At 65.3% G+C, this 57285-nt stretch carries 53 protein-coding genes and 1 pseudogene (1 of these 54 only partly in view); 41 read left to right on the top strand and 13 right to left on the bottom strand.

Annotated features, from left to right (window positions below; all coding sequences use genetic code 11):
• The 6 genes in view from ORI27_RS14845 to ORI27_RS14820 are tightly spaced (at most 41 nt apart) and all read left to right on the top strand, a layout consistent with a single transcriptional unit that may run on beyond the window.
• Window positions 1-625: the 3' portion of a TetR/AcrR family transcriptional regulator gene (locus ORI27_RS14845; RefSeq protein ID WP_265997722.1), read on the top strand. The gene continues 20 nt to the left of window position 1, outside the view; the window shows 625 of its 645 coding nt (coding positions 21-645); its start codon lies off the left edge, out of view; its stop codon occupies window positions 623-625.
• Window positions 626-666: 41 nt separating this feature from the next.
• Window positions 667-1485 (top strand): TauD/TfdA dioxygenase family protein, encoded by an 819-nt coding sequence (locus tag ORI27_RS14840; RefSeq protein WP_265997807.1) that lies wholly within the window; start codon window positions 667-669, stop codon window positions 1483-1485.
• On the top strand, window positions 1482-2612 hold the full coding sequence (locus tag ORI27_RS14835) for an LLM class flavin-dependent oxidoreductase (RefSeq protein WP_265997723.1): 1131 nt from the start codon (window positions 1482-1484) through the stop codon (window positions 2610-2612). The genes ORI27_RS14840 and ORI27_RS14835 overlap by 4 nt, the downstream gene beginning before the upstream one ends.
• Entirely contained in the window at window positions 2609-3778 is a 1170-nt protein-coding gene (locus ORI27_RS14830; protein ID WP_265997724.1) for a sulfotransferase family protein, read from the top strand. The genes ORI27_RS14835 and ORI27_RS14830 overlap by 4 nt, the downstream gene beginning before the upstream one ends.
• 7 nt (window positions 3779-3785) lie before the next feature.
• On the top strand, window positions 3786-4589 hold the full coding sequence (locus ORI27_RS14825) for a sugar phosphate isomerase/epimerase family protein (protein ID WP_265997725.1): 804 nt from the start codon (window positions 3786-3788) through the stop codon (window positions 4587-4589).
• 16 nt (window positions 4590-4605) lie between these two features.
• Window positions 4606-5814, top strand: a complete 1209-nt coding sequence (locus tag ORI27_RS14820; protein ID WP_265997726.1) for a DUF1214 domain-containing protein — start codon at window positions 4606-4608, stop codon at window positions 5812-5814.
• Window positions 5815-5816: 2 nt separating this feature from the next.
• On the opposite strand, the gene ORI27_RS14815 is transcribed toward ORI27_RS14820, so the two are convergent.
• The gene (locus tag ORI27_RS14815) at window positions 5817-6533 is read right to left on the bottom strand and encodes an enoyl-CoA hydratase/isomerase family protein (protein ID WP_265997727.1); all 717 of its coding nucleotides are present in this window, start codon (window positions 6531-6533) and stop codon (window positions 5817-5819) included.
• A 60-nt stretch (window positions 6534-6593) separates the two neighbouring features.
• Between ORI27_RS14815 and ORI27_RS14810 the strand changes: the two genes are divergently transcribed.
• Window positions 6594-8147 (top strand): AMP-binding protein, encoded by a 1554-nt coding sequence (locus tag ORI27_RS14810; protein WP_265997808.1) that lies wholly within the window; start codon window positions 6594-6596, stop codon window positions 8145-8147.
• Between the two features lie 3 nt (window positions 8148-8150).
• Here the strand turns inward: ORI27_RS14810 and ORI27_RS14805 are convergent, their stop codons facing one another.
• Together ORI27_RS14805 and ORI27_RS14800 are read right to left on the bottom strand one after the other, a co-directional pair.
• The gene (locus ORI27_RS14805; RefSeq protein WP_265997728.1) at window positions 8151-9776 is read right to left on the bottom strand and encodes an FAD-dependent oxidoreductase; all 1626 of its coding nucleotides are present in this window, start codon (window positions 9774-9776) and stop codon (window positions 8151-8153) included.
• 147 nt (window positions 9777-9923) lie between these two features.
• The gene (locus tag ORI27_RS14800) at window positions 9924-10625 is read right to left on the bottom strand and encodes an IclR family transcriptional regulator (protein WP_265997729.1); all 702 of its coding nucleotides are present in this window, start codon (window positions 10623-10625) and stop codon (window positions 9924-9926) included.
• A 171-nt stretch (window positions 10626-10796) separates the two neighbouring features.
• Here ORI27_RS14800 and ORI27_RS14795 point away from each other — a divergent pair, with 171 nt between their 5' ends.
• The 8 genes from ORI27_RS14795 to ORI27_RS14760 are packed head-to-tail and all read left to right on the top strand — an operon-like array spanning window position 10797 to window position 19966.
• Entirely contained in the window at window positions 10797-11660 is an 864-nt protein-coding gene (locus tag ORI27_RS14795; protein ID WP_265997730.1) for an alpha/beta fold hydrolase, read from the top strand.
• 2 nt (window positions 11661-11662) lie between these two features.
• Complete coding sequence (locus ORI27_RS14790) at window positions 11663-13363, top strand: bifunctional 3-(3-hydroxy-phenyl)propionate/3-hydroxycinnamic acid hydroxylase (RefSeq protein WP_265997731.1); 1701 nt, start codon at window positions 11663-11665, stop codon at window positions 13361-13363.
• Window positions 13290-14240, top strand: coding sequence for a 3-carboxyethylcatechol 2,3-dioxygenase (locus tag ORI27_RS14785; protein ID WP_265997732.1), 951 nt, complete (start codon window positions 13290-13292; stop codon window positions 14238-14240). Before ORI27_RS14790 ends, ORI27_RS14785 begins: the two co-directional genes overlap by 74 nt.
• Before the next feature lie 59 nt (window positions 14241-14299).
• Window positions 14300-16009, top strand: coding sequence for an FAD-binding protein (locus ORI27_RS14780; RefSeq protein WP_407666322.1), 1710 nt, complete (start codon window positions 14300-14302; stop codon window positions 16007-16009).
• On the top strand, window positions 16009-17334 hold the full coding sequence (locus ORI27_RS14775) for an LLM class flavin-dependent oxidoreductase (protein WP_265997734.1): 1326 nt from the start codon (window positions 16009-16011) through the stop codon (window positions 17332-17334). The genes ORI27_RS14780 and ORI27_RS14775 overlap by 1 nt, the downstream gene beginning before the upstream one ends.
• A 3-nt stretch (window positions 17335-17337) precedes the next feature.
• Complete coding sequence (locus tag ORI27_RS14770; RefSeq protein WP_265997735.1) at window positions 17338-18150, top strand: coniferyl-alcohol dehydrogenase; 813 nt, start codon at window positions 17338-17340, stop codon at window positions 18148-18150.
• 14 nt (window positions 18151-18164) lie between these two features.
• Window positions 18165-19145: a cyclase family protein gene (locus ORI27_RS14765; protein WP_407666316.1), complete on the top strand. Its 981-nt coding sequence runs from the start codon at window positions 18165-18167 to the stop codon at window positions 19143-19145.
• Window positions 19142-19966 carry an alpha/beta fold hydrolase gene (locus ORI27_RS14760; protein ID WP_265997737.1) on the top strand — a complete coding sequence of 275 codons (825 nt, stop codon included), beginning with the start codon at window positions 19142-19144 and terminating at the stop codon, window positions 19964-19966. The genes ORI27_RS14765 and ORI27_RS14760 overlap by 4 nt, the downstream gene beginning before the upstream one ends.
• A gap of 6 nt (window positions 19967-19972) precedes the next feature.
• On the opposite strand, the gene ORI27_RS14755 is transcribed toward ORI27_RS14760, so the two are convergent.
• Window positions 19973-21121 (bottom strand): acyl-CoA dehydrogenase family protein, encoded by a 1149-nt coding sequence (locus ORI27_RS14755; RefSeq protein ID WP_265997738.1) that lies wholly within the window; start codon window positions 21119-21121, stop codon window positions 19973-19975.
• Complete coding sequence (locus ORI27_RS14750; RefSeq protein WP_265997739.1) at window positions 21103-22293, bottom strand: acyl-CoA dehydrogenase family protein; 1191 nt, start codon at window positions 22291-22293, stop codon at window positions 21103-21105. Before ORI27_RS14750 ends, ORI27_RS14755 begins: the two co-directional genes overlap by 19 nt.
• Window positions 22294-22488: 195 nt before the next feature.
• Between ORI27_RS14750 and ORI27_RS14745 the strand changes: the two genes are divergently transcribed.
• From ORI27_RS14745 to ORI27_RS14715, 7 genes are all read left to right on the top strand, one after another.
• Window positions 22489-23361 (top strand): SDR family oxidoreductase, encoded by an 873-nt coding sequence (locus ORI27_RS14745; protein WP_265997740.1) that lies wholly within the window; start codon window positions 22489-22491, stop codon window positions 23359-23361.
• A 185-nt stretch (window positions 23362-23546) separates the two neighbouring features.
• Window positions 23547-24344, top strand: a complete 798-nt coding sequence (locus tag ORI27_RS14740; RefSeq protein WP_323055611.1) for an IclR family transcriptional regulator — start codon at window positions 23547-23549, stop codon at window positions 24342-24344.
• The gene (locus tag ORI27_RS14735) at window positions 24341-24601 is read left to right on the top strand and encodes a hypothetical protein (protein ID WP_265997743.1); all 261 of its coding nucleotides are present in this window, start codon (window positions 24341-24343) and stop codon (window positions 24599-24601) included. The genes ORI27_RS14740 and ORI27_RS14735 overlap by 4 nt, the downstream gene beginning before the upstream one ends.
• 24 nt (window positions 24602-24625) lie before the next feature.
• Window positions 24626-24913 (top strand): 2Fe-2S iron-sulfur cluster-binding protein, encoded by a 288-nt coding sequence (locus ORI27_RS14730; RefSeq protein WP_265997744.1) that lies wholly within the window; start codon window positions 24626-24628, stop codon window positions 24911-24913.
• Entirely contained in the window at window positions 24906-25685 is a 780-nt protein-coding gene (locus ORI27_RS14725; RefSeq protein ID WP_265997745.1) for an enoyl-CoA hydratase, read from the top strand. The genes ORI27_RS14730 and ORI27_RS14725 overlap by 8 nt, the downstream gene beginning before the upstream one ends.
• A gap of 79 nt (window positions 25686-25764) precedes the next feature.
• Window positions 25765-26106, top strand: coding sequence for a DUF732 domain-containing protein (locus ORI27_RS14720; protein WP_265997746.1), 342 nt, complete (start codon window positions 25765-25767; stop codon window positions 26104-26106).
• A gap of 16 nt (window positions 26107-26122) precedes the next feature.
• A complete protein-coding gene (locus tag ORI27_RS14715) occupies window positions 26123-26611 on the top strand; it encodes a CAP domain-containing protein (protein WP_265997747.1) in 489 nt (162 codons plus the stop codon).
• 19 nt (window positions 26612-26630) lie between these two features.
• On the opposite strand, the gene ORI27_RS14710 is transcribed toward ORI27_RS14715, so the two are convergent.
• Together ORI27_RS14710 and ORI27_RS14705 are read right to left on the bottom strand one after the other, a co-directional pair.
• Window positions 26631-27749: an acyl-CoA dehydrogenase family protein gene (locus ORI27_RS14710; protein ID WP_265997748.1), complete on the bottom strand. Its 1119-nt coding sequence runs from the start codon at window positions 27747-27749 to the stop codon at window positions 26631-26633.
• Window positions 27746-28903, bottom strand: coding sequence for an acyl-CoA dehydrogenase family protein (locus ORI27_RS14705; RefSeq protein ID WP_407666317.1), 1158 nt, complete (start codon window positions 28901-28903; stop codon window positions 27746-27748). Before ORI27_RS14705 ends, ORI27_RS14710 begins: the two co-directional genes overlap by 4 nt.
• Window positions 28904-29058: 155 nt before the next feature.
• Here ORI27_RS14705 and ORI27_RS14700 point away from each other — a divergent pair, with 155 nt between their 5' ends.
• Together ORI27_RS14700 and ORI27_RS14695 are read left to right on the top strand one after the other, a co-directional pair.
• The gene (locus tag ORI27_RS14700; protein WP_265997752.1) at window positions 29059-30330 is read left to right on the top strand and encodes a Zn-ribbon domain-containing OB-fold protein; all 1272 of its coding nucleotides are present in this window, start codon (window positions 29059-29061) and stop codon (window positions 30328-30330) included.
• Window positions 30327-31487: a thiolase C-terminal domain-containing protein gene (locus ORI27_RS14695; protein ID WP_265997754.1), complete on the top strand. Its 1161-nt coding sequence runs from the start codon at window positions 30327-30329 to the stop codon at window positions 31485-31487. The genes ORI27_RS14700 and ORI27_RS14695 overlap by 4 nt, the downstream gene beginning before the upstream one ends.
• 20 nt (window positions 31488-31507) lie before the next feature.
• Here the strand turns inward: ORI27_RS14695 and ORI27_RS14690 are convergent, their stop codons facing one another.
• The 3 genes from ORI27_RS14690 to ORI27_RS14680 all read right to left on the bottom strand — a co-directional run bounded on the left by ORI27_RS14690 (window position 31508) and on the right by ORI27_RS14680 (window position 34551).
• On the bottom strand, window positions 31508-32248 hold the full coding sequence (locus ORI27_RS14690; protein WP_265997756.1) for a FadR/GntR family transcriptional regulator: 741 nt from the start codon (window positions 32246-32248) through the stop codon (window positions 31508-31510).
• Between the two features lie 108 nt (window positions 32249-32356).
• Entirely contained in the window at window positions 32357-33349 is a 993-nt protein-coding gene (locus tag ORI27_RS14685; RefSeq protein ID WP_265997758.1) for an acyl-CoA dehydrogenase family protein, read from the bottom strand.
• Window positions 33346-34551 (bottom strand): acyl-CoA dehydrogenase family protein, encoded by a 1206-nt coding sequence (locus ORI27_RS14680; protein WP_265997759.1) that lies wholly within the window; start codon window positions 34549-34551, stop codon window positions 33346-33348. The genes ORI27_RS14685 and ORI27_RS14680 overlap by 4 nt, the downstream gene beginning before the upstream one ends.
• Before the next feature lie 297 nt (window positions 34552-34848).
• On the opposite strand from ORI27_RS14680, the gene ORI27_RS14675 reads away from it, so the two are divergent.
• Window positions 34849-35610: an IclR family transcriptional regulator gene (locus tag ORI27_RS14675; RefSeq protein WP_323055610.1), complete on the top strand. Its 762-nt coding sequence runs from the start codon at window positions 34849-34851 to the stop codon at window positions 35608-35610.
• A 76-nt stretch (window positions 35611-35686) separates the two neighbouring features.
• Window positions 35687-37267, top strand: a complete 1581-nt coding sequence (locus ORI27_RS14670; RefSeq protein ID WP_265997761.1) for an AMP-binding protein — start codon at window positions 35687-35689, stop codon at window positions 37265-37267.
• On the opposite strand, the gene ORI27_RS14665 is transcribed toward ORI27_RS14670, so the two are convergent.
• On the bottom strand, window positions 37264-37941 hold the full coding sequence (locus ORI27_RS14665; protein WP_265997762.1) for a PadR family transcriptional regulator: 678 nt from the start codon (window positions 37939-37941) through the stop codon (window positions 37264-37266). The two genes, ORI27_RS14670 and ORI27_RS14665, sit on opposite strands and share 4 nt — an antisense overlap.
• Window positions 37942-38016: 75 nt before the next feature.
• On the bottom strand, window positions 38017-38877 hold the full coding sequence (locus ORI27_RS14660; RefSeq protein WP_266073983.1) for an alpha/beta fold hydrolase: 861 nt from the start codon (window positions 38875-38877) through the stop codon (window positions 38017-38019).
• 187 nt (window positions 38878-39064) lie between these two features.
• On the opposite strand from ORI27_RS14660, the gene ORI27_RS14655 reads away from it, so the two are divergent.
• From ORI27_RS14655 to ORI27_RS14590, 14 genes are all read left to right on the top strand, one after another.
• Window positions 39065-40279, top strand: a complete 1215-nt coding sequence (locus ORI27_RS14655; protein ID WP_265997765.1) for an NADH:flavin oxidoreductase — start codon at window positions 39065-39067, stop codon at window positions 40277-40279.
• On the top strand, window positions 40266-41090 hold the full coding sequence (locus ORI27_RS14650; protein WP_265997767.1) for an enoyl-CoA hydratase/isomerase family protein: 825 nt from the start codon (window positions 40266-40268) through the stop codon (window positions 41088-41090). The genes ORI27_RS14655 and ORI27_RS14650 overlap by 14 nt, the downstream gene beginning before the upstream one ends.
• Before the next feature lie 145 nt (window positions 41091-41235).
• Window positions 41236-42405, top strand: coding sequence for a Rieske 2Fe-2S domain-containing protein (locus tag ORI27_RS14645; RefSeq protein WP_407666323.1), 1170 nt, complete (start codon window positions 41236-41238; stop codon window positions 42403-42405).
• A 36-nt stretch (window positions 42406-42441) separates the two neighbouring features.
• Window positions 42442-43623 carry an acyl-CoA dehydrogenase family protein gene (locus tag ORI27_RS14640; protein WP_265997770.1) on the top strand — a complete coding sequence of 394 codons (1182 nt, stop codon included), beginning with the start codon at window positions 42442-42444 and terminating at the stop codon, window positions 43621-43623.
• A 47-nt stretch (window positions 43624-43670) separates the two neighbouring features.
• Window positions 43671-44603, top strand: a complete 933-nt coding sequence (bphC, locus tag ORI27_RS14635; protein ID WP_265997772.1) for a biphenyl-2,3-diol 1,2-dioxygenase — start codon at window positions 43671-43673, stop codon at window positions 44601-44603.
• A gap of 49 nt (window positions 44604-44652) precedes the next feature.
• On the top strand, window positions 44653-45468 hold the full coding sequence (locus ORI27_RS14630) for an enoyl-CoA hydratase/isomerase family protein (RefSeq protein WP_265997774.1): 816 nt from the start codon (window positions 44653-44655) through the stop codon (window positions 45466-45468).
• Between the two features lie 357 nt (window positions 45469-45825).
• A complete protein-coding gene (locus tag ORI27_RS14625) occupies window positions 45826-46593 on the top strand; it encodes an MlaE family ABC transporter permease (protein WP_407666324.1) in 768 nt (255 codons plus the stop codon).
• Window positions 46590-47444: an ABC transporter permease gene (locus ORI27_RS14620; RefSeq protein ID WP_265997778.1), complete on the top strand. Its 855-nt coding sequence runs from the start codon at window positions 46590-46592 to the stop codon at window positions 47442-47444. Before ORI27_RS14625 ends, ORI27_RS14620 begins: the two co-directional genes overlap by 4 nt.
• 4 nt (window positions 47445-47448) lie before the next feature.
• The gene (locus tag ORI27_RS14615) at window positions 47449-48897 is read left to right on the top strand and encodes an MCE family protein (protein WP_265997780.1); all 1449 of its coding nucleotides are present in this window, start codon (window positions 47449-47451) and stop codon (window positions 48895-48897) included.
• Between the two features lie 27 nt (window positions 48898-48924).
• Complete coding sequence (locus ORI27_RS14610; protein ID WP_265997782.1) at window positions 48925-49953, top strand: MCE family protein; 1029 nt, start codon at window positions 48925-48927, stop codon at window positions 49951-49953.
• Entirely contained in the window at window positions 49950-51257 is a 1308-nt protein-coding gene (locus tag ORI27_RS14605) for an MCE family protein (RefSeq protein WP_265997784.1), read from the top strand. The genes ORI27_RS14610 and ORI27_RS14605 overlap by 4 nt, the downstream gene beginning before the upstream one ends.
• Window positions 51254-52582, top strand: coding sequence for an MCE family protein (locus ORI27_RS14600; protein ID WP_265997786.1), 1329 nt, complete (start codon window positions 51254-51256; stop codon window positions 52580-52582). Before ORI27_RS14605 ends, ORI27_RS14600 begins: the two co-directional genes overlap by 4 nt.
• A 35-nt stretch (window positions 52583-52617) precedes the next feature.
• Window positions 52618-53709, top strand: coding sequence for a virulence factor Mce family protein (locus tag ORI27_RS14595; protein ID WP_265997809.1), 1092 nt, complete (start codon window positions 52618-52620; stop codon window positions 53707-53709).
• A gap of 1 nt (window position 53710) precedes the next feature.
• Complete coding sequence (locus ORI27_RS14590) at window positions 53711-55174, top strand: MCE family protein (protein ID WP_265997788.1); 1464 nt, start codon at window positions 53711-53713, stop codon at window positions 55172-55174.
• 65 nt (window positions 55175-55239) lie between these two features.
• On the opposite strand, the gene ORI27_RS14585 is transcribed toward ORI27_RS14590, so the two are convergent.
• A complete protein-coding gene (locus tag ORI27_RS14585) occupies window positions 55240-56925 on the bottom strand; it encodes a 3-ketosteroid-delta-1-dehydrogenase (protein ID WP_265997790.1) in 1686 nt (561 codons plus the stop codon).
• A 200-nt stretch (window positions 56926-57125) separates the two neighbouring features.
• Between ORI27_RS14585 and ORI27_RS33150 the strand changes: the two are divergent.
• A pseudogene (locus ORI27_RS33150) lies at window positions 57126-57285 on the top strand (hypothetical protein); the annotation flags it as partial.

The following is a 57285-nucleotide window of genomic DNA, read 5'->3' as shown; positions in this document are numbered from 1 at the left end:
AGCTGAGCGGCGAGGCGGTCGGCCCACGCAGGCCGAGGCCGCGGCCCTTCAGCATCGGCTGCGGGAGGCGGCGGTCAAGACATTCCTGGAGAACGGTTATGACGCGACGACGATGGTCGCGATCGCCGATGCCGCCGGGATCACCAAACCCACGTTGTACGCGCGCTACCCGGACAAGCGCGCGGTCTTTCTCGACGTCATCCCGTGGGCGTTCAGCCGTGCGGTACAGGTCGACACTCCTGACGGCGCTGAGGATGAGGATCTGCGCACCGCGCTGATCGCCGTCGGCCAGGGTGCGCTGCGACATGCGCTGAATCCCGACATCGTCCAGCTCCACAAGATCGCGCGAAACGAAGCCCATCGGTTTCCCGAATTCGGTCTGTCCGCCGAGTCGCTCGGCTGGGCGAGCCGCCAACAGCAGGTGATGGCATTGCTCCGCCGCCACGCGGAGCTCGGCGCCATCGAGGTCGACGACATCGAACTCGCCGCCGAGCATTTCCTGGCCATGGTCGAGGTTTTGCCCGCCCGGCTGGCGGACTTCGGCCTTTATCGCAGCCGTAAAGAGGAGCGCCGTCGACTGCTGCAGGCGGTTGATCTCTTCCTGCGCGGTGTGCTGGCCCGGTAGTTCCGCATATCTTTACTCTTGGGTATGGTTAATGCGTGGCAATGACGCTGTCGGTGGTCGACCTCAAACCCAACATCGCCTCCGAAGTCCGCGCGACGAAAGCGGAACTCCTGGACGGACGTCACGCCGAAGCGCTCCGTGACCTCCTGGAGCACCGTGGGGTGCTGGTGTTCCCACGGATCGGGTTCACCGATGACGAGCAGGTCGCCTTCACCCGGACGTTGGGCGCCTTCGCCGCCGAGCGCACCGGTGAGCAGGTGTATTCCGTCACGCTGGACACCAGCATCAATGGGCTGGCCGACTACCTGAAGGGATCGCTGTACTGGCATATCGACGGCACCATGAACGAAGTGCCGATCCGCGCGTCGCTGCTGTCCAGCAAGGTTGTGTGCCAGGACGGCTCCGGTGACACCGAATTCGCGAATACCTATGCGGCCTACGACGCGCTCGAGGACGCTGACAAGCGTGCGCTCGAATCGCTGCGGGTGATGCACTCGGCGTGGAACACGCTGTTCTACTACGAGCCTGAACCCCGCTTGGAGACATTGCGGACGATGATGGCGATCGGTGACCGCGAACTGCCGCTGGTGTGGAACCATCGTTCCGGGCGCAAGTCGCTGGTACTGGGTTGTACGGCCCACCACGTGGTCGACATGGATTTCAGGCGAAGTGTCGAACTCCTTGTCCGTCTGAGGGATTGGGCCACCCGGCCCGAGTTCGTCTACCGTCACAGCTGGTCGGTCGGCGATCTGGTCATTTGGGACAACACCGGCACCATGCACCGCGCGACACCCTACGATCCGGCGTCGGGCAGGCTGCTGCATCGCACCAAACTGGAAGGCGAGGAGCCCTTCCGGTGACGGAGGTTTCGCCTGCGGCCTTCCTGCGGACCACGCTTCCGTTGGACCTGTCATGCCTGCCGGATCTGGACAGCGGTCGGTACCACTCGGTCTGGTTGCCCGACCACATGGTGAGCTTCTGGCCGGATGCGTTGTGGACCCCGGAATTCACCGACCTGGCCACCGTGTCACCGTCACCGCACCGCCACCTCGACGGCATGGCCGTGGCCGCGGCCGCGGCCACGCTCACCACCACCGTGCCGCTGGCGACCGCTGTCGTGGACACCGTTCGCCGTCACCCCGCGCTGCTCGCACAGAGTGCGCTCACCATCGATCATCTGTCGCAAGGGCGATTCATCCTGGGTCTTGGCAGCGGCGAGAGTGAGAACATCGTCCCGTACGGTTTCGACTTCGCCAGACCTGTCAGCCGCTTCGAGGAGGCGCTGAAAGTCATCCGCCTGCTTTGGGATAGCGCCGGGCCGGTTGACTTCGACGGCCAGTTCTACCGGCTCGAACAAGCGCGACTGGACACCGAACCGTACGAGGGACGGTTGCCGCCGATCTGGATCGGCGCCAGCGGGCCGCGGATGCTGGAGATGGTCGGGCGCTACGCCGACGGCTGGTGGCCGGCTGGCGCCTGGACGCCCGAGCACTACGGCCAGATGCTCGGCGCGGTACGCCAGTCGGCCGAACGGGCCGGGCGTGACCCGATGGCGATCACCCCGTGCTTCGTGCAGGTTTGCCTGATCGGCACCGACGATGTGGCGATCGAACGGATCGTCCGCTCGCCGCTGGTGGCGAGCTTCCTGCTTCAGGTGTCGGCACAGATCCTGCGCCGCTTCGGCTTTGACCATCCGATGGGGGAGGACTGGGGTGGATTCCACGACATCAACCCGGCCACTCTGACCCGGGAGCGCATCCTGGAATTTCTCGACCGGGCCGACCCCGAGGCGATTCTGGCGGTGGTGCCACACGGCACCCCCAAGGAGGTCGCACGGATCATCAAGTCGTATGTCGATGCCGGGCTTCGGGTCCCCAAGATCCTGGACTACAGCACGATGGCGGGCTTGGAGTTCGCCGCCGCATCGGCGGCCAACGTGCGCGAGACGGAAGATGAATTGCTGACGCTATGTGGAGGGCAGCGATGACCGCCCAGTTGGACGCGACCGCGCTGCTGGCACGTGCCCGCGCCGAAACGGGGTGCGGCGATTTCGGCGATCCGACCCTGCCGGAACGGTTCAGCTTGGTCATCGAGCATCTCAACGGTATCGGCCTGGACGCCAACGGGATTGCGGCGGCCGGCCGGGTGTGTCATTGGCTACTGACGTCCCGGCTGGAGTTCGTCGCCGACCGGGCCCGATTTCCGATCGCCGCGGAGGTGATCGACCGGCCGATGTTCGTCACGGGTGAACCGCGCTCGGGCACCACCCTGATGCACGCCCTGATGTCGGTGGACCCGCACGCCCGCGCGCTGCGCTTTTGGGAGGTGATGTACCCCTCACCGCCGCCCGGCCTGGCCGGCGCCGACGATCCGCGCAAGGATCAAGCCGATGCCGACTGGCGTGAGATCAACGCCAAGATGCCCAAGTGGCTGCGCAGCCACCCCTACAACGACATGCTCGGTGACGGTCTGCCCGAAGACGAACGCACCTGGGCTTTCGACTTCCGGGTGATGACTCCCACCGCCTGGTGGCGGGTTCCGATGCAGGCGGTGGTGGCGGGGCTGCCGACGGACCCGGCGGCGCAATACCGCATCCACAAGGCGATGCTGCAGCAGTTCCAATACAACCGCACGCGCAAGTACTGGGTTTTGAAGGGATTCCACGGCTTTCGTCTTACGGAGCTTTTCGATACCTATCCCGATGCGAACCTGCTGTGGCTGCATCGCGACCCCGTCCAGGTCGCGGCATCGCGCACGATGATGATGGCTGACATCCTCGACGGCATCGTCGGACCGATCGACCTGGCGGTGGAGGCGAAGAAGCATCTCGAGATGACCAGGGCGAGCATCGCCAACACGATGACGTCACCGATGGTCGACGATCCGCGAATCATGCACATCCCGTACACCGACTTCATCGCCGACCCGGTCGAGGTGGTGCGGGGCTACTACGCATTCTGCGGACGGATGCTCACCCAGGAGGCCGAGACGGCCATGCGGGACTACCTGGCCGGCAACCGTGGTGACCGGTACGGCAAGTTTCACTACTCGACCAAGCTGTTGACCGATATCGGCGAAGACCTCGACGATCTGCACGCCGAGTTCGCGCCCTTCCGGGACCGCTTCGGCGTCCGCATCGAAAAGCGGGACTGAATCGACGATGCACGAGCGGCTATCAGTCCACGACGTCACCTTCCTCGGGGCGGGTCCCACTGAACTGCTGAACAATTGGACAGCGCTGGGCGCCCATCGCCTCAGCGTCATCGACACCCAATTCCTCACACCCGACTTCTTGGCGATTCTCGAGGCCGGGAATTTTCAGATCCAGGCCGTCTACCACTTGTTCGGCTCGGGACGGATACCCAGCGACGAACCGTCGGTTGCCGCCGCTCGCGCTGCCCTTTCCCAGGTCATCGAGGCCGCGGCCGCCACCGGGGCCGACTGCATCTACATGCTCACCGGTGGCCGCGGCGGTTTCACTTGGGAGCAGGCCGCCGATCGGTTCTGCCACGCGATAGAACCGTGTGCGCGGCAAGCCCGGCAGGCTGGCGTGAGCCTGGCCATCGAGAATGCCGGCAGCCTCTACGCCGATATCCATATCGCCCACAGCCTGCGTGACACCATCACACTCGCCGGGCTGGCCGGGCTCGACATCTGCATCGACCTGTTCCACTGCTGGGCCGAGGCCGACCTCGCGGGTCTGCTGGCCTCGGCGCTTCCGCGGACACGACTCATCCAGTTGAGTGACTATGTGCTCTCCGATCGTGCGCTGCCGGCCCGGGCGGTGCCCGGTGACGGTGTGATTCCGATAGAAGCCTTCGTGACCCAGGCGCTGACGGGCGGCTACCGATTCGGTTTCGACCTCGAGCTGATCGGGCCGCGAATCGACGTGGAGGGCAGACTGGCGGCCGCCCGGCGCGGGTGCGACCTGGTGAGCGCGATGCTCGACCGGCTCGGCGGGTGAGGAGAGGAGGAGGGCAGTGGCTTTCGGCGACGGAGCTGACGACACGGAACTCGACCGGGCCTGGGGTGAGTTCTGCGACCGATTGAAGGCTGCCGGCCACCAGGCGTTCAAGGATTACAACGCCACCTCGGGCCTGCAGCGAGCCGACGCGTTCCGCTTCCTCACCCAGAACCTCGGGCAGGCTTTCGATCTCGCTCTGGAGACCCGAGATCCGAACTATCCGAGTATTCACACCTTCTGCAGTCCCTCTCGCAAACTGGGTGGCGACTGCGCGGATTTCACCTATCAGCAAGCCTGGATCGATGGCGAGTCCACGTACCGAATCATCGGGACGCGCGGGTCCGCGAGATTCCTCAATATCACGGTGCAGGGCGCACGACCCGAGGGCCCGCACGTCGTGCACGAGCCGTTCGGTGACGTGCCCGAGGCCAACCTGTTCGGTCACCAACTGCACGTCGAACCCGATGGCAGGTTCGAGCTCTACATCGGTGGGCCCGAACGCGGCCCGAACTGGCTGCCCACCACCGGCGATTCTCGAAAACTGTTCATTCGCCAGGGTTTCGACCACTGGGACGAGCGCCCCGGACAGCTACGCATCGAACGCGTCGATATGTCCTCGCCCAAGCCGTTGCCGACCGCCGCCACAATGATCGACGCCTTTGTCTGGGCGGGTGAGTTCGTCACCGGGTTGATGACCAGCTGGCCCGAGTTCCCCTTCGCCTATGGCGGCGTCGACAACGAACACCCCAATCGTTTTCCCGCGATGACCGCCACCGATGCGGACGGCAAGCGCGGCCGGAGTGCGGCGAACATGTACTGGGAGTTGGGCTCCGACGAAGCGCTCATTGTCGAATTCGACGCTCACGAGGGCTTGTGGATGCTCACCAACATGGGGGTGTTCTTCACCAGCATGGACTTTCTCTACCGTCCGGTGAGCTACACCCCGAGCCGGACGTCGACCGACAGTGACGGCAAGGTCCGGCTGGTGCTCGCCCATGAAGACCCGGGCGTGCACAACTGGATAGACACCCAGGGTTTCGAACGGGGCAATCTCACCTACCGCCACATGCTCGAGGGGCAGCCGGCAACCCTGAGCACCCGGGTGGTCGGGCACGCCGAGCTCGATGATGCGTTACCACCGGATACCAAGCGGGTCACCCCTTCCGAGCGCACCGCACAGCTGTGGGAGCGGTTCAACGGGGTTCGCGGTCGGTTCCCCCTGTGAACTCACGTGGCGCGGTTCATCACCCGGTCGGCGGCCGCCCAGTGCTCGTCGGACACCCAGAGTTCGGCGAAGGCGTCGATGGCCTCGGCCGGCGTCACGCCGGCGATCACCCGCTTGATCTGACCGGCCGGACGATTGGCCAGCGACTGCGCCAGCGTGCGCCATTCGTCGTCGAAGGTGGCTCGGGGGACCACCCGGTCGATGAGTCCCCACCGGTCGGCCTCGTCGGCGGTGAGCACCGTCCCCGATCCCGCCAGCAACAACGCCTTGCTCGTGCCGACCAGTGCGGCCAGCCGTTCGGCGCCGCCCCAGGCCGGCATGATTTCCAGGGACACCTGGTTGAAGCCGATCTTGATGTCGTCGGCGGCGATCCGGATATCGGCGGCGACGGCGACTTCGGCCCCGCCGCCGAGGGCGTGGCCGTTCAAGGCGGCGACGACGGGGGCCGGGAAACCGGCGATCCGGTCACAGATCGCACGCATGCGGGCCGCCATCGCGGCGGCCTCCGCGGTGGTGCGCAGCACGCTGAGTTCCTTGAGGTCGCCGCCGGACACGAACGCCCGGTCGCCGCCGCCGCGGATGACCATCGCCCGTGCGCCGGCCGCCGCGTCGAGCGCCTCTTCGAGCTCGCCCATGGTCGACAATGCGATGGCGTTGCGGGCATGCGGACGGTCGATCGTGAGGACCACGAGTCCCTCGCTCCACTCCAGGTCCACCATGATTGGTTCTCCATTTTCGGTATTGGCATTCTCAGTGCAGGAGAATAGCATCGCCAAGTGATGAGGAATATCCCGGTTGAGCTGAGCAAACGCTACATCGAGGAAGGTTGGTGGACGCCGGACACCCTCGGTGAGCTGCTGGCCCGAGGGCTGGCGGCCAGCCCCGATACGGGGTTCTGGGTGCACTCCGCGGTTCGTCCGTTCAGCGGAACGTTTCGCGACGTGGAGAACTCCGCACGCCGGCTGGCGGCAGGGCTCAAGGCCCGCGGGGTGGGGCCGGGCGATGTCATCGCCTTCCAGCTCCCGAACTGGGTCGAGGCCGCGGTGACGTTCTGGGCGTCGGCCTTCCTCGGCGCCGTGGTGGTGCCGATCGTGCACTTCTACGGCCGCAAGGAGCTGACCCACATCATCGGCACCGCGCGGCCCAAGGTCTTCATCACCACCGAGCACTTCGGTCATATGAGCTTCCAGCCGGATTTGTGTGCCGACGTCCCGATCGTGGGGCTGGTGGGCGAGAATTTCGATCAGCTGCTGGCCGATCAGCCGATGGCCGGCGAGCTGCACACCGACCCGGCCAGCCCGGCGCTCATCGCGTTCACCTCCGGTACCACCCGAGACCCCAAAGGGGTGATCCACAGCCACCAGACGCTGGGGTTCGAGACCCGGCAGCTGCTGGAGAACTATGCGCCCGATCGCGGTCGTCAGCTCACCGCCGCACCGGTCGGTCACTTCATCGGCATGGTCGGAGCATTCCTGATACCGGTTCTCGAGGGCGCTCCGATCGATCTGACCGACGTCTGGGATCCGGGACGGGTGCTGGAATTGATGGAATCCGAAGGCATGTCGATCGGCGGTGGCCCGCCGTACTTCGTGACCAGCCTGCTCGACCATCCCAAGTTCACCGAATCGCATATGAGCCGCATCAAACACGTCGGGCTCGGTGGCTCAACGGTGCCGGTCGCGGTGACCCGTCGGCTGGCCGACCTGGGCGTGCATGTTTTCCGCTCCTACGGCAGCACCGAACACCCGTCGATCACCGGATCACGGCCGGACGCTCCCGAGGACAAGCGGTTGCTCACCGACGGTGACGCCCGGCCGGGAGTTGAGCTGAAGCTGACCGACGACGGCGAGATCCTCTCCCGCGGACCGGATCTGTGCCTCGGCTACACCGACGACAAGCTCACCGAGAAAGCCTTCGACTCCGACGGCTGGTACCACACCGGGGATGTCGGCGTGCTCGACGAGGACGGGTACCTGACCATCACCGATCGCAAGGCCGACGTCATCATCCGCGGTGGTGAGAACATCAGCGCACTGGAGGTGGAGGAGCTCCTGCTGAGCATGCCGGCGGTGGCCGAAGCGGTGGTGGTGTCCGCGCCGGACGCCCGACTCGGTGAGCACACGGCGGCGGTGTTGCGCGTCAAGGAGGGCCATAGCATGCCGTCCCTGCAGGAGGTGCGCGCGCATTTCGACAGCCGTGGCGCCGCGCGGCAAAAGTGGCCCGAGGAACTGCACGAGGTGGCCGACTACCCGCGCACCGCCAGCGGCAAGGTTCAGAAGTACTTGGTGCGCAAAGGCATTACCGACGGCACGCTGAACGAACCCTCGCGGTAGCGATCAGGCGGGCACTTCGACAGGCTCACCGGTGGCAGCCCGGTAGCCGGCTCGGTAGCCGAAGACCATCGCAGGCCCCAGGGTTCCGCCCGCACCGCCGTAGGCACGTCCGGTCACGCCGGCCATGGCATTACCAGCCGCGTACAGTCCGGGTATCGGTTCACCGCTGACATGCAGTACCCGGCCATCGCGGTCGGTGCGGGGGCCTCCCTTGGTCCCCATGGCGCCGATCCCCACCGGCACGGCGTAATAGGGCGGAGTGTCCAGCGGGCCGAGCGTCTGCAGCGCAGGGGTGGCCGCTGAGTTGTCACCCCAGTACCCATCATAAGCGCTTGCGCCACGCCCGAATTCGGGATCGACTTCGTCAGCGACGCCGGCGTTCCAGGTGGCCAGGGTGGCGGCCAGCCCGTCGGCGTCGATCCCGGTCTTGGTTTCCAGCTCGGCCAACGTTGCCGATTCGTTGAACCAGTCCGGTGCGATGCCGCCCGGCTCGACGCCGAGGAAACCGTACCGTTTGAGGTGCTGGGCATCGAACACGATCCACGCCGGATCGTTGACATATCCGGTACGCGGGTCGAGCTGGTGGAACGGCCCCGACATGGAGTTGTACTCCCCGGCCTCGTTGAGGAAGCGCTTTCCGGCCCGGTTGACGATGATGCTGCGCGGCCGGGTGCGCTCCAATCGCACACTGCGACTGCGTGGCTTGCCGCCGAGGGTGTCGCCGGGGATCTGGATGACCGGCACCCACCAGGCCTCACCCATGTTCGCCAGGTCTGCGCCATGCGCCATGGCCATGCGCAGGCCGTCGCCGGTATTCAGCGGCGGTGACACCGGCCCGCGCAACGGCCCGCGCAAGAAGGCCTCAACCAAGCGTTCGTCCCATTCGAAACCACCCGTGCCCAGAATCACCGCCTTTTTGGCGCGCACTCGAATGTCTTTGTCGCCCAGATGGATCCGTACACCCGTGATGCCGGCGGCGGAACCGATCAGCTCAACCGCGCGGGCCTCGGTCAGCGGCACGACACCGCGGTCCAGCAGTCCCTTGAGCAGGCCGGCGATCAGCGCGGTGCCGGCCACGCAGTAATCCCCATCCATGTCATCGACGGCGGCATGGATACGGGCACGTGTCTCGGCGTCGATCCCCACGTTGCTGAAATCGACGGGGAACGACGTGATGCGAGACCCCCATTCGCCCACCGCGGCCAGATCGAACGGTCCGGCGTTCACCGACCGCCCGCCGCCGGGCTGCCCGCCGGGCAGCTCGGGCTTGTAGTCGGGAAAGCCCTCGGCGACCTCGAACCGCAGTGCGCTGTGGGCCTCGATGTAGTCCAGCATGATCGGGCCGGTGCGGACGAACGTCTCAACCAGGTCACGATCCATCACGCCAAGTGATTGGGCCTCAAGGTATTTCAGCGCATCATCGATAGTCAGCTCGCCGCCCGCGGCTCGGCTGTGCGCGGGAATCCAGGCGATGCCGCCGGAAACCGCGGTGGTGCCACCGACTGTCGATGCCTTTTCGAACACCGCCACCGATGCGCCCTCGGCGCTGGCCGCGAGTGCGGCCGTGAGGCCGGCCGCCCCGGTGCCGAGCACCACGACATCGGCCTCCTGGTCCCAGGTCTGCGCCATCTCCGGCTCCTTACATCACTCCCGTTGCCGCGCATCGATATTGGTGCGTGCATATATCGAACGGATCTGTTCGTTGTTTACACGCTAATGACGGCGTTCCACGGGTGTCAAGGTGCCTAAAGACCTTTCCGCAGTTCAGCGGGGTGCTTAACTGAGCACCGCTGAAAGTCGTTGCGCTGCTTCGATCACCGCGTCCTTGCTCCGCATCACGACGTCCTCGCGGTGTGAGATCACGTTGATGCAGGTATGGGGGGACGTCGGCGGCCGTTCCACGGGTACCGCCAGCCCGTAGGTGCTCGGCTCGATCTCGGCATGGGTGATGACCCAGCCCTGGTCGCGAGCCTTGGTCACCAGATCCCGCTCGCCCGGCCGAGACGGCATGCTGGCCAGCAGCGCGATTCCAGCGGCTCCTCGGTCGAGCGGATAGTGGCTGCCCTCGTGGAAGGACAGTTGATACGACACGTGGGTCGGCACGATGACCGCGATAGCAATTTGCTGTTCACCCTCCGCAACCAACAGCGAGACCGTGGTCCCGAGTTTGTCGGCCAGTTCGCGCAGGATCGGCAGGCTGAGTTCCCGGACGTTGTTGTCGAACGAAGCGCCCAGGGCTGCCAGGCCCGCCGCCGACCGGAACCGTCCGTCGTCACCCTTGGCGACCAGGCGGTAGGACGCCAGCGTGCTGAGTAATCGATAGGCGATGGTGCGATGCACGCCGATGTTGTCGGCGACCTGCTGGATGGTCAGTCCGCCCCGAGCCGCCGCCACCAGCTGTAACGCGCTCAGGCCGCGCGCCAGTGTCTGGGATCCGGGCGCGGCGCTGACCGGCCTGTCGACCTTCGTCTGCGTCATGGCTTCTCCGTGCCGGTCATGCACAAGGCGGGGCGAACAGTCCCGAAGCGCCTTGACAGACGGCATCGGGAGAGTGATGCTCTTAATATATCGCACACCATAGTTCAATATTTACACATACTGCTTACAAAAAGCGAGAATCCCATTATCGCCGAGGATAGGGGCCAGCGGGTGTCGGAGTTCGAGAGCATCTGGAGCGACCTGCAGGGTGTCGCGTTCTCCCAGGGGTACCTCGACGTCGGCGGAATTCGCACGCGATACCTGCACGCCGGGGATCGCGACAAGCCGACGCTGGTGCTGCTGCACGGGTCCGGCGGGCACGCCGAGGCCTACGTGCGCAACCTCGAATCCCATGCCGAGCACTTCTCGACCTGGTCGATCGACATGCTCGGACACGGCTATACCGACAAGCCGGGCCACCCGCTCGAGGTCGGGCACTACGTCGATCACCTGATCGGCTTCCTCGACGCGATCGGCGCGAACACCGCCCACCTGTCCGGTGAGTCGCTGGGCGGCTGGGTCGTGTCGCGTTTCGCCGCCGACCATCCCGATCGGATCGACCGCCTCGTCCTCAACACCGCCGGTGGTTCACAGGCCGACCCGGAGGTGATGAAGCGGATCATCACGCTGTCGATGGCCGCTGCGGAGAACCCCACCTGGGAAACGGTGCAAGCCCGGATCAAATGGCTGATGGCCGACAAGTCGAAAGACTATGACGACATCGTCGCCAGCCGGCAGCGGGTCTACCGGCAACCCGGTTTCGTATCGGCGATGCGCGACATCATGGCTCTGCAGGATCCGGAGATCCGGCAGCGCAACCTGATTCGCCCCGAGGACTACGGTGCGATCACCGCGCCCACCTTGGTGTTGTGGACCAGTGACGACCCGACCGCCGACGTCAGTGAGGGTCGGCGAATTTCTGAGATGATCCCGGGTGCCCGGTTCGAGGTGATGGAGGGCTGCGGCCACTGGCCGCAGTACGAAGACCCCAAGACCTTCAACCGCCTGCACATCGACTTCCTCCTGGGGCGATGAGCATGCCCGACTCCACGAATGGCCATGGCGAGGGCCCGGATGTCGATGTGGTGGTGGTCGGCGCCGGACCGGTCGGGCTCACCTTGGCCAATGCCCTTGGTCTGCAGAATGTTCGAACGCTGGTCATCGAGGAACGCGATGCGCTGATCGACTATCCACGCGGCGTCGGACTCGATGACGAGGCGCTGCGCAGCTTCCAGGCGATCGGTGTGGTCGACGCGGTCCTGCCGCACACCGTGCCCAATCAGATTCTGCGGTTCTTCGACGGAAAGCGACGCTTGTTGGCCGAGATGGCGCCGCCGGACGCCCGGTTCGGCTGGCCCAAGCGCAACGGCTTCGTACAGCCTCTGGTCGATGCCGAATTGTTGAAGGGCCTCAGTCGGTTCGAGCACGTCGGCGTATCGTGGGGAAGCCCGATGACGGGAGTCGCCGAGACCGCTGACGGGGTCACCGTCGAGTTCGGCTCGGGCTCCAATGCGCGCTCGGTCCGGGCCCGCTACATCGTCGGTTGTGACGGCGGGCGCAGTGCTACAAGGCGATTGATGGGGGTTTCCTTCGACGGGACCACGTCGTCGACCCGGTGGCTGGTGGTCGACGTCGCCAACGATCCACTCGGGCACCCCAATAGCGAGGTGGGCGCCGACCCGGCGCGACCGTACGTATCGATCTCGATCGCGCACGGTATCCGGCGATTCGAGTTCCTGATCCACGCCGATGAATCCGACGAGCTCGCCGAGGATCCGGCGTTCGTCGCCGAGATGCTCTCGAAACTCATTCCGTACCCCGAGCGGGCCGACATCATTCGTCGGCGGGTCTACACCCACCACTCGCGGATCGCCGGATCGTTCCGCAAGGGGCGCCTGCTGATCGCCGGCGACGCCGCCCACCTGATGCCGGTGTGGCAGGGGCAGGGCTATAACAGTGGTATCCGCGACGCCTTCAACCTCGGCTGGAAGTTGGCGGCGGTGGTCAAGGGTCAGGCCCGCGACGAGTTGCTCGACACCTACGATGTCGAGCGGCGCAAGCACGCCAGGGCGATGATCGACTTGTCCACCACCGTGGGCAGGGTCATCTCGCCGACCAACCGCAGGGTCGCCGGTGCGCGCGACATCGTGATCCGAGCGGCCTCACTGGTGCCGACGCTGAAGCGCTACATCCTCGAAATGCGCTTCAAGCCGATGCCGTTCTACGCCCAGGGGGCGGTGGTGCACAACGAGCCGCCCTCGCCGGGCGTGGGAACCCTGTTCATCCAGCCCCGCGTCGACACCCGCGACCGGCAGAACGTGCTGCTCGACGATGTCATCGGACCATGGTTCGCGGTGCTGTGCTGGAACAACAATCCGCGAAAGATACTCGGCGAGGAGTCTTTCCGTGCCTGGCAGGCACTCGGTGCGGTGTTCGTCGCGCTGCGCCCCCAGACCCAGCTGTTCTGGTCCGACCAGGACGATCCTGACGTCATCGTGGTCGGCGACCGCACCGGCGGGCTCAAGGGCTTCTTCGACGCCCGTGAAGAGTCGGTACTTTTCCTGCGCCCGGACCGCTGCATAGCCGGCGCCTGCATCGCGCAGCGTGCACCGGAGTTGAGCGCTGCCCTACTGAACAAGTTGACCTTGACCCCGGGAGGCAACGATGGCCCTGGCCCTCTGCTGCATGTCGCACAGCCCGCTGCTGACCCTTCCCGGCCCGTCAGCGGAACTGCTTGAGGACGTGGAGAGTGCTCTGGTAACCGCACGCGACTTCGTCCGCGAGTACGATCCCGAACTGGTCGTCATCTTCTCTCCGGACCATTACAACGGCTTCTTCTACAAGCTGATGCCGCCGTTCTGTATCGGCACCGCCGCCACCGGCGTGGGGGACTACGGCACCCAGTCCGGACCGCTGGACGTGCCTGCGGAGTTGGCCACCGAACTCGCCGAACATGTGCTCAATTCGGGTGTCGACGTGGCGATATCGGCCGGCATGGATGTCGACCACGGCACCGTTCAGCCGCTGGAGAGGTTGTTCGGTGACGCTGCTGCGGTGCCCGTCATCCCGATCTTCATCAATTCGGTGGCCACCCCGCTGGGTCCGCTGCACCGGTCGCGGGCGCTGGGCAACGCGGTGGGCACCTTCCTGGCCGGGCTCGACAGCCGGGTGTTGGTCCTCGGTTCCGGTGGCCTGTCGCACGACCCGCCCATCCCCACGCTGAAGACCGCACCGCCGGCAGCACTCGAGCGGATCGTGCAGGGCAGGCCGATGACCCCTGAGCAACGCCAGGCTCGCCAGGATCAGGTCGTCGCGGCGGCACGGGAATTCGCTGCCGGTAGTGGTCCGTCTCAACCCCTGAACGCCGACTGGGATCGCTCGTTCCTCGACCTGATGGACAGCGGCCGGTTCGGTGAACTGGACAACTGGACCAACGCCTGGATCGCGAGCGAGGCAGGCAATTCCGCACACGAGGTGCGCACCTGGGTGGCCGCCTTCGCGGCCCTGGCGGCGCAGGGTCCGTACCGCACCATTGACCACTACTACCGGGCGGCGCCCGAACTGATCGCCGGGTTCGCGGTGCGTACCGCGATGGCGACGGGAGCAAGCCGGTGAATTTCGAGTCGTTCGACACCTGTGTCGACGTTCTGGTCATCGGCTCCGGGGGAGGCGGCATGACCGCTGCCCTGGCCGCGCACGCGTCGGGCCTGGACACATTGGTGGTTGAAAAGGCTTCGCACTATGGCGGGTCCACGGCACTGTCCGGCGGCGGCATCTGGGTTCCGGGCGCTCCCTCGCAGAAACGGGAGGGCTACTCGCCCGACCCCGAGGAGGTGCGGGAGTACCTGGCACAGATCACCGACGGTCTGGTCAGTGCGGAGCGGATCGCCGCCTATGTCGAGTACGCGCCCGAGATGATGGAGTTCCTGGAGAACATTAGCGACTGGCTCGAATTCGTCTGGAAGCCGGGCTATGCCGATTACTATCCGGAATTGCCCGGTGGCTCGGAGCTCGGCAGCACCATCAATGTGCCGCCGATCGACCTGCGGAAGCTGGGTGACGAGGAGGAGAATCTGCTCAAGCCGCTGGCCTTGGCCCCCAAGGGAATCTGGCTGGGCCCCAAGGACCTTCGGCTGTTCTACCAGGTGCGTCAGAACTGGCGCGGAAAGGTCGTCCTGCTCAAGCTGCTCTGGCGCAAGTTTCGCGCTCACGTGTTCGGCGAGCGCATCGCGGCCATCGGCCAGTCCTTGATCGCCCGACTCCGGCTTGCGATGAAGGAACAGGACATTCCGCTGTGGTTGGACGCACCGATGACCGAGCTGATCACCGACGTCGACGGTGCGGTGGTCGGTGCGGTTGTCGAACGGGCGGGCAAGCAGCAGCGCATCGGTGCCCGTCGTGGGGTCATCCTGGCCTCCGGCGGATTCGACCATGACATGGCCTGGCGCCGCGAGCATCTGCCGGAGCTCGAACAGGACTGGAGTTTCGGCAATCCGTTGGCGATGGGTGATGGCATCCGCGCGGCGGAGAAGGTCGGCGCGTCCAGCGACCTACTCGACGAGGCATGGTGGTTCCCGGCCATCTGCTGGCCGGACGGGCGTCTGCAGTTCATGCTCAACGAGCGGATGATGCCCTCGCAGTTCGTGGTCAACGGCGGCGGCAGGCGCTTCATCAACGAGGCGGCGCCCTACATGGATTTCGCGCACGCCATGATCGCCGGACAGCGCTCCGGGGTCTCGCACATTCCGTGCTGGTTGATCACCGATACCCGCTCGTTTCATCGTTACGTCGTGGCGGGGCACCTGCCGCTGCCCAAAGTGCCGGGCGCTCCGGTGCCGACCGGCTGGAAGATACCCAAGGCGTGGCTGGAATCCGGGATTGTGCGCTCGGCTCCAACCCTGGGCGAGTTGGCGGTGCAGATCGGTGTACCGCCGGCCGAACTGAGCCGCACGGCAGAACGTTTCAACCAGCTGGCCCGCAAGGGGCACGACGACGACTTCAACCGCGGTGACAGCGCCTACGACAACTACTACGGCGACCCCACGTTGCCGAACCCCAATCTGTACCCGCTCACCACGCCGCCGTATCTGGCCTTCCAGATCATCCTCGGCGATCTCGGCACATCAGGAGGTTTGCGCACCGACGAATACGCCCGCGTACTGCGGTCCGACGACACTGTGATCGACGGACTCTACGCGGTGGGCAACACCTCGGCGGCCGTGATGGGCCGTAGCTATGCCGGGGCCGGGGCCACCATTGGTCCGGCAATGACGTTCGGCTACGTGGCGGCCAAACACATCGCTGGCCGGAAAGACGACCACGGCAATTCCACTGTTTCCAGCGACACAACCAAGGATTCGACGCATCCCATCGGAGGTAAGTAATGAAGATTTCGCTGTTCTACGAGTTTCCGCTGCCGCGGCCGTGGGGCGAGGACGACGAACACCAGCTGTTCCAGGACGGTCTGGTCGAGGTGGAGGCCGCCGACAAGGCCGGCTTCTCCACGGTGTGGCTCACCGAACACCACTTCCTCGAGGAGTACTGCCACTCCACCGCGCCCGAGATGTTCCTGGCCGCGGCCAGCCAGCGCACCAAGAACATCCGGCTGGGCTTCGGCGTGATGCACCTGCCGCCGCCGATCAACCACCCGGCCCGCATCGCCGAGAGGATCGCGACACTGGATCACCTGTCCAACGGACGAGTCGAGTTCGGTACCGGTGAAGGTTCCTCGGTCGCGGAGCTCGGCGGGTTCAACATCGACCCCGCCGACAAGCGCACGATGTGGGAAGAGGCGCTCGAGGTCTCGATCCGTTGCATGGTCGAAGATCCGTTCACCGGGTTCAAGGGGCAGCACGTCGAGATGCCGGCCCGAAATGTCATCCCCAAGCCGCTGCAGAAGCCGCACCCGCCGGTGTGGGTGGCCTGCACCCGGCCGTCGTCGGTGAACATGGCCGCCGAAAAGGCGATCGGGGCATTGAGTTTCGCCTACACCGGCCCCGGGCCGCTGAAGGACCGGGTGGACACCTATTACAAGGACTTCGAAGAGAAGGGCACCCCGGTCACCCCGGCGATCAATCCGAATCTCCTGGCCATCGGCGGCGATCTGTCGATGATGGTGGCACGCACCGATGAGGAGGCGATCAAGCGGCTCGGCGTGGGCGGCGGGTTCTTCTCGTTCGGCATCATGCACTACTACCTGACCGGCATGCACACTCCGGGGCGCACCAAGGTGTGGGAGCTCTACGAGCAGGCCGTCAAGGAAGATCCGACCCTGGCCTATGGTCCGGGTCGCGGTGCGATCGGCGGACCGGACACCGTGCGCCAGTTCCTGCGCGATTACGAGGCCAGCGGGGTCGATGAGATCATCCTGCTGCTCAACCCGCGCTGCCACGAGGGCATCATGGAGTCGATCGAGATCATGGGCAAGGAGATCCTCCCCGAATTCATCGAACGCGATGAGAAGGCTGTGGCGGCCAAGGCCAAGCGTCTCGAACCGGTCATCGAGAAGGTGGAGGCTCGTCGCCGGCCCTCGGAGGCACCGGCGTTCGACGACACCTACGCGTTCGGCGGGCTGCCGACCGGTCAGGGCGGCAAGTTCACCGCATCCGAGATCCCCGAGGCGTGGGCCGAGATCAACGAAGGCCGCGTGCAAGCCGCTCAGGCGGAGAAAGACGCTCGGGAAAAGTCCGCGGGCGGGTCGGCCGGCTAGCCGATGGCCCTGATCGACGGGATGTGGCGTTACGACGGCCGTCGCGTCGTGGTCACCGGGTGCGCCTCGGGTATCGGGGCGCACCTGGCGGGGCAGCTGAGCGAACTCGGCGCCGAGATCATCGGGCTCGATGTCCGTGAGCCGGGCGGTGAGATCGCCAGGTTCGTCGAACTCGACTTGGCCGACCCGGACTCCATCGACACGGCGGTCGCCGCGATCGGTGGACCGGTCGACGCGTTGTTCAACGTGGCCGGGGTGTCCTCGGGTATCGGTGATCCGCTGCTGGTGGTCCGGATCAACTTCCTGGGCACCCGCCAGTTCACCGAGGGCCTGCTGCCGCTCATGCCGGACGGCTCGGCAGTGGTGAACGTGTCCTCGCTGGCCGCGGCGGGTTACCGTGATCATCTGGAGCAGGTGGCCGGTCTGCTGGCCACCGGTTCGATCGCGCAGGGGTTGAAGTGGTGCGACGACCACCCCGAGGCCCTTGCCGACGGCGGCTACCGGCTGTCGAAAGAGGCGATCATCGGCTATACCGTGCGAAGCGCGGTGCCGCTGGGCGCCAGAGGAATCCGGATCAATTGCACCGGCCCGGGGGTGACCGAGACCCCGATCCTCGACCAGTTGCGCACCCGGTACGGGCAGGATTACCTCGACACCATCCCCAAGCCGCTGGGGCGGGTGTCGAATCCCGACGAGCAGGCCGCGGTGCTGGCTTTTCTGGGCAGCGCGGCGGCCGGCTACATCACCGGGCAGGTCATCTGGGTCGACGGCGGCAACATCGCAGCGAGCCAAGCGGCAGATTTCGAGGAAGGTTGAGCATCGTGGCCGATATGAGTGACTTCCGTCGGGTTGCCGACGACGTGCGCAACTGGGGCCGGTGGGGTGATGCCGACGAGCTCGGCACGCTGAACTTCATCACGCCGGAGAAGGTTGCGCAGGCGGCGGCAACCGTCAAGCACGGCAAGGTGTTTCCGCTCGGCGTCGACTTCGGTTCATCGGGCCCGCAGGGGGCCTTCCAGTACCGGCAGAACCCGACCCATGTGATGACCATCGACGGGGGCGACGCCAAGACGTTGTTGGAGTACGGGCCCAAGTGGCTACGGAACCCGTCGGCCGTGCAGCTGAGCGGGTACTCCGAAGCCGGGCCGATGCGATTCAACGACGACATGATCATCATGCCGCTGCAGGCCGCCACCCAGTGGGACGCGCTGTCGCACGTCTACTACGAGGACAAGCTCTACAACGGATTCCCCGCCGACTCGGTGTCCAGCCTGGGCGCCTACTACCTGGGCATCGACAAGGTCGACGGCAAGGGCATCACCTCACGCGGTGTCCTGCTCGACATCGTCAAGCTGCGGGGGGTGCCGACGTTCTGCGAACTCGGTGAGCCGATCACCCCGGCCGAACTCGACGAGGCGGCCCGGACCCAGGGTGTGAGCATCGAGCCGGGCGATATCGTGCTGGTTCGAACCGGCTGGTGGGCACGCTTTTTGGAGAATGGCGACGGTGCCGAGCCGGGAGCCGGACTGGACTGGACCTGCGCGTCGTGGCTGGCCGACCATCAGGCGGCGGCGGTGGCAGCCGACAACCTCATGGTGGAGAACCCGGTGTCGGCGGTCGACGGTGCCATCCTGCCGATGCATATGTTGTGCCTGCGTGACATGGGCCTGATGCTGGGTGAGTACTGGAACCTCACCGAACTGGCCGCCGATTGCGCGGCCGACGGACGCTACGAATTCCAGCTCGTCGCACCGCCGCTGTCCGTCACCGGTGCCGTCGGTTCGCCGGTCAACCCGATCGCGATCAAGTGAGCTATCAACACCGGACCATCGTCGTCGACGGGCTGGCCACGCACTTTCTCGAAGCCGGGCAGGGTGATCCGGTCGTGCTGCTGCACGGCGGCGAATTCGGGGTCAGCGCCGAAATTGCCTGGGAGAAAATCATTCCCGCACTCTCACAGCATTATCGAGTGCTGGCCCCCGACATGCTGGGCTTCGGCGACTCGGCCAAGGTGGTCGACTTCACCGACGGCCGAGGCATGCGGATCCGGCATATCGCCCGGTTCTGCGCCCTCCTGGGTCTCGACACCGTCCACTTCGTCGGCAATTCCATGGGCGCCATCAATCTGCTCGTGGACCTGACCTCACCGGCACCGGTGCTGCCGGTGCGCAGCGCGGTCACCATCTGCGGTGGCGGGGATATCCAGAAAAACCGGCACACCACCGCGCTGTACGAGTACGACGCCACCTTCGAGGCCATGCGGGCCATCGTGGAGGCGCTGTTCTTCGACCCGGCCTATCCGGCCGACGAGGCCTACGTGCGCCGGCGCTACGAGTCCAGCATCGCAACGGGTGCCTGGGAGGCCTTGGCGGCAGCGAGGTTTCGTCGTCCAGGGCTGGAGATGCCGCCGACACCGTCCAGCAAGCGGGCCTATGAGCGGATCGAGGTTCCGGTTCTGGTCGTCGAGGGCGCGGGCGACAAGTTGTTGCCGCCCGGCTGGGCCGCCGACATCGCCGGGCAGATCCCCGGCGGCCGCTCGGCAGTCATCGACGGGGCCGGCCATTGCCCGCAGATCGAACAGCCCGAGTCGCTGGGAGAAGTGCTGCTCGAGTTCCTCGCCGAGCAGAGCTGAGCCGACTCACCGCGGTTCTTTGGGCAGCCCGAGCACCCGCTCGCCGAGGATGTTTCGTTGGATCTCGCTGGTACCGCCCAAGATGGTCTGGGCGCACCCGACGAGCATGGCGTGGACCAGTTCTGCGCCGTCGTGCTTGCCGGCCGGGTCGGTGCACGCATCGGTGCCCAGGACGTCGGTCGCCAGATCCCCGAGATCGCGGTCGGTCTCCGAGGTCATCAGCTTGAGCACCGAGAACGCCGGCGAGGACAGGTCACCGCCCGCGAGGGCCCGCTGCCAGGTGAATCGGAGCAACCACATCCGTGTCCAGAGTCGCGTCATCGACCGTGCCAGTACGGGATCCAGACGGTCCCGACGCCGCGCGGCTTGGGCCATTCGCTCGAGCCGTTGGAACATGCCGACTGCCTGCGTGCCGAGCGTGAGTCGCTCCCGCCCCAGCGTGAGCATGGCGATGTTCCAGCCCTGACCGACCTCGCCGATGAGTGCGTCAGCGGCCAACTCGACACCGTCGAGGAAGACCTCGTTGAACTTGCTCTCGCCATCGATCTGCACGATCGGCTGGATCTTCACCCCGTCGGATGCCATCGGCACGATGAACATGCTCAGCCCGCGGTGACCCTCGGCCCCGGTGCGAGCCAGCAGCAGCCCGTACCTCGCCGATATCGCTCCGGAGCTCCACACCTTCTGCCCCTCGACTCGCCAGCCGACCGGGGTTTGTTCGGCCCTGGTGCGCACCGCTGCCAGATCCGATCCCGCACCGGGCTCGGAGAACAACTGTGTCCAGATGTCGTCGCCCGTGCGCAGGGGTTCCAGATAGCGCGACTTCTGGTCGTCGGTGCCGTACTCGATCAGCACTGGGCCCACGAGATCGATACCGGTCATCGCCAGTTGGCGGGGGACATTGGCATAGGCGCATTCTTCGGCGAAGATTGCCTGAGCCAGGACCGACGCGTCGGATCCGCCGTATGCGGCGGGCCAGTGCAAGCAGGCATAGCCGTGCGCGGCCAGATACTTGTGCCAGACGCGACCGGGTCCCACGTCGTCCGCAGTGGGTGTCGGACCGTAGTTTCGCAATCCGGCCGGTCGGGGGGCCGCCCTGAGGAAGTTGCGGATCGTGGTGCGAAGCTGTTCGGCGTCTAGATCGGTGTCGAACATGCGGCTATCTTCTCCTCGAAAACACCTGCGGTCGTGGCGATGCGATCCCAGTACACCGACGGCGTGCCGAACAGGACCTCGTCGGTTCGTGCGCGCTTGAGGTAGAGATGGGCGGCGTGCTCCCACGTGAACCCGATTCCACCGTGAATTTGCAGGTTCTGCTTGGACACCGAGCGCAGCGACTCCGAACACACCGCCTTGGCCATGCCGCACCGCCACGCGCTCTCCGCGGCCGATCCGGGCGGGTCGTCGTCGATCGCCTGTAGCGCCGCCTGGGACGCGGACCGTGACCACTCCAGGTCGAGCAGCATATCGGCGCAGCGGTGCTTGATGCTCTGGAAGGTGCCGATAGGCCTACCGAATTGCTTTCTGGTGGAAGCGTATTCGACCGACATCTCGAGCACCCGCTCAGTCGTACCGACCTGCTCGGCGGACAGCACCGCGATCGCGTGCTGGATCCGCCGTTCGATGACGTCGTGGACCGGGCGTTCCGTACGCAGCCGGATGGCCGGCGCACGGTCGAGATGCACAGTAGCCATCGGCCTGGTTGCGTCGAGCACGTGCTCCGGGATGATCATGACGCCGTCGACGTCCGCGGCGAGTAGATAGATCGCCGGCTCCCCGTCGGCCAGCGCGACGACCACCAGGTCGTCGGCCGCCCCGGCGTGGAGAACGTGCCGCCCCGTGCCGGTCAACGTCGCATCGCCACGCCCGTCGGCACTCGCGACAATGTTGACGGCATCCGGCGACCACGGCCCACCGTCGGTGGTGATCACGGCGGCCGCGGTGCGCTCTCCCTTCATGAGCGCGGTCCAATTGCCCTCGTCGAGTGGCGGTTTGCCGGCGCCCGCGCAATCGGCGATCAACCCGGTCGCGAGCACCAACGAAGCAACCAATGGCACCGGCGCGAGGCACCGGCCCAGTTCGTGCGCGACTGTGCTCAGCATCGCCGAGCCGCAACCAGCGCCACCGAGATGTGCGGGCAGTGCTATCTCGGTGATGCCGATCTGCGAACACAACACCTGCCACAATCTGCGATCGAACCCACGCCGGCGCGGATCGGTGAGGGCGAAGCCCACTTCCCGGATTCGCTCGTCGGTGGCGAGACGCTCACACGCATCGCGGGTGGCCCGGGCGAGGTCCTGTGCCTCTTGGACGGACAGTGTGTTCATCGCGGATTCCGGACCGGTCGGTCGGCAGGGTTGCGCTGATACATATAATCAGTTAACCATATAGGCGGCGAGAGACGGAGGCGCCGCCGGCCGCACCGTGGCAATCGGAAGCGCATCTCAATGTCCGCGTCATATGGTTATACGTTTATATGTAACTACCGCGGTTGAATCTCTGCCGCAGAGAGGCATGTCGAAGTGGACCGCTCTCCGTACCGCCCTCATCGCTCGCTCGACGGCCGGGTCATCGTTGTGACCGGGGCCAGTCGGGGGATTGGCCGGGCCATCGCACTCCGCGCGGCCGCCGATGGCGCCCGTGTGGCACTCTTGGCCAGGACCGAGGCGCCGAACCCGAAGATCGATGGCACTCTCACCGACACCGCCCAAGCGGTGCGAAACGCGGGTGGCCGGCCATTGGCGATCAGCTGCGACGTCCGCGATCCCGACGCGGTCGCCGCCGCCGTCGAGGAGATCGCCGGCGCCTTCGGGCGCATCGACGTGGTGGTCAACAACGCGGGCGCGTTGGACCTCCGGAATACTGCCGCACTGCCGCCCAAAGCATTTCAGCGTCTTCTTGCCGTCAACGTCGAGGGGCCATACGCACTCGTGCACTCGGCCCTACCGCATCTGCGGAAGGCCGAGAATCCGCATGTCGTCAACATCTCGCCCCCGCTCAATTTCAACCCGGCGTGGCTCGGCACGCACGTCGCACACACGGTCGGCAAATATGCGGAAAGCATGTTGACCATCGGCTGGGCCGACGAGTTCGCATCGATACCCATCGCGGTGAACTCCGTGTGGCCCGCGACGATGGTGGCGAGCACCGGATTGATGGTCGCGATGGGGGAGGAGACGGTGCGCGGACAGGCTCGAACGCCCGAGATCATGGCCGACGCCGTCCATGCTCTGGTCACCAGGCCGGCCGCGGATGGCACCGGCCGGATCTACACCGATGCCGAGATTCTGCGGGCCGAGGGGGTCGAGGATCTGGCCGGCTATCGGTTGGCTGCCACCGATGACGACCTCGTGCCCAACTTCTACCTCACGGATCAGCCGACACACAGCGGCTAGCCTGTGTGAGTAGGGGAATGCCTAATAGGCATGACATTTAACCTCAGGCTCCATCGACTGAAGTAGATAAATGCCCGTAGATATGCTGAAAACTCTGGTTAGCAGCCGGACTCCTGAGTAGTATCGAACTTCCTAATAGGAATAGTACGTGAGTAACAGCCTGGGTGTGGTGAGGGGTTGTGGGCATGACGGAGGCAACGATGAGCACCGGTCTTGATGAGTGCGCCCCGGTGGGCGGGATTGATCGCGCTGATTTGATCTTGAAGGCGTTTGATGATCTTGGGCGGTTGACGTTGTCGCAGATTTCGCGTCGGACGGGGGTGCCGCGTTCGTCGGTGCATCGGATGTTGGATCGTTTGGTGGCGTTGCGGTGGATTCGTCGTGATGGGCATCATTATCAGCTTGGGTTGCGGTTGGTGGAGTTGGGAACGCTTGCGGTGCAGCAGGATCGGTTGCATGCGGCGGCGTTGCCTTTTCTTCGGGAGTTGCGTCGGGTGACGGGTTCGACGGTTCATTTGGCGGTTCTGGATTGTGCCGATGTGGTGTATCTGGAGAAGTTGGAGGGGGTGGGGGCTGGGGGTATCGCGACGCGGGTTGGTGGGCGGCGGCCGGCTGCGCCGACGAGTGTGGGGAAGGTGTTGTTGGCCAATGTGATCGGGGGTGGTTCGGTGGGTGTTGGGCAGTCGTTGTCGGTTCGTCAGGAGTTGGCTGCGGTGCGGCAGCGGGGTGTGGCTTTTGATCGTGGTGAGGCGTTGCCGCATGTCGGTTGTATCGGTGCGCCGGTCGGTGGCAGGGGTGATGTGGTGGCGGCGGTGTCGATTTGTGGGCCGTTGGAGTCGATGACGATCAATGATCGGATCGTCAGCCTCGTGCAACACACCGGTCACCAGATCCACCTCAAACTCAGCCAACAACACACCACCACGGCGGCGCCACGGCTGACGGGACTGCCGAGCCTTTCCGGGGGAGTGGGCAGCAGATGACGGCGATCGCGTGCGGGCACTGCCACAACGTTGTGGACGTGGAGCGGTACACCGAAACTCAGATCAGCGTCCAGTGGACCGGTGACGCCGAAGCAGTGTGTGCCGAGTTCGCGAGGCGGTGTGCCGATGGGCAGCGGAGCATGACGATCCCGACCTGTCGTGCCCTGCGCTCCACCATCGAACGGAACATCGCCGACGACGTGATCCGGGTGACCGCACGTCGGGAGCCGCCGGCCCGCGACGGCCGGTGGCGGTGACTATCACGGAAAGCATGATTGCCGATGCATGACAAGCCGGGCACGGTCACGGTGCGAATCGACGGTGAGGAACACCGAACAGAGTGGTCGCCGGGCACGGTGCTGCTCGAAGCGCTGAAGCGGGCCGGAATCGAGGTTCCGCATTCGTGCACCGAGGGCTCGTGCGGGGCCTGCGTTTGCCGCATTGTCCGCGGTGGGGTCGAGATGAAGTCGAATCGTGTGCTCGATGACACCGACATCGCGGAGGGCTACCTGCTCGCCTGCCAGGCCGTCGCCACGTCGGACGATGTGGCGGTCACCTACGATGACTGAGCCGTCGTCATCCATTCACACCGACACCTGCGTCACCTACGAGGTACGAGACCGGGTCGCACTGATCGCGGTCAACGACCCCGACCGGCGAAATGCGATCACCCATACGATGTCGGCGCAGCTCGAGGCTGCGGTGCACCGGGCTGAGTCCGCGCCGGATGTGCATGCCGTTGTCGTCACCGGATCGGGGCGCGGCTTCTGCGCCGGTGCGGATCTGGCCGCTCTCGATGGTGCCACCGAGGAGAGCCTGGAGCGCCTCTATGCCGGATTCATGGCGGTCGGGCGCTGCGCGCTGCCCACTGTCGCGGCCGTCAACGGTGCGGCCGTCGGCGCGGGTTTGAACCTGGCCCTGGCGGCCGATGTCCGAATCGTCGGTCCCCGTGCTGTTTTCGACGCTCGGTTTCAGCGGCTCGGCATCCATCCGGGTGGCGGCGCGACCTGGATGTTGCAGCGGGCGGTCGGTCCACAAGTCGCTCGGGCGGCCCTGCTGTTCGGACTTCGGCTCGACGCATCCGAAGCGGTACGGCACGGACTGGCGCTGAGTCTGGTCGACGACCCGCTCGCGGGTGCGGTGGATCTCGCCGCCGGCCCGGCCAGCACGCCCAGGGATGTCGTGCTCGCGACGAAGGCGTCGATGCGCGCCACGGCAATCCCGGGATTCGTCGACACCGACCACCACATGGCCGCCAAGGACATCGAGCTGATCCCTCAGGCGATGTCGATTCGGTCGCCGGCCTTCCAGGAGAGGCTCAGCGCCGCCCGTGCACGGTGACTCTTCGGCAACACATTTCAGATTCTCAGCGGATTGGAGCCGGCGAGCGATGCGAGGGTACTCGCGGATCTGTAGACGGATGACCGTCACAGCGTTAACAGCACTGGTGCCGGCGGTGGTGATCGGTACGGCCTGTCCCGCCCGGGCGGACGCGGTCGGGTATTTGGTGAATGTGACGGTCCGGCCGGGCTACAACTTCGCCAATGCGGCCGATGCGCTGTCCTACGGACAGGGTATCTGCGACATGATCGGGCAGGGTCGCACCTACCCGCAGGTCATGGCTGAGGTGAAGCACGATTTCGGCACCTCTGACGAATTCCAGGCGTCCTATCTGATCACACAGGCTGCCAACGAGCTGTGCCCGGCGTTGATATGGCAACTGCGCAACGCCGCTGCCCACTACCAACCGTCACAACCATGAATCGAAGGGATCGTCGATGAGTCGGGTTCGTGTCGCGGTGGCGGTCGCCGCGCTGTTCGCTGGCCTGGCCGGCCAGCTGATGTCCCCGGCGACCGCGGCAGCGGACAACAGACGCCTCAATGACAGTGTGGTGGCGAATGTGTACACGATTCAGCACGAGGCCGGCTGCCAGAACGCGGTGCGGATGAACCGCGCTCTTCAACAGGCGGCTCAGTGGCACGCCGTGGATCTGCTGCACAACCGGGCCCTCGACGCGGACATCGGTAGCGATGGATCGACGGCTCAGGACCGGGCGGCGGCAGCGAACTTCCATGGCGCCGTGGCCGAGACGGTAGCGATCGATCCGTCGGTGGCGATCAACAACATCGACGTTCTCAACCAGTGGTACTACCAACCCACGGACCTCGCGATCATGCGGAACTGCGCCAACACGGTCATGGGAGTGTGGTCGGAGAACAGTTTGGATCGCTCGGTGGTGGTCGCGGTGTACGGCCAGCCGGACTGACTCGGTTCCGGCGGCCGCGTCACTGAGGTGGGCCCCAGGCGTCGAGGCCGGTGCCGATCAACGCGTCCCATGGGTCGAAACCGGCACCGGCCGCGTGCATCGTCACCTCTCCCAATCGTCGCGCGTAATGCGCTGTGCTGCCGAATTCGTCGATCCAACTGCGGGCCCGCATCGTCGACATCCACAGGTCGTGTTCGACCGTGACTCCTACCGCTCCGTGGAGTTGATGGGCGGTCGTGGTGACGACGTCGACGGCCTCACCCAGGGTGACCTTCGCAGCAGTCACCGCGTATTCGGTCTGCGGGCTGTCAAAACCACCCTCGGCGGCGGCGACCGCCAAGGTCACGCTCGCGCGTGCCCGTTCGAGTTCGCCGGCCATTCGGGCCAGCGCGTGCTGGACTGACTGGAATTTGCTCAGCGATCGGCCGAACTGGTTGCGGTTGTGGGTGTGGGCGACGGTGAGTTCGGCAGCGGTGTCCAGCGCCCCGAGGATCTGTACGCACCGTGCCCATGCTCCCCGGCGGATGAGCTCGTCGCCGACCCGCGCGTCGAGGGAAACGAAGTCGGATTCCGGAACGTCGAACGCTATCGTCGCCCGGGGCTCCCCGGCGAGGTTGTAGCCATGGTCGGTTGCCGGCGCTGCGATGGCGGTGACGAGCAACCGATCCGTATCGCGCACGGCCAGAACGATTTCCGCGACGTCGATCCAGGGGGCGTCGGATGCGATGCCGCTGACCCGGCCGGAGTGGCGCTGGTGCTGGTTGCCGGCTGCGATGGCGACGGTCAGCGGAGGAGTCCCGGGGTGGGGCAGGCCCGCGGTTGTGGCCAGCCATGAGCCGAGTAGATCGGTCTCGGCGATGGGAACCGCACCGTTGTGCCGGGCCAGCCCATGCAGCACGATCGCCAGCTCCACCGGTCCGGCCTGCAACTCGGCCGAACTGGACAGGTGGCTCAGCCCACTGTCGACCAGCGTCGTCCACAACGTCTTGTCGAAGTCTTGCCGCAGGCGGGCCTGGCCGCTGTCCGTACGTGTCGCGCGGTGGCCGATGTCCTCGACCAACGTCCGTAGGCCGGCCAGGTCATCATCACGGTCGGATGCAGCGTCGAAGATGCCCCCGGCCAGCCATGACGTCGTCATCGCAATCCCATCCCGCGGGCCACAACCCCGCGTAGTACCTCGTTGGTTCCGCCGCGCAGCGTGAACATGGGAGCGTGCTGACGGGCTCTGCCGAGCATCTCGTTGATCGTGGCGTCGGCCGGACATCCCGATTCGATCTCGTCTGCCAGCTCGGCGGCGAGTTCGATCGACTCTTGTTCGAATCGGGTGCCCAGGTCCTTGACCAATGCGGCGCGATTGGTGGCGTCGTAGCCCTCGGTCAAGATGGCGGCGACGGTCAGCGAAAGTTGGCGTAGCGAGATCAGTTTCGCCATCAAGCGCCCGACGATCGCACTTGTGTGCCGGTTCTCGCGACTTCCCAACGCTCGGATGATCGCGATCAGCAACGGTGCGGTCGACAGAAATCGTTCGGGGCCGCTGCGCTCGAAGGACAGTTCTGCGGTGATCTGCTGCCAGCCGTCGCCGATCTTGCCGAGGACCTCAGTGTCATCGACGAGCACGTTGTCGAAAGTCACCTCGTTGAAGTGGTGTTCACCCGACATCCCGATAATGGGTGTGATGGTGACGCCGGCGCGATCGCATGGTACGAGAAACTGGCTGAAGCCCGAGTGCCGCTCCGCCTCGTCGCGTCGGCTGGTTCGCGCCAACACGACGACCTGGTGGGCACGATGGGCGCCGCTGGTCCACAGCTTCGTGCCGGTGATCCGCCACCCGCCGTCAGTGCGTGTCGCCCTGCACTGTGCGGCAGCGAGGTCGGAACCGGCGACGTCTTCGCTCATCCCGATGGCCAGATAACAGCGACCCGAAGCGATCTTCGGAAGTAGTTGTCGGCGTTGATCTTCGGAGCCGTAGGCCAACAATGCCGGCGCGACCTGCCGATCGGCGATCCAGTGCGCGCCCACCGGCGCACCTGCCGCCAGCAGCTCCTCGGTCACGACGTAGCGATGGAGATGGCTCAGGCCGCGACCGCCATAGGCGGTCGGGATCGTGATGCCGATGAATCCGGCGTCGGCCAGTCGTCGGCTGAACGCCTCATCCCACGCTCCCAGCCATGCGTCGACGGTCGGCCGCCAGCCGAACGCGGCCCGGTCGGCGATCAAGAACCGACGCACCGCACCGCGTAACTGTGCGAGATCAGAATCGTTGGCGCACAGCACATCGAACGAACTCACCACACCTGCTCCCTTGCCCGCTCCCGCGTGTACATGGCCAACCCTTGCGATCTAATGATCAAACTATATACCCTATTTAAGGTTCAGATGGCCGCGCCCCGGATGCAGCTCGATACAGCGGGCGCCGGCCGCGGCTCGACAGGAACGAGGTGGATGTCGTGGGTGTGGGTACTACCCGGCTCAGCGCGGTCGGGACCTATCTGCCGCCGTGGAAACCCCTCGGGAAGCCCGGCGCCCGCCGCGTGCGGGGGCCCGACGAGGACGCCCTGACCATGGCTGTAGCGGCGGGGCGGGCCGCCGATCCCGGTCAGACCGCCAGGCGGGTCGTCTTCGTCTCGCGCGACTTCCCGCTCCTGGAGGGCGGCAATGGGGCGGTGTTGCTGGCCGGCCTGTCGCTGGGCGCGGACATTCCGGTGACGGAGGTCCTCGGCGGTGGTCCGGCGGCGCTCGACGCGATCCTTGGTTCTGCGCCCGGAACCCTCGTGATCGCGGCCGACGACTCGCGCGACGTCGCGGGCGGTGGTGCGGTCCTGGTGGGCGCCGACGGCGCGGCGTTGGTATCGGTGGCCCGGCAGACCCGCAGCCTGCCTGTCGTGGTCCGCCACCGGGACGGTAGCGAGTATCGCTACCGGGATCCACGCCTGCAGCGTGAGGTCGGAACGAAATCGACACTGGTAAAACTGGGCCTGACGGCGGGTTCCCCGGTCGCCGCAGCGGCCGGGGTGGGCCCCGGCCTGCTAGGCCCTGACCTCGACGCCGACGGCGCGACGGTGGAGCCGGCAGAGAGCGCTTCGGGCGTCATCCACGCTCTGGCCAGTGCGATCGAGGCGGGCGCCGAAGGGCTCGTGCTGGCTCTGGAACAGTCCAGCGCCACTGTTGCCCACCTCAGTCCGGGACCCACCGCAGTTCGCCGCGACGAACGCGAGGGCGGCGAGTTGCCGGCCGCGCGGCCCGGCGACGGTATCGACATACCGATCTCGCTGGCGGCGTACTCGCGCGCATTCGAACCCAAACTGCGCTGGCAGGCCGATGTCTACCGGGAGGCTCCCGGTATCGACGCCGACCCGCAATACCCTCCGCGATCAAGGGTCGGCTCTGACGGCAGGCTGGCACGGCCATGGCGTACCGAGCCACTCCCCCGTAAGGGCACCGTCTACACCCACACCACGGTACGGATCCCGGTTCCCGGACTGCCCGGTCCGTACTCGTTGGCTCTGGTCCAGCTCGACGACAGCCCGGTGCGCGTTCTGCTGAAAGTGACCGGCGCCGTGGCGGGCCAGATCCACATCGGACAGCCCGGCTCAATTGTGTTGCGCAAGATCGCCACCCGTGCGGGAGTTCCCGACTACGGTTACGCGTTCCTGCCATGGACCGCACCACCGGATGGCGAGTCCGTTCATGTCGACCGATCAGAGGGAGCGGTGCTATGAGGCATGTGGCGATCGTCGGCGCGGGCATGACCACCTTCGCCGAACACTTCGAGCTGGGCATCAAGGATCTCATCCCGATGGCGTATGCAGAATGCACCGCCCGAGTGGACAAAGGCATCGACAAGTCCGACATCCAGGCGGCGTGGATCGGGGAGCTGTCGACCACGGATGGATTCCCGGCCGGGATACTCGCCGACACCCTCGACTTGATGAACGTCCCGGTGACTCGGGTCGAGAATGCCTGCGCCACCGGAAATGACGCGATCAGGAACGCAACGATGGCGATCGCGTCTGGTGCCTACGACGTCGCGCTGGTGGTGGGCGCCGACAAGGTGAGGGAAACCTCCTCCGACGCCACCTTCTGGGAATGGTCGGCGATGACCCGGGATACCGCGTGGGACTATCCCTTGGGTTTGGTGGCCCCGGCGAACTTCGCGCTGCACGTCAACCGTTATCTGCACGAATCGCCGGCGACCAAGGAACACATGGCGATGGTGGCGGTCAAGAATCACTTCCACGCCCTGAACAATCCGAAGGCCCAGCTGCGGTACGAGATAACCGTCGAGCAGGTGCTGGCGGCGCCGATCCTCGTCGAGCCGTTCGGACTCTACGACTGCACCCCCCAAAGCGATGGCGCGGCAGCCGTCATCCTGGCGAGCGAGGAGGTGGTCGACCGCTACACCGACAATCCGGTCTGGATTCGCGGCGTCGGGTTGGGCATGGACCGCGTGATGCACCAGCACAAGTCCGACTTGACGAGTTTTCCGCCGACCGTCAAGGCCGCCAAAGCCGCACTGACGATGGCCGGCCTGACCCCGGCCGACGTCGACGTCGCCGAAGTGCACGATTGTTTCACCGGCGTCGAACTCATCAGCTACGAAGACCTCGGGTTCGCCGAGCGGTTCGAGGCCTACAAACTCGTCGAACAACGCGAGCACTACGTCGGGGGTTCGATCCCGGTCAATGCGAGCGGGGGACTGAAGGCCAAGGGGCATCCACCCGGGGCAACCGGCATCGCACAGTGCTACGAGCTGTTCAACCAGCTCCGCGGCGAGGCGGAGAACCAGGTCGATGGCGCCCGAGTGGGCTTGGCGCACAACATCGGCGGACCCACGGCCGTATCCGCGGTGACCGTCTTGTCCAGTACCAGGCGTTGACGCCAGGAGGCGCTCGCGGGTTAGTCCAGCAGATCGAGCACGGTCGACATCTCGGAACCGGCCAGCACGTACTCCTCGGCCTTCTTCAGGTGCCGATTCCAGAGTTGGGTGGCGTTCTCGGCGTCACCGGCCTTGATCATCTCCAGTACCAACGCATGGGATTTGGCCGAACGCCGCAGCGCCCGGTCGGCGCGAGCGCCCTCGGTGGGCTGCATGGAGCGGTTCGCCTTCTCGATGATGTGGTGGAGCATTCCGCAGACCATCTGGATGGTGTGGTTGCCCGACAACCGCACGATCGCGGCATGGAACTCGGTCTGGGTGGCGAAACCCTGCTCGCCGACGGGCTGGCTGCCCTCTCGGGCGACGATGGCTTCGAGCTCGGCGATCACCGCCGGATCGCGCTTCTCGGCCAACTGTCGGACCATCGGCGTCTCGAGGATCGCCCGGGCGTCGTAGACGTCGCGCAGCGTGATGCCGTCGTACTGCAGGATCAGGCCCGCATAGTCGGCCAGTGTCTGGCGGGTCGGGCGGGTCACCCGAGCACCCCCGCGGACTCCGCGCTGGATCTCTATCAGCGACTGGGATTCCAGGACGCGCAGGGCCTCCCGCAGGGTGGGCCGGGAGACACCGAACCGGCTCATCAACTCTGCCTCGGGAGGCAGCATCGTGCCTTCGGGGATCTCGCCGCGGATGAACATCTTTCGCAGCACGCCCGCGACCCGATCCGACATCTTCGGTTCGCGCAGGCTGGTGACCTCCATTGCGGCTCCCTGACCCTCTGCGGATTGTTGAACGGGTAATACAGCTAACGATATTACAGATTGGGCCGCCTCCGATGGTCGCCAGTACTCGCTACCGGCGCTGTGAGCTCACCGCGGCCGGTCCCACGAGACGATGGTGGGCAGGCCGGTTCCTGGGCAGTTCTCCCCGAACAGGTCCCGGGCCAGCGTGGCCTCGTGGTGTCGGTAGGAGCCGAGTAGAGAGTCGAGTTGGAAGCCCCTGACGACGTAGCGATGCAGGCGGTGCTCGGCAGTGAGCCCGATGGCGCCGCAGACCTGCAGCGCGACGTCGCAGACAGTCCGATGCGCACGGCCGGCGGAGGTTCTCGCCAGCGTCGAGGAGAATTCGTCTCGTCGACGCCATGCCTCGTCCAGCAGCGCCCGGGTTCCCTCGAGGACCGCGGTTGCCTCGGCCAGAGCGTGCCGGGGGGACTGGTAGCTCCCGATCGGCCTGCCGAATTGCACGCGCGCGACGCCGTGGTCGACGGCAATCCCGAGCATCTCGTCGGCCAGAGCGACCAGCTCGGTGGCGATCCCGCGATGAGCGGCACTGACCGCGCGGCGCCACTGCGCGGTCGCCGGCACCGTGGTGTCCACGGCGCCGTGTACCTGTAGCCAGTGCAGCGAGCGATCGAAGGTGTCGAGCGGGCGGGTTTGCAACGTGCCGACGTCGACCAGGCCGATCTCCACCGACCCGGACGAGCCGGAAATCGGCACCGCCACAACGCCTTCCACGGGACCGGTCAGCAAGCCGCTGAAAGCCCGCGAGTCGAGGCCCGGGTCGTAGCCGTCACCGGTGGTGGGCAGCACCATCGCGGTGATGCGGTGTCCCGCGAGCGGGGTCAGCTCGGCGAGCATCGCACGATCCAGGCAGTCGGTCTGGGTGAGGAACCGTCCCTGGGCTCGGTACAGCAGCCGATCGGCCTCGGCCGGGTATTCGACTTCGATTTCCGCCCAGCCGAGTTCGGTCAGCCGGTCGCCCACCGCGGCAGGTGGGACAGTGGTGTCGGCGGCGATGCTCTCGAACAGGTGGAAGACGGTCTCTTCGACCATGGACAACGTGTCGTCGACGGCGGCGGTCACTGGTCTCCCCTGGGCAGACGCAGGACATGATCGGCGACGATGTTCCTCTGGACCTCGGCCGTCCCGCCCATGATCGTCGCGGCCCTGGCGTACCACCAGTCCGCACGGGCCTCGTCGACGTGGGCGGAGCAGGAATCGTCGGTCCCGCTGATCATCCAGTCGCGCCGAACGTCGAAAATCAGGTCCTGGATGTCCTTCTCGACCCTGCTGAACAGCAGCTTGTCCACGCTGCTGGCGGGCCCGAGCGTCTGCCCGTCGGCAAGCTTGCGGACAGTTGCCGCGCCGCGGGCGGCCGCGGCCATCGTCGCGACGTATACCTGGGCGAAGCGCTGCTTATCCGCATCCGAGGCGCCGTGGCCCACCATCGTCGCGCGCAACCGGCTCAACTGCGCCAGGCCGGCGGTCACCACCGCGTAGCCGTACATGCCGCGTTCGTACTGCATCAGATACATCGCCACCTCCCAGCCGCCGTCCCGGTCGCCGATCACGCGGTCCCCGGGTACGGCCACGTCGTCGAAGAACACCTCGGCCAACTCTCGGCGGCCGCTGGCCAGGGCGATCGGCCGCACGGTGACGCCCGGCGCGTCCGCGTCCACCAGGACCATCGTCAGCCCTCGGTGGCGACTGGCGGCGCTGCCGGTGCGTACCAGCACCACGAAGCGGCTGGCCGTTCCGCCCTGGCTGGTCCAGATCTTCTGCCCGCTGATCACCAGGCCGCCGCGGCCGTCGTCGAGCGCCCGTGTGCGCAGGCTGGCCAGGTCACTGCCGGCGTCCGGTTCGGAAAATCCCTGACCCCACCACTCCTGCCCGCGTAGATAGCCGTCCAGGTGCTCGGCGGCCAGCTGGGGCGCGAATCTGATCAGTGCGGGTCCAAGGGTTTCCAGCGTCCAGAGCTGATTGGGGACCGGCAGAAGGGCCGCGGCCAGCTCGTCGTAGAAGGCGGCCCGGTGGATCTCGTTGCCGCCATGCCCACCGGCCTTTTCGGGCCAGCCGTACCGGTTCCATCCGTCGGCGTACAGGCGTTGCAGGACTGATGCGTCGTAGTCCAAACGCTCCTCGGCCGTGCCGAAAGTCGCCGCGCGCCAGTCGGCTGTCCACCCGGACTCCGCGAGATAGCGGCGCAGATCCACGCGGTAGAGCTCGACGTGATCCACATACTCGGCGCGACCGGAGTCGGCCGGGGCTACGTTGAGTCGACCCATCACACTCCCTTGAGCTGGACGTCATTCCCTTAATATTTAACCATTTAACCACTTATCCGATCACCATAGTCGGGGTGTTCGGAGTGGTCGCGGGCGTCCGGCCGCGGGCAGTTCACCTCGTCATCGAACTACCTATTAGGTATGTCTGCCTTATTCGGCTACTCTCTCCGCCCGTAGCTATAGTCGCACGTCAAAGCCAATTATGGCGATGCCAAGCATTGCTTAGGCTTGGCTTGTAACGTTTCTGTTAGTACTGTAATGTGAGTCACAGCCTGGGTGTGGTGAGGGGTTGTGGGCATGACGGAGGCAACGATGAGCACCGGTCTTGATGAGTGCGCCCCGGTGGGCGGGATTGATCGCGCTGATTTGATCTTGAAGGCGTTTGATGATCTTGGGCGGTTGACGTTGTCGCAGATTTCGCGTCGGACGGGGGTGCCGCGTTCGTCGGTGCATCGGATGTTGGATCGTTTGGTGGCGTTGCGGTGGATTCGTCGTGATGGGCATCATTATCAGCTTGGGTTGCGGTTGGTGGAGTTGGGAACGCTTGCGGTGCAGCAGGATCGGTTGCATGCGGCGGCGTTGCCTTTTCTTCGGGAGTTGCGTCGGGTGACGGGTTCGACGGTTCATTTGGCGGTTCTGGATTGTGCCGATGTGGTGTATCTGGAGAAGTTGGAGGGGGTGGGGGCTGGGGGTATCGCGACGCGGGTTGGTGGGCGGCGGCCGGCTGCGCCGACGAGTGTGGGGAAGGTGTTGTTGGCCAATGTGATCGGGGGTGGTTCGGTGGGTGTTGGGCAGTCGTTGTCGGTTCGTCAGGAGTTGGCTGCGGTGCGGCAGCGGGGTGTGGCTTTTGATCGTGGTGAGGCGTTGCCGCATGTCGGTTGTATCGGTGCGCCGGTCGGTGGCAGGGGTGATGTGGTGGCGGCGGTGTCGATTTGTGGGCCGTTGGAGTCGATGACGATCAATGATCGGATCGTCAGCCTCGTGCAACACACCGGTCACCAGATCCACCTCAAACTCAGCCAACAACACACCACCACGGCGTCTTTCAGCGGCGCGTGAGTAGTTGTGGGGGAGGGATGCCGCAAGGATCCACCCGAGCGCCTGAAGGCCACCCGGTCACGATCAAGGAGTGACAATGCTCGTCAACACCCGTCCGCTGGACGTCGACTATGCAGCCGAAGGGCTCTGGGAGAAGCGCACACTGTGCTCCTTCCTGGACCAGGCGGCGGCGCTGCACCCAGAACGTTCGGCCGTCAAAGCGGCCGGCGATGACATCAGCTATCACGCACTGCGAAGCGCGGTGGCGTCGATGGCGGCGATCCTGCGCGGCCGGTGGGTGAACAGGCATGACGTGGTGACCATCCTGTTGCCGAACTGGCTCGAGACGGTCGTCGCGATCCATGCCGCGTCCTGGGCGGGATGCGTGGTGAATCCGGTCGTGACAACCTACCGCCGCGCCGAGGTATCGTTCATTCTCGAGCAATCCAAGTCCCGTGCCGTTTTCATACCCCACGTGTTCCGGGGATTCGACTTTGTCGAGATGTTGTCGGAGATCCTGGCGGGGATGTCCGACCCGCCGACGGTCATCGTCGTTCGTCCGCAGGGTGAGCTGCCGGACGGGTTCGTGTCCTTCGACGAGATCCACGGCACCGGTGACGGGATGGATCCCTGCGGGGATCCTTCTGACATCTGCCTGCTGCTCTATACCTCGGGGACCACATCTCTTCCCAAGGGAGTGCTACACAATCACCAGACCATCACCTGGGAAATGCGGTCGATAGTAGAGAAATTCGGCCTCGGCGATGAAGACGCGATATTCATGGCTTCGCCGGTCGGACACCTGACCGGGATCGTCTACGGTGTCTACCTGCCCACTCTGCTCGGGCAGAGTGTGACGCTACTCGACATCTGGGATCCCGTTGCAGCCGTTGACCTCATCGAACGCGACGGGTGTCGGGTGAGTCTCGGGGCCACACCGTTCCTGCACGGACTGTCCGGTGAATATCGGACGCGAGATTCATCGTCGAGTCTTCGGCTGTTCCTGTGCGGTGGGGCCGATATGCCGGCCGACCTCATTGTCGAGGCATCCCAACAGCTCGGAGCCCTCGTCACCCGCACGTATGGCTCGAGCGAGATGCCCACATACAGCATCTCGGGTCCCGAATCGACCCTGGAAGAACGCTCGACGACCGACGGCACACCGCTGAGTCCGGCCTCCGGCCGGTTGCTCGACGAACGGGACGGTATCGGCGAACTCGCGGTTCGCGGGCCGGAACTGTTCCTCGGCTACCTTGACCCGACACTCAACGAGTCGGCCTTCACGGGCGACGGCTACTTCAAGACCGGTGATCTGGTCAGTGTTGATGATTCCGGGGCGATCACGGTGCGCGGCCGGGTCAAGGACATCATCATCCGCGGCGGTGAGAACATCAGTGCCCTCGAGGTTGAGAACCACCTGCGCCAGCACGCCGCTATCGAAGACGCCGCCGTCGTCGGTTATCCCGACGACAAGATGGGGGAGCGGGTCGCCGCGTTTCTCGTACTGGCAGAAGGGGTGTCGAAAACGGATCTGGAAATCGGCGGTTACCTGCGCACACGCGGACTTGCCGCGCACAAGTGGCCGGAGAAGCTGCGCATCGTCGGCGAGCTACCGCATACGGCAAGCGGAAAGGTGCACAAGCAGCTACTCAGGCAGCGGCTCAGCCAATCAGGCTAGGTGTCCGACGGGTCGTCCGACTCAGGCGACAGAGCCGGCGGTAGCGCCGGGGCCTCGAACCATTCCGGCACCGAGTCCGTCGCGCCGAATCGCTCGGCAGCCAGATCGAGATCCTTGAGTAACTCGATCGCAAGAGTGCGTTCGGCGGCGTAATAGCGTTCCGACCACCGCAGCGCGATCCACACGTAAGCGAAATAGGGTTCGGCCGCGGTGAATTTCGCGTAATGGGCCGCCTCGCGTGACTTGAGGTCGGATTGTTCGATGTATTCGGCAAGCATCTCGCGCAGCCGCTCGGGTGTATTCATGTTTCCGAGCATCACTCGCATGAGCATAGGGTGCTTGAGTACTGGCGCCTCCACGGGTGCATTCCGCGACCAACTCATCAAGGCGCGCTTACCTGCGGCGCTAATGCGATACAGCCGCTTGCTGCGAGAGTTATGGCCGCCGGCCGGTGATTCACGCGAAATCACCAGACCCATTTCTTCGAGTCGCTTCAACTCGGAGTAGACCTGGCTGAAGGACGGGGACAGATAAAAGAATCCGGGACCGTAATCGGCCCACTTCTTCAACTGATAGCCCGATACTTCCTTGCTGTAGGACACGATGCCGAGAACTGTCCAGCCATTAGCCGTAAGTGCTGGGTAATCATTCTGTTCGGATCGCTTCTTGGCCACTGCTCAACACTACACCAAGGATCCCTCGATTGTGAGATCGCCGACCAATTCAGGTAGGGCGTCGCAAGGTCAGAGTTATTGATTCCGTGTGACGAACTCTGTCACAAGACGTTCGAAATCGTGCTTTCGCTCGACCTGTGCCCAATGGCCGCAGTTCGAGAATGCGTGCAGTTCCGCATTCGGCAATTGACGAAACGGGAAGATGCCACCCTCGTATGGCAGCATTCGATCGTCGCGGCCCCAGATGAGCAGCGTCGGTTGACGGATGCAGCCCGCTCTGCCCCAGAGCGGTCCGAGCGGGTTGAGCTCCGGATCGTCAAAGGTCGCAAAGATTTCCCTGGTCGTGTCGATCACGCCGGGGCGCTCGGCGTTCGCCATCCGCTCGTCGATCAATTCATCGGTTATCAGTGAGCGATCGCTGACCATCGTTTCGACCCAGGCGATCATCCGCTCTCTGGTCGGATCACCGAGAAATTCGAAGAGCCTCTTTGCGCCTTCGCTTAGTGCGGGAGAAAAGATATTTACCGCCAGCCCACCCGGCCCCATCAGCACCAGTCGACGCACACGGGTTGGATGGCGAAGCGCGAATTCTGCCGCAACGTTTCCCCCCATCGAGTTTCCGACGATATCAACGGCTTCAATTTCGAGGTCGTCGATAAAGGACCGAACCGCATCGGCGGCGACCTGTGAATACACGCTATTCCAGGCGACCGCGGGGCTGGCGCCGAACCCCGGCATGTCCAGGCATAATGTGCGGAATTGTTGAGCGAAGACCGGCAGATTTCTGGAAAAATTCGACCATGCGCTGACACCCGGTCCTGAGCCATGAAGCAGCAACAGTGGTGCGCCCTCACCGGCTTCGTGATAATGCAGCCGGTAGTCACCGCAGATTTCCTTGCTGGTGCCTTCATAGGTCAATGACGCGGTGTCTATCAAAGGGTTCTCCTGTGGCCGCCGCACTGGTTTCCTATTCGACGCTACCGGGGATATTTCCGGTGGGAAGTCCTGTTCCGGCTGCCGGGAAGAATATTGAAGTCCTGACGGCTCACCGCGCAATGTTGAACCGAGATCGAACGGTGGGTTCGGACGTGCCTGGCGAGGGAGCTATGGAGTTGGGTGAAGAATGACCGGCCATCCCGATGTCTTGGCGCCGGCGCGCCTGGGATCGCTGACCCTACGGAATCGAGTGATCAAGGCCGCCACGTTCGAGGGAATGACGCCCGGTGCGGTGGTGTCGGACCAGCTGATCGACTACCACCGCAGCGTCAGCCGCGGTGGGGTGGGTATGACGACGGTTGCCTACTTGGCAGTGGCCCCGGAAGGCCGTACCGAAGACGGCCAGATCTGGATGCGCGAGGAGGCGCTTCCCGGACTCCATCGGCTGACCGATGCCATCCACGAGAAGGGTGCGGCGGCCTCGGCTCAGATCGGCCATGCCGGTGCTGTCGGCAACGAGGCACTGACCGGACATCCGGCCCTGGCACCGTCACGTCTGGTCAATCCGTTGAGCCTGAAGAAGGTTCACGCGGCCACGCGGACAGATATCGAGCGAATCCGGCGCGCTCACGGCAGCGCGGCGCAGATGGCTGCGGCTGTGGGCTTCGATGCGATCGAAATCCACTTCGGCCACAACTATTTCACCAGCTCCTTCCTCAGCCCGGTACTGAACAGACGGCGTGACGAATACGGCGGCTCGCTGGCCAATCGGGCCAGAGTCGCCCGGGACACCGCGAAGACCGTCCGCGACGCCGTCGGCGACCGGTGCGCAGTCCTGGCCAAGGTGAACATGGACGACGGTGTCCCCGGCGGTCTGCGATTGGCGGAGGCGATCGAATTCATCAAGTGGCTGGAGGACGACGGGGCCCTCGACGCGATCGAACTGACGGTCGGCAGCTCTCTGGTCAATCCGATGTATCTCTTTCGAGGTGAGGCTCCGATCCGCGAATGGGGCGAGGCGATGTCCGCGCCGGTTCGGTTGGGCATGAAGGTGTTCGGCCGGTTCTTTCTGAAGCACTATCCGTTCCGGGAGCTTTTCATGCTCGAACACGCACGCGCTGTGCGCGCCGCCGTCGACATGCCGTTGATCCTGCTCGGTGGCGTGACGGACTTCGGTTCGATGAGCGTTGCGATGGCCGAAGGATTCCAGTTCGTGGCCATGGCGCGTGCCCTGCTCCGAGAACCCGACCTGATCAACCGGATTGCGAGTGACACCGAAACGCCCTCGCTGTGTATTCACTGCAACAAGTGCATGGCGACGATCTACTCCGGGACCCGGTGCGTCGTGACGACGCCAGCGCTTCGCATCGCCGAGGTGGTGTCGCATCATGACCTCGACTGAGACCCGCGGCCATGCAGTGCCTTCCGATCCGGTGCTGCTGGAGATTCGTGACGACGGCGTCGCCGTGATCTCGTTGAATCGGCCGGACGCCGCCAACGCCATGGATCTGTCTCTGTTGACGGCCCTTCACCGGGCATTGTTGGACTGCCATCGCAGTGCCGAGGCGCGGGTCGTCGTGTTGCGCGGGGAGGGCCGGAACTTCTGTGCCGGCGGCGACGTCCACGATTTCCTCGCCAACGTCGACCGCCTGCCGGAGCACGTGAAGGAGGTGTCGAGTTGGCTGCAGACGGTCACTTCGGCGATCATCGCGCTCGAGGTCCCGGTGATCGCGGCGGTCCACGGATATGCCACCGGCGGTGGCGGATTGGGCCTGGTGGGCAGCTGTGATTTCGTGATCGCCTCGCAGACCGCTCGATTCAGATCCGGTGCCATCGGCGTCGGAATGGCACCGGATGGCGGACTGACGGTCACGCTGACTCAGCTGGTCGGGTTCCGCAAGGCCGTCGAGATCGTTTTGTCCAATGCGACGGTGGACGCCGAGGAAGCTCTTCGCATCGGACTGATCAGCCGGGTGGTCCCCGATGACATGCTGATGACGGAGGCCTACGCATTGGCACAGTCGCTCGCCGGATGCTCACCGCAGGCGCTGGCCGAATGTAAGCGCTTGTTGTGGGACGGGATCGGCTCGCGCGTCGTCGAAGGGCTGGCCGATGAGGCCAGGGCGGAGGTGCGGCTGGCCGGCACCGCCGAGTGCCATGCGCGTCTGGCCTCGGTGGCCTCCCGGCGTCGGCCGCCCGCCGGCACAGCGTGAGTCGCTTCGTGGCGCAAACCTGCTGCCTTGCCGCCAAAAGCCGAGGAGAACAAGACTTCCCGCCAGGCGGAAGCGCTATGGAATCGCTGATCGCACGCGACCACGATGATCACAAGCAGTCGACAGAGCAATGGTGGGAACGGAAATGGAGCCAGCGGTGAGTACCGAGACCGACGCGTTGACCGGCGACGTTCGAATGATCGACGGAGGTGCCGCCCCGGATCGGTTCGCCCGAGGATGGCACTGCCTGGGTGTGGCCAAGACGTACCGTGACGGCAAGCCGCACCAGATCGAGGCATTCGGCTCGTCCCTCGTGGTGTTCGAGACATCGGACGGCACCCTGAACGTGCTTGACGCTTACTGCAGGCATATGGGTGGCAATCTGGCACAGGGCACCATCAAGGGGGACGGTGTCGCCTGTCCCTTCCACGACTGGCGCTGGGGCGGTGACGGAAAATGCGTCGGGGTGCCGTACTCACGCCGGGTGCCCAGGCTCGCCCGCACCCAATCGTGGCCGACGTTGGAACGCAACGGACTTCTGTTCGTGTGGAATGATCCGCAACGTCGTGAGCCGCCCCAGGACGTCACGATTCCCGAGTTTGACGGCTATGGCACCTCGCGGTGGACCGACTGGAGCTGGAACACCCAGATCGTCGAGGGCAGCAACTGTCGCGAGCTGATCGACAATGTCGTCGACATGGCGCACTTCTTCTACGTGCATCTGGTCAAGCCGACCTTCTTCAAGAACGTGTTCGAGAAGCACATGGCCTCGCAGTTCATGTCCGCGACCGGTCGGCCGGACATCGACCTGGACACCAACTACGGCCAGGAAGGTCTGCTCATGGACTCGTGGGCGACCTACTACGGACCCGCGTTCATGGTCAACGGGCAGACGCTGGCGGCCGGCGGGACATCCGCGGAGGGCCTTCTGATCAACTGCCACTACCCGGTGACCCCGGATTCCTTTGTGCTGCAGTGGGGTGCGATCGTCAAGAAGGCCGACGGGATGTCGGACGACGAGGCCGGCGCGATGGCCCAGCAGTTCGCGGACAGCCTCGGTGGCGCATTCATGCAGGACGTTCAGATCTGGCGCAACAAGGCCCGGGTGAACAATCCGTTGCTGTGTGACGAGGACGGTCCGGTCTATCAATTGCGACGCTGGTACAACCAGTTCTACGTCGATACCGAGGACGTCACTCCCGACATGGTGGACCGTTTCGAGTTCGAGGTCGACACGTCGACCGCCCAATCGAAGTGGGATGCCGAGATCGCCGAAAATATCGCAACTCGTGGGCATTCGGCCGCGGCCGTCTGACACCCGACAAGCACCAACATGCTAGGAGGTCAGCGCATGGCGACACCGGTTCTGGAAAAGATTCTGGCGAATGCCGATCAGCTCCGAGTCGATGCCATCGAAGAGGAGCGGTTGTGCAAGCTCACGCCGGGGACGGCCGCGACGCTTCGCGACGCCGGCATGATCAAGATGCTCCAGCCGAAGGAGTACGGCGGCCAGCAGGCCACTCCTCGTGAGTTCGCCGAAACGATCATGGGGCTGGCCGCGGTGAACCCGGCCGCGGGTTGGGTCAGCGGAGTGGTCGGAGTGCATCCGTGGCAGCTCGGGTTTGCCGATCCGCGCGTGCGGCAGGAGATCTGGGGTGAGGACGACAACACCTGGGTTGCGTCGCCATACGCCCCGCAGGGCCTCGCGGTGCCGGTCGACGGTGGCTTCCGGCTCACCGGCCGCTGGCAGTTCTCGTCGGGCACCGACTACTGCCGGTGGGTGATACTCGGCGCGATGAAGGCCGGAGCGGATGGCAAGCCGGAAATGCCGCCTACCATGCTGCATGTCATCTTGCCACGCTCGGACTACGAGATCGTCGAGGATTCCTGGGACGTCGTAGGTCTGCGCGGTACCGGATCACGAGACCTGATCGTCAAAGACGCCTTCGTGCCCGACTACCGGGCCATGGACGGTGACAAGGTGCTCGATGGGCGGGCCCAGCTCGAAGCCGGGCGCGAGGAGACGCTCTACCGGCTCCCGTGGTCGCATGTCTTTCCGCTCGGCATCACCTCGGCGATCATCGGTGCGGCCGAAGGCGCGCTGGCGGCGCATCTGGCATATCAGCGGTCGCGGCTGGATGCCATGGGATCGGCGGTGCGCGACGACCCCAACTTGCTGTTCGCCATCGGGGAGGCGTCAGCGGACATCGACGCCGCCCGCAACGAGTTGTTGGTGAACGCCGACCGGATGTGGGACATCGTCGACGCCGGATCGGTGCCGACATTCGAACAACGTGCGATGGGCCGGCGAACGCAGGTCCGTGCCGCCTGGCGAGCAGTCGGCGCGGTGGATGCCCTGTTCGCCCGATCCGGAGGTAACGCCATCCGGCACAGCGGATCGGTTCAGGGGTACTGGCGCGATGTCCATTCCGGCCTGAACCACGTGATTCACGTGCCGAGCACCGTCTACCAGGCGGCGTCGATGGCGATGCTGGGCATCGATCCGCCACCGAAGATGAAATTCATGATCTGACCGCATATCTCGCAACACGACCCCTCCTCATCGATCGGACGATTGACATGACCTCTAGTGGCCCGCTGTTTTCCTCCCTGGGTTACGTGCGAATTCAGACCGCCGACATCGATCGCTGGCGTATGTTCGCCTTCGACACCCTCGGGTTCGCCGAGGGCACCGGCCCCGACAGCGACGCGCTGTATCTGCGGATGGACGAGCACTGCGCCCGGATCGTGATCGTTGCGGGAGAGACCGACAAAGTCCAGGCCGTCGGCTGGCAGGTGGCGAACCAATCAGCCCTGCACGATGCGGTTGTCGCCCTGGAGAAGCATGGAGTCGAGGTCCGCACGCATGCGCTTGCGGACGCCGACGAACGACGCGTCGAACAACTGGTGTCGTGTAAAGACCCTGGCGGTACGGTCCTGGAGATCTTCCACGGGCCGGTGCTCGACCACACTCCGGTCGTGACCCCGTTCGGGTCACGTTTCGTCACCGGCGAGATGGGGCTGGGCCACGTGGTGCTGCCGGTGGCGGACCTGGACGGCAACTTCGAGTTCTACACCGAGGTCCTGGGATTCCTGCCTCGGGGGGCCTTCCGGTTGCCGCTTCCGCTCGGCGTTCCGCCGCAACGGGTTCGGTTCCTCGGCGTGAACCGGCGCCACCACAGTCTTGCGCTGTGTCCTGCTCCGTCGGTCGCAGACCCGGGGCTGGTCCACATCATGGTCGAGGTGGATTCGCTTGACGCCGTCGGGCAGGCGCTCGACCGTGTGGGCGCGCAGGGGTTCTCAGTCTCATCCACCCTCGGCCGGCATACCAACGACAAGATGGTGTCCTTCTATGTCCGGGCTCCGGGGGGCTGGGACATCGAGTTCGGAACCGACGGATGGCAGGTCGACAACCAGTATTACTGCGCCGAAGAGATCTCGGCGGACAGTTACTGGGGCCATGATTGGTCGGCGACCGAGCCGCTCGCCGCAGTGCGCGGCATCGAATCGTGATCTGTTGCCGCCCAGCGCAGGAGTCAACCCGATGTGGGACAGGAGAGAGATGACCACCACGTCAGCCCCCGAGACGGCGCCGGGCTATCGGTACTTCGCGCCGTGGCTTCTGGTGGAGCGAGTGGGATCGGTCCACGTCGTGCGGATCAACCGGCCTGACAGCTACAACGCGGTCAATGAGGGGCTGCACCACGCCCTGGCGGGAATCTGGCGACGGCTCGCCACCGACGAGGACGTTCGCGCGGTTGTGACAACCGGTGTGGGCAAGGCGTTCTCGGCGGGCGGGGACATGGATATGTTCACCCGGATGATCGCCGACTCCGAGCTGCGCCGGGCACTGTTCGCCGAGGCGAGGACCCTGTTCCTGGAGGTGATCGACTTTCCCAAACCGTTGGTCGCGGCGGTCAACGGTGCGGCGGTGGGCCTGGGTTGCTCAATCGCCCTGCTGAGCGATCTCATGGTGATGGGTGAGTCCAGCTATCTGGCCGATCCCCATGTCGCGGTCGGCCTGACCGCTGGCGACGGCGGGGCTGCGATGCTGCCGTTGCTCGTCGGGATGATGAAAGCCAAGGAGTACGTCCTGCTCGGGGACAAGATCACCGCCGAAGCTGCTGAGAAGCTCAACCTCGTCACCAAGGTCGTCGACGACGCGTCCGTCCTCGACGCCGCCATCGCGCTGGGTGAACGGCTTGCGGCGCTGCCGGCTCAAGCGGTGCAGACGTCGAAGACGGCGATGAACATGCACCTGAGGCGGGCCGCCCTCGGGGTACTGGAATACGCACTCGCCGAGGAATTCAGCTCGTTCGGTACCGCCGAGTTCGAGCAGCGCGTCGCCAGGTTCCACGCCCGATCGCGAGGAGCCTGACCGCTCGACGGTGCGCGTGACACATTGGTGGTACCGACATCCGTTGTCATCCAACGGATGTTCGGTCATGTGTGCGTCGCGCATACCACGTTCCACAAGTTTTCCGCTGACCGGGCATGCTATATGCAGCGGTCGCCGGCATCCCTAATCTCGTTGTGACACATACAACAAAAGCCGAATCGGTGTGAGCTCGAGCGCGATCGGTCGTCTGTTCACCAGAGCAAGTTCCGAGTGGAACACGGAGCAGGAGTTACATGATTCACCGATTTGCGGTCAGGCGGCACACAGCGCTCATCCGTCGTCAATGCGTCGCGAGTTCGCCGAACCGCGCACTCGCGCCGGTGCGCCGGTAGGGAGATCGCGGTGCGACACACGGATCTGCAAAAGCCGCTTCGGGGCATCGGCGACTTCTACGCCACCGCGCTGGACACGATCGTGCTCATCCCACGACGTCCGTTCGCATGGCGGGAATTGATCTTTCAGTGCTGGTTCATCGCCCGGGTGTCGATCGTGCCGGCGCTTCTGCTCGCCATCCCGTTCACCGTGCTGGCGGCATTCACCCTCAACGTCCTGCTCTTCGACTTCGGGGCCGCTGACTTCGCCGGAACGGGGGCCGGGATATCGCTGGCCCAGCTCGGCCCGATCGTGACCGTGCTCGTCGTCGCCGGTGCGGGCGCCACCGCCATCTGCGCCGACCTGGGCGCCAGGACCATTCGGGAGGAGCTCGACGCACTGCGAGTCCTGGGTATCAACCCTCTCCAGTCGCTGGTCGTGCCCCGGGTATTGGCCGGATGCATCATCGCCATCCTGCTCTCGGCCGTCGTGTCGCTCGCCACGCTGGTCGGCTCGTTCTTCTTCTCGGTCTATGTCCAGCACGTCACCCCCGGCGCATTCGTCGCCGGACTGACGCTGCTCACCGGGCTCGAAGACGTGGTGGTGTCCCTGGTGAAGGCAGGATTGTTCGGATTCGCTGCCAGCCTCATCGGCTGCTACAAGGGAATCTCGGTCGGTGGTGGCCCCGCCGGCGTGGGCAACGCGGTCAACGAGACAGTCGTCTACTCCTTCGTGGCCCTCTACGTCATCAATCTCATCATCACGGCGGTCCAGTTCGGCGGTCCCCGATGAAGGCGGGCATACCCAGCCGGCGGGTGCCCAGGATCCGCCGCGTGGGCCGCAACTGGGCTGACGGCTGGAATCGCATCGGCCGGCAGACGCAGTTCTATGCGGCAACCGTCCGTTCGATCGGGGATGCCGTCGTCCACTACCAGACCGAGATCGTTCGGCTGATGGCGCAGATGAGTCTGGGCACCGGCGCGTTAGCGCTGATCGGTGGCACCATCGTGGTCGTCGGCTTCCTGACTCTCTCCGCCGGCGCGCTCATCGCCGTACAGGGTTACAACCAACTGGCCGGAATCGGCGTCGAGGCGCTCACCGGATTCATTTCGGCGTATGTCAACGTTCGGATCATCGCGCCGGTGACAGCCGGCATCGCGTTGGCCGCCACGATCGGGGCCGGGGCCACGGCGCAGATCGGTGCGATGCGCATCTCCGAGGAGATCGACGCGCTCGAGGTCATGGGGATCAGGTCGCTTGCCTACCTGGCCTCCACCCGGGTATTCACCGGTGTGATCGTCGTGATTCCGTTGTACTGCATCGCCGTATTGATGTCCTTCCTTGCCGCCCGACTGGGAACCACTCTGGTCTATGGCCAGTCGACCGGGGTGTACGACCATTACTTCAACACCTTCCTGATTCCCACCGACCTGCTGTGGTCGTTCCTGCAGGCCGTCGCGATGTCGGTGGTGATCATGCTGGTGCACACGTATTACGGCTACACCGCTACCGGCGGGCCGGCCGGCGTGGGCGAAGCGGTCGGACGCGCCGTACGCGCATCGCTGGTATCTGCCGTCACCGTAAGCCTTTTGGTCTCACTGGCCGTCTACGGCCAGTCCGGCAACTTCCACCTGGCCTCGTAACGCCATGCAACCACGACCAGGCGAACGCCGGCTGCATCCGGCATGGTGGACATTGATCCTCGTCGCCGTCATCGTCGGTGTCTTCACGCTGACCGGGGCGCTGTACACCGGGAGGTTCAGCTCGTATGTGCCGGTGACTGTTACCGCCGACCGGGCCGGTCTGGTGATGGAGTCCGGCGCGAAGGTGATGATGAACGGCGTGCAGGTCGGGCGGGTCGCCCGGATCGCCAGCGGGCCGGGCTCGGTCAGCCTGCGCCTTGACATTTCACCGGGGCAGATCAAGTACATCCCGGCCAATGTCGGCGCACAGATCCGGGCGACAACGGTATTCGGCGCCAAGTTCGTCGATCTGATCTATCCCGAACATCCGAGCCCGCAGCGGTTGGCCGCCGGCGCGGTGCTGACATCGCGGAACGTCACGACAGAGGTCAACACCGTCTTTCAGAACCTGGTCGGCCTGCTGCACCAGATCGATCCGGCCAAGCTCAACGCGGTGCTCAGTGCCCTATCGGAGGGATTCCGGGGTCAGGGTGAGCGAATGGGCCAGGCGATCACCGACGCCAACCAGGTCTTGGCGGCCATCAATCCGCGCGCGGACACGATGCGGCAGAATTGGCGGGATTTCGCGGCGTTCAGCGATGTCTACGCCGATGCGGCTCCCGACATCCTTCGTGTGCTCGACGCTGCCAGCGTGACGAGCGAGACGATCACCAGTCAGGCCTCCGCGCTGGATTCGCTGCTGCTCAACACCATCGGATTCGCCCAAGCCGGAATAGATCTGCTCGCGCCGAACCAGAAGAACCTGGTCGATGCGATCAACCTGGCCGCACCCACCACTGATCTGCTGCTGACGTACAACCCGGAATACACCTGCACCCTGATCGGGGCGAAGTGGTGGCTGGACAACGGTGGCCTTGCCGCAGTTGGTGGCAACGGTCGCACCTATGTGGCCGACGCGGCAGTGTTGATGGGTGATGATCCCTACACCTATCCGGACAACCTGCCGATCGTAGCGGCCAAGGGTGGCCCCGGCGGCAAGCCCGGTTGTGGGTCGCTGCCGGACGCGACCAAGATGTTCCCGGTACGGCAACTGGTGACCAACACCGGTTGGGGAACCGGGATGGACATCCGGCCCAATCCCGGCATCGGGCACCCGTGCTATGCCGACTACCTTCCCGTCACTCGGGCGGTACCCGAGAAACCGAGCGTCCGCCAATGCATTCCGGGACCCGCACCCGGACCGATTCCCTACCCGGGGGCGCCTCCGTACGGTGCCGCGCTCTACGGGCCCGGTGGGGTCCCGCTGTGGCCCGGCATTCCGCCGGCGCCCGCGCCACCGCCCGTGCCCGTCGAAGGTACGCCGGTGGCACCGGGCACCATCCCGCCGCAGCCGCCGCCACCCGCGGTGTTCGGTGCGCCGCCACCACCCGACGGTGGGCAGCCCAGCCCGTGACCAAACCGCAAGCAAGGGGACGATGACGTGAGACAAAGCCTCGCCGGAGCAATGTGGCGCCTGGCGATCTTCATCCTCATCTGTGCGACCGGGATAGCCGCGCTGTTCGCGATCTTCGGTCAACTGAGGTTCGAGCGAAATCAGGTCTACCAAGCCCAATTCAGCAATATCAGCGGACTGTCCGGTGGCAACTTCGTCCGTATCGCCGGGGTCGAGGTCGGCAAGGTGGTGAGCATCAAGCTCTTGCCCGACGCGACACTGATGGTGCGGTTCTCGACCGACCCGTCCGTGGTGCTGACCGCGGGAACCCGGGCCGTGATTCGCTACGACAACCTCATCGGCGGCCGCTACCTGGCTCTCGAGGAGGGTGTCGGCGACACCGCGGTCCTGCGCCCCGGTGACACCATCCCGGTGACACGGACGGCGCCGGCACTGGATCTCGATGCGCTCACCGGTGGATTCCGCCCCCTGTTCCGGGCATTGAACCCCGATCAGGTCAACATGCTGACCCACCAACTGATTTCGGCATTTCAGGGCGAGGGCGACACCATCGGATCATTTCTCACCCAGACCGCGGCAGTGACCAGCACACTGGCCGATCGTGATGAGCTGATCGGCCAGGTCGTCGGGAACCTCAACACTGTCCTGGGGTCCCTGGGAGGCCAAAGCGACCAGTTCGACAAGGCGGTGACGTCACTGGCGGAACTCGTCGCGAACCTGGCCGACCGCAAGACCGAGATCAGTGCCGGGCTGGCGTACGCCGACTCCGCCGCGGCGAGCACGGCGGACCTGCTGACCGCCGCGCGACCCGCGATCAAAGACGATGTGGCTCAGGTGGATCGGACTGCAAGCATCGTCGTCGCCGATCACGACTATGTGGACAACCTGCTCAATACACTGCCCGAGAAGTATCGACTCCTCGGTCGCCAGGGGCTCTACGGCGACTACTTCAGCTTCTATCTGTGCGATGTTCTTCTGAAGATGAACGGTAAAGGCGGCCAACCGGTCTACGTCAAGGTCGCCGGCCAGGACACCGGACGGTGCGCTCCGAAATGAAGACCTTCAAAGAGCGGAACCTACTCGTGATCGGCGCCGTGGGTATCGGCGCAACGGCGGCAGTCGTCGTCGGAGTGCTGGAGTATCACAATCTTCCGTTTCTGAACCCGGGCGCGACATACTCGGCGTACTTCGCCGAGGCGGGGGGATTGTCGCCGGGTGCGGCCGTGCAGGTGTCGGGCTATCAGGTGGGCAGCGTCGAGAGCGTCGGGCTGGACGGAACGCGGGTGGTGGTCCGGTTCAAGATCGACAACGATGTGCACCTGGGCGATCGCACCGAAGCCGCGATCAAGACGAAGAGTCTGCTGGGCGCCAAGATCCTCGAGGTCGATCCGCGCGGGCAGGGCAGCCTCTCGGGTCCGATACCGCTGGAACGTACGACGTCGCCCTACCAATTGAACGATGTCCTGGGCGATCTCGCGGCGACCGTGCAACACACCGACACCGGTCAACTCTCAGAGTCGTTGGCCACGCTGGCCCAGACATTCGCCGACACTCCGCCCGATCTCCAGCTCGCGGTGCAGGGCCTGTCACGGTTCTCGCAAACGCTGAACACCCGCGATCAACAACTGCGTGACCTGCTGACAAGCGCCAAGAAGGCGACCGGGGTGCTGGCGAACCGGAGCGATCAGGTGGTGTCCCTGATCGCCAATACCAATGCCCTGTTGGCCCAGCTGCGCACCGAGAGTGACGCACTGGACGATGTGATGGGCGATCTTTCGGCCATGTCCAAGCAGTTGTCAGGTTTTGTCTCGGACAACCGTCAGCAGATGCGGCCGGCGCTGGACAAGCTCAACGGCGCGTTGACCATCGTCGCGAACCGCAAAGACCGCGTCCAGGAGTCACTGCATCGGCTCAACGCGTTCGCGATGTCGCTGGGGGAGTCGGTGTCGTCGGGCCCGTTCTTCAACGCCTACGTCGCCAACCTCCTACCCGGTCAGTTCATCCAGCCCTTCGTGGACGCGGCGTTCTCCGATCTGGGTCTGGACCCGAATGTGAAACTGCCTTCCGAACTGGTGGATCCGCCGACCGGCCAGCCGGCTACGCCGGCGTTGCCGATCCCGTTCCCGCGAACCGGCCAGGGTGGTACGCCCAACCTGACGCTGCCCGACGCGATCACCGGGAACCCGGGTGACCCCCGCTACCCCTACCGCGAGCCTCTTCCGGCGCCCCCGCCGGGCGGGGCGCCGCCCGGGCCGCCCGCGGTGACACCGCCGGACCCCGGGGCCGCCGTCGAGCCGACGCCGTCGCCGGTGTATGTGCCGGCGCCCGGTGAGCCGAATCCGGCCGGGGGTGCGCGATGATCAGAGTCCGCCGCCGAACGCAGATCGGGCTCGCACTGGCGCTTGTTGCGGTCCTGATCGCCGGGCTGGTCGTGGTACTACACGTCACCGATCTGCGCGGGAAGATCCGGGTGACAGCCTATTTCGACAGCAGCACTGGCATCTATCCCGGTGACGAGGTGCGTATCCTCGGTGTCCCGGTCGGCGAGATCGATACCATCGAGCCGCAGCCGCAACGAGCGAAGATCACCTTCTGGGTCGATGACAGCTATCGGGTCCCCGCTGATGTCAAGGCCGTCATCATCGCTCCGTCTCTGGTGTCGTCCCGGGCCATCGCGCTGACCCCGGCGTACACCGCGGGCCCGGTTCTACAGACCGGTGCGGTGATAACGCGCGACCGGACGATGGTGCCCGTCGAGTGGGATAACCTGCGCGCTCAGCTGGAGAAGCTCACCCAAACGCTGCAACCGACCGAACCGGGCGGTGTATCCACCCTCGGTGCCTTCGTCAACACCGTCGCCGACAATCTCCGCGGCCGCGGTACCGACATCCACGACATGGTTGTCAAGCTCTCGCAGGCGTTGTCGATCCTCGGCGACCAATCCGACGACGTCTTCGGCACCGTGAAGAACCTCGCCGTGTTGGTGTCCGCTCTGCACGACAGTGCGGGACTGATGAGCGAACTCAACCGGAACCTGGCCGCCGTCACCGCCCTGTTGTCCGACGATCCCGACGAGGTGAGCCGGGCCGTCTCGGACCTGAACACCGCGATCACCGATGTTCGGGGGTTCGTGGCCGAGAACCGCGACGGGCTGGGGACCACGTCGGACAAGCTCGCGGAGCTGGCGTCGACGCTGGGCGCCAGCATCGACGACATCAAGCAGGCTCTGCATCTGTTGCCGACCACGCTGAGTAACTACGTCAACATCTATCAACCCGCCCAGGGTGCGATCACCGGGGTGCTGGCGGGAACCAACTTCAGCAATCCCATCAACTTCATCTGCGGAGCCATCCAGGCCGCATCGCGGCTCAACGCCGAACAGTCAGCGAAACTGTGTGTCCAATACCTTGCGCCGATCGTCAAGAACCGGCAGTACAACTACCTCCTCCCGCTCGGGTTCAACTTCTTCGCCGGGGCGCAGGCGCGGCCGAACGAAGTGACGTTCAGCGAGGACTGGCTTCGCCCGGACTACGTGCCGCCTGCGCCACCGGCGCAGGGACCGCCGCCCCCAGCGGATGCCGCCCCGGCGACTCCCGATCAAGGCCCACCGCTGCCGTCGACGGTGCCCACCGATCCCGCCGCGGGCCTGCCCGGCATCATGGTTCCACCGGAGGGGACCCCGTGAGGCGCCACCGCGCCGTGGGCCTGGCCGTCGCGCTGATGACGACGGCCATGCTGTCCGGATGCGGCTGGCGAGGGCTCAACTCGTTCCCCCTGCCCGGTACCCAGGGCGGTGGGCCGGGTTCGTTCGTTGTCCAGGCGCAGATGCCCGACGTGAACAACATCCAGCAGAACTCGCGGGTACGCGTCGGGGACATCAATGTCGGGACCGTTACGAAGATCGAACGGCAGGGCTGGCATGCATTGGTGACGATGCGGCTCGACGGCGGTGTTGAGCTGCCCGCGAATTCCACTGTCACCATTGGGCAGACGAGCTTGTTCGGGTCCCTGCACATCGAGCTTGCACCCCCAGCCGGCATCGCGCCCGAAGGCAGACTGCACGACGGGTCTGTGATCGCACTGCCCAATGCGGGCGCCTATCCGAGCACCGAGCAGACACTCGCGGCGGTCTCGTTGCTGCTCAACGGCGGCGGTGTGGGGAACTTGCAGGACGTGATACAGACATTCAGCACCGCCTTCCGCGGTCGAGAGCAGGATCTGCGCAGCCTCATCGGACAACTCGATACGTTCTTCACCAGCATCAACGCGCAGACCTCCGACATCATCGACGCCACCGACAAGCTCAACCGGCTGGTCGACAGATTCGCCGAGCAGAAACCGGTTGTGGACAAGGCGCTCACGACCATTCCGGATGCCATCGCGGTGCTCAGGGATGAACGCAACGCCATGGCCGACGCGGTGGAAAAGCTCGGCCAGTTCAGCGCGCTCGCGGCGGACTCGGTGCACCAGACCAAGGAGGCTCTGGTCAAGGAGCTCAAAGACATTGGGCCGGTGCTGAAGTCGCTTGCCGATGCCGGCCCGGCACTGACCCGATCGCTCGGTATGCTGGCGACGTACCCGTTCCCCGCCGACACGCTCGAGAATTGGTTCCGCGGCGACTACGGCAACATGACCGCGATCGTCGATCTGACACTGAGCCGGCTCGATGCGGCGTACTTGACCGGAACCCGCTTCGAGGGCGCGCTGACCGAGCTCGAACTGCAGTGGGGTCGGACCATCGGCCAGATGCCCAGTCCCTACACCGCGGGCAACCCGTTGATCGTGCCCTATCACCTCGACGAAGGCCGCTGAGATGCATCTTGGCAGAAGAATTCTCATCCAGTTGATGATCTTCGGGATCGTCTCCTTGACCGCCGGCGCTGTGATGGTGTTCGGCTACATCAAGATGCCGGCGATGTTCGGCGTCGGGCGTTACACCGTCACCGTCGAGCTCCCGCAATCCGGTGGGCTGTATCCGACGGGCAACGTGACGTATCGCGGGACGCAGGTCGGCAAAGTCAGCTCGGTCCAGCTGAACCCGGACGGCACGGTCGCAGCGGTACTGTCGCTGACATCCGGGATCCGAATCCCGTCCGATCTCGAGGCCGAGGTGCACAGTCAGTCCGCCATCGGCGAACAGTACGTCGCGCTGCTCCCGCGCGACGGCACCGCCAAGCCCTTGCAGAACGGCGACGTCATCCCGTTGAGCCAGACCTCGGTCCCCCCACCGGTCGACGGCGTGCTCGACGCCGCGAACCGGGGGCTCGCGGCCATCCCGCACGATGCCCTGAAGACGGCGGTCGACGAGTCCTACACTGCGATCGGTGGTCTCGGCTCCGACCTATCACGGATTGTCAAGGGAAGCGACACCCTGGCCATCGACGCGCGGGCCAACCTGGACTCGCTGACCACGGTGATCGACCAATCCGGGCCGCTTCTTCGATCGCAAGTCCAAACCGGTGATGCGATCGGTGCCTGGGCCGCGCATCTGGCGACTATCACCCGGCAACTGCGGGATCAGAACACCGCCGTCGGCGGCGTGATCGCCAACGGCGGTGCGGGCGCGCAGGAAGCACGCCAACTCATCGAGCGGATCCAACCGACGATTCCGGTGATCCTGACCAACCTGGTAAGCGTCGGACAAGTCGCCGTCACCTATCGGCACGACATCGAGCAACTCCTGGTGCTGATACCACAGGGCGTGGCGATGGTGCAGGCCGGCACGGTGGCGAACCACAACACCCGGCAGGCCTACAAGGGCACCTACCTCGACTTCAACCTGAACGTCAACATTCCGCCGCCGTGCACGACGGGCTTTCTACCGGCCACGCAGCGACGCACAGCCGCGCAGACCGATGCACCGGACCGGCCCGCCGGTGATCTCTACTGCCGGATACCGCAGGACGCACAACAGAACGTCCGTGGTGCGCGCAACCTGCCCTGTGAGACGCGTCCGGGCAAGCGCGCTCCGACGGTCACGATGTGCGAGAGCGACGAGCACTATGTGCCGCTCAACGATGGCACCAGCTGGAAGGGTGACCCGAACGCCACACTGTCCGGTCAGGACATCCCACAGCTGCCGGCTGATAGTGGACCACCCCCGGCCGACCCGGCACCGCCGGCGCCCGCCTCGGGAATGGCCGTCACCCCATACGATCCGGCCACCGGCGCCTATCTGGGGCCCGACGGGCAGGTATATACCCAGTCAGACCTCGCTGAGGCGGGGCCGCAGCGGCCGACGTGGCAGTCGATGTTGCTGCCGCCGGATTCGCACTGATTCCAACAGCATTGGCGCCGACGACTGCCGGCGCCAATGCTGTTAGCGGTTCTCGAGTGTCGATGTCACGGACGCGCTGCGTCGTGGGCGGCGACGTAGCCGAACACCAGGCCCTGGCCGATCGTCGCGCCGGCCCCCGGATAGGTCGTCCCGAACGCGTTGGCCGCGGTGTTGCCGATCGCATAGAGGCCGTCGATGACGGCACCGTCCTCGCGCAGGACGCGGGCGTGGGCGTCGGCGCGCAGGCCGCCGCAGGTTCCCAGGTCGCTGAGCACCGCCTTGACGGCGTAGAACGGTCCCCGGTCCAGACTGCGCAGATTGGGGTTGGGTTTGACACTCGGGTCGCCGTAATACCAGTCGTATGCGCTTGTTCCCCTGCCGAAGTCGGGATCGGTCCCGCCGGCGGCGATCTGGTTGAAGCGCGCCACGGTGGCGTTGAACGTCTCGACGGGCAAGCCCACCTTCGCCGCCAGGTCGGCGAACGTGTCACTGCGGTAGGCGATTCCGGCGTCATACCAAGACTTCGGGATCGACATCCTGGGGTAGATCTCGCCGGCCATCAGGTAGCTGTTGCGGTACTTCTGATCGAAGATCAGCCACATCTGCTCGACCGGGTTGCCGGCGTGCTCGCGGGCCAGCAGTCGCTGCCCGAACGACATGTAGTCGCACGCCTCGTTGACGAATCGCGAGCCGGATTGGTCGACGATCAGCGACCCGGGCAGTGAACGTTCGGCGAGCATCATCGGCGGCTCGCCGCCGGGAAGCGGCGCGAACGCCGGGAACCACCACGCCTGATCCATCAGCGTGATGTCGGCGCCCACTTCCTGGGCGAGCCGAATGGCGTCGCCGGTATTGCCCTCGGCGCCCAGGCTGAACCCCTCGACGAGCGATTCCGACTGGAACTTGTGCCGCCAGTCCATCCGATGGTCGAACCCGCCGGCCGCCAACACGACGCCACGGCGCGCGACCACCTTGATCGTCTCGGCTCCGCGGCGCAGTACGGCACCGGTTACTGTGCCGTCGTCGACCGTGAGTTGGGTGAGAGAGGTCTGGGTCCACACCGGGATGCCGGCGCGTAGCACCCCGGCATACATCCCGGCCGACAGCGCCTGGCCCGCCGCGACGTAGCGCCGCCCGATGAGCAGTCCGCCGACCCCCTGGAACGCCCGCTTCAGCATGCGGGGGACCGCCTTCTGCGGGAAGCTGGCGATGAGATTGACCAGCCGGTAGTCGCCTCCGGTGATCGGCATCGGAATCGGGGGATTCAAGATGCCCGGACGCATGGTCTTGCGGTTCGCGCCGAGCACCGACGCGTTGAACGGCAGGCACTCGCAGGTTCGTCCGACGACGCTGCCGCCGGGCCGCTCGGGGTGGTAGTCGGAATATCCCTTCGCCCAGGTGAACTTCATCCCAGTGGTGCGCGACAGCATGTCGACCATTGACGACCCGTTGTCGAGGAAGCTTTCGACGCGTTCGGGGGGGACGCCATCGCCGACGACGGCGGCCAGGTATCGGCGCCCTTCCGCCAGCGAGTCGGGGGATCCGCTGCGACGCAGAACCGGGTTGGCCGGCACCCAGAACGCGCCGCCGGAACGGGCGGTCGAACCACCGACGTAACCGGTCTTCTCGACGATGAGACAGGACAGCCCGAGCTCGTTGGCGGCCAGTGCGGCCGCCATGCCTGTGCCCGAACCCACCACCAACAGATCAACGGTATGGGTGTTTTCGGTTGCGGAGGTCTGTGTCGTCATCGGCCTTCTTCCACGCGGTGATGTCGGTGACTCTAGTGACGGGGGCAGCCGATTGGCATCGGCTTTCCCCTGAGCGGAACACCAGTTCAACGAGGGCACTGCCAATCGTTGTGCCGCTGAGCGGGCAGGCCCTTGCCAACGATCGCGTGGCGCGAACAAGGTTGGCGTGACGACGAACTGGACAACCGGGCGGAGGCCCCATGCGGCGGGTGCTGTCGGTGATGTCGGCCGTCGTCGTCGCGTTCGGTATGTGGGGTGCCACAGCGCCGGCCGGCCATGCCGCCGACGTCGAGTACCTGATGGTGCCGTCTGCGGCGATGGGTCGCGACATTCCGGTGGCGTTTCAGGGTGGTGGTCCGC

It is taken from the genome of Mycobacterium pinniadriaticum, assembly GCF_026242045.1.
Taxonomy (GTDB): Bacteria; Actinomycetota; Actinomycetes; order Mycobacteriales; family Mycobacteriaceae; genus Mycobacterium; species Mycobacterium pinniadriaticum.
Note: the sequence above shows the minus strand (reverse complement) of the source record. Positions and strands in the feature narration are given on the sequence as shown.

What these genes read in the sequence shown, in the direction of transcription:
- ORI27_RS14840 (WP_265997807.1), top strand. Translation starts at nt 667, where the DNA reads ATGACGCTGTCGGTGGTCGACCTCAAACCCAACATCGCCTCCGAAGTC.
- ORI27_RS14830 (WP_265997724.1), top strand. Translation starts at nt 2,609, where the DNA reads ATGACCGCCCAGTTGGACGCGACCGCGCTGCTGGCACGTGCCCGCGCC.
- ORI27_RS14825 (WP_265997725.1), top strand. Translation starts at nt 3,786, where the DNA reads ATGCACGAGCGGCTATCAGTCCACGACGTCACCTTCCTCGGGGCGGGT.
- ORI27_RS14815 (WP_265997727.1), bottom strand. Translation starts at nt 6,533, where the DNA reads ATGGTGGACCTGGAGTGGAGCGAGGGACTCGTGGTCCTCACGATCGAC.
- ORI27_RS14810 (WP_265997808.1), top strand. Translation starts at nt 6,594, where the DNA reads ATGAGGAATATCCCGGTTGAGCTGAGCAAACGCTACATCGAGGAAGGT.
- ORI27_RS14805 (WP_265997728.1), bottom strand. Translation starts at nt 9,776, where the DNA reads ATGGCGCAGACCTGGGACCAGGAGGCCGATGTCGTGGTGCTCGGCACC.
- ORI27_RS14800 (WP_265997729.1), bottom strand. Translation starts at nt 10,625, where the DNA reads ATGACGCAGACGAAGGTCGACAGGCCGGTCAGCGCCGCGCCCGGATCC.
- ORI27_RS14790 (WP_265997731.1), top strand. Translation starts at nt 11,663, where the DNA reads ATGCCCGACTCCACGAATGGCCATGGCGAGGGCCCGGATGTCGATGTG.
- ORI27_RS14785 (WP_265997732.1), top strand. Translation starts at nt 13,290, where the DNA reads ATGGCCCTGGCCCTCTGCTGCATGTCGCACAGCCCGCTGCTGACCCTT.
- ORI27_RS14780 (WP_407666322.1), top strand. Translation starts at nt 14,300, where the DNA reads ATGACCGCTGCCCTGGCCGCGCACGCGTCGGGCCTGGACACATTGGTG.
- ORI27_RS14775 (WP_265997734.1), top strand. Translation starts at nt 16,009, where the DNA reads ATGAAGATTTCGCTGTTCTACGAGTTTCCGCTGCCGCGGCCGTGGGGC.
- ORI27_RS14770 (WP_265997735.1), top strand. Translation starts at nt 17,338, where the DNA reads ATGGCCCTGATCGACGGGATGTGGCGTTACGACGGCCGTCGCGTCGTG.
- ORI27_RS14765 (WP_407666316.1), top strand. Translation starts at nt 18,165, where the DNA reads ATGAGTGACTTCCGTCGGGTTGCCGACGACGTGCGCAACTGGGGCCGG.
- ORI27_RS14755 (WP_265997738.1), bottom strand. Translation starts at nt 21,121, where the DNA reads ATGTTCGACACCGATCTAGACGCCGAACAGCTTCGCACCACGATCCGC.
- ORI27_RS14750 (WP_265997739.1), bottom strand. Translation starts at nt 22,293, where the DNA reads ATGAACACACTGTCCGTCCAAGAGGCACAGGACCTCGCCCGGGCCACC.
- ORI27_RS14740 (WP_323055611.1), top strand. Translation starts at nt 23,547, where the DNA reads ATGACGGAGGCAACGATGAGCACCGGTCTTGATGAGTGCGCCCCGGTG.
- ORI27_RS14735 (WP_265997743.1), top strand. Translation starts at nt 24,341, where the DNA reads ATGACGGCGATCGCGTGCGGGCACTGCCACAACGTTGTGGACGTGGAG.
- ORI27_RS14730 (WP_265997744.1), top strand. Translation starts at nt 24,626, where the DNA reads ATGCATGACAAGCCGGGCACGGTCACGGTGCGAATCGACGGTGAGGAA.
- ORI27_RS14725 (WP_265997745.1), top strand. Translation starts at nt 24,906, where the DNA reads ATGACTGAGCCGTCGTCATCCATTCACACCGACACCTGCGTCACCTAC.
- ORI27_RS14720 (WP_265997746.1), top strand. Translation starts at nt 25,765, where the DNA reads ATGACCGTCACAGCGTTAACAGCACTGGTGCCGGCGGTGGTGATCGGT.
- ORI27_RS14715 (WP_265997747.1), top strand. Translation starts at nt 26,123, where the DNA reads ATGAGTCGGGTTCGTGTCGCGGTGGCGGTCGCCGCGCTGTTCGCTGGC.
- ORI27_RS14710 (WP_265997748.1), bottom strand. Translation starts at nt 27,749, where the DNA reads ATGACGACGTCATGGCTGGCCGGGGGCATCTTCGACGCTGCATCCGAC.
- ORI27_RS14695 (WP_265997754.1), top strand. Translation starts at nt 30,327, where the DNA reads ATGAGGCATGTGGCGATCGTCGGCGCGGGCATGACCACCTTCGCCGAA.
- ORI27_RS14690 (WP_265997756.1), bottom strand. Translation starts at nt 32,248, where the DNA reads ATGGAGGTCACCAGCCTGCGCGAACCGAAGATGTCGGATCGGGTCGCG.
- ORI27_RS14680 (WP_265997759.1), bottom strand. Translation starts at nt 34,551, where the DNA reads ATGGGTCGACTCAACGTAGCCCCGGCCGACTCCGGTCGCGCCGAGTAT.
- ORI27_RS14675 (WP_323055610.1), top strand. Translation starts at nt 34,849, where the DNA reads ATGACGGAGGCAACGATGAGCACCGGTCTTGATGAGTGCGCCCCGGTG.
- ORI27_RS14670 (WP_265997761.1), top strand. Translation starts at nt 35,687, where the DNA reads ATGCTCGTCAACACCCGTCCGCTGGACGTCGACTATGCAGCCGAAGGG.
- ORI27_RS14655 (WP_265997765.1), top strand. Translation starts at nt 39,065, where the DNA reads ATGACCGGCCATCCCGATGTCTTGGCGCCGGCGCGCCTGGGATCGCTG.
- ORI27_RS14650 (WP_265997767.1), top strand. Translation starts at nt 40,266, where the DNA reads ATGACCTCGACTGAGACCCGCGGCCATGCAGTGCCTTCCGATCCGGTG.
- ORI27_RS14645 (WP_407666323.1), top strand. Translation starts at nt 41,236, where the DNA reads ATGGAGCCAGCGGTGAGTACCGAGACCGACGCGTTGACCGGCGACGTT.
- ORI27_RS14640 (WP_265997770.1), top strand. Translation starts at nt 42,442, where the DNA reads ATGGCGACACCGGTTCTGGAAAAGATTCTGGCGAATGCCGATCAGCTC.
- bphC (WP_265997772.1), top strand. Translation starts at nt 43,671, where the DNA reads ATGACCTCTAGTGGCCCGCTGTTTTCCTCCCTGGGTTACGTGCGAATT.
- ORI27_RS14630 (WP_265997774.1), top strand. Translation starts at nt 44,653, where the DNA reads ATGACCACCACGTCAGCCCCCGAGACGGCGCCGGGCTATCGGTACTTC.
- ORI27_RS14620 (WP_265997778.1), top strand. Translation starts at nt 46,590, where the DNA reads ATGAAGGCGGGCATACCCAGCCGGCGGGTGCCCAGGATCCGCCGCGTG.
- ORI27_RS14615 (WP_265997780.1), top strand. Translation starts at nt 47,449, where the DNA reads ATGCAACCACGACCAGGCGAACGCCGGCTGCATCCGGCATGGTGGACA.
- ORI27_RS14605 (WP_265997784.1), top strand. Translation starts at nt 49,950, where the DNA reads ATGAAGACCTTCAAAGAGCGGAACCTACTCGTGATCGGCGCCGTGGGT.
- ORI27_RS14600 (WP_265997786.1), top strand. Translation starts at nt 51,254, where the DNA reads ATGATCAGAGTCCGCCGCCGAACGCAGATCGGGCTCGCACTGGCGCTT.
- ORI27_RS14595 (WP_265997809.1), top strand. Translation starts at nt 52,618, where the DNA reads ATGACGACGGCCATGCTGTCCGGATGCGGCTGGCGAGGGCTCAACTCG.
- ORI27_RS14590 (WP_265997788.1), top strand. Translation starts at nt 53,711, where the DNA reads ATGCATCTTGGCAGAAGAATTCTCATCCAGTTGATGATCTTCGGGATC.
- ORI27_RS14585 (WP_265997790.1), bottom strand. Translation starts at nt 56,925, where the DNA reads ATGACGACACAGACCTCCGCAACCGAAAACACCCATACCGTTGATCTG.